The sequence below is a fragment of the Kribbella sp. NPDC104218 genome, assembly GCF_055584105.1.
The window spans coordinates 2913579-2969363 of the sequence record NZ_JBVJMQ010000001.1; the positions used below are offsets into that span (position 1 = coordinate 2913579).

Genomic DNA, 55785 nt, shown 5'->3' on the forward strand with positions numbered 1-55785 from the left:
CTGACCTTCGACCGATCGACGCCGGGCTACAACCACGACGTCGATCTGAACATCCTGGCGTACCCGGACGACGGCGCCAACGGCCGGCACGAGGTCGAGGTGACGCTCACGCCGGGCAAGTACCGGTACTTCTGCGCCATCCCGGGGCACAGCACGATGGTCGGCGAGTTCATCGTCACCGAGGACGGCGGCGACACCACCCCGCCCACCGTCACCGCAGCCGTCACCGGATCGCAGAACTCGGACGGCCACTACCTCGGCCAGGCCACCGTCACGGTGACCGCCTCGGACGCGCAGTCCGGAGTGGCCTCGGTCGAATACGAGCTGGACGACACCGGATTCAAGCCGTACACCACCCCCGTGGTGGTCAGCGCGATCGGCGATCACACGGTCCAGTACCGAGCGACCGACAACGACGGCAACGTGGCGCCGACCAAATCGGTCGGCTTCCGGGTCGTCGAGCCGCCGGAGGACACCACGCCACCGACGGTGACCGCCGCCGTCACCGGCGAACAAGATGCGGACGGCAACTACCTCGGCACCGCCCGGGTAGCGGTGACCGCGACCGACGCCGGCTCCGGTGTCAAGACCACCGAATACCAGCTCGACGGCGGCGCCTGGACGCCGTACACGAAGCCAGTGGACGTCAACACGCCCGGCATGCACATGCTGCACTACCGAGCCACCGACAACGCCGGCAACGTATCTCCCGAGGGCATGGCGCACTTCACCGTGGTCGCCAAAGACACCACCCCGCCCACCGTCACCGCAGCCGTAGCCGGTACTCAAGATGCCGACGGCAACTATGTCGGTAAGGCCACCGTGACGGTAACTGCGACCGACGCCGACTCCGGAGTCGCCTCCGTCGAGTACCAGCTCGACGGAGGCGCCTGGACGGCGTACACAGTGCCTGTCGAGGTGGCCACGAACGGAACCCACACAGTGGGCTACCGGGCAACCGATGCCGCCGGCAACGTCTCCGCTGTCGGCACCGCGACCTTCAAGGTCGTCCCAACCGGCGGCGACAGCACACCCCCAGCCCTGTCAGGCTGGCTGACCGGCAATCAGAACGCCCGCTGGCAGTTCGTCGACCGAGCCACCCTCAACGCCACCGCAACCGATGCCAGCGGCATCAAATCCATCGAATACGCCCTCAACAACGGCGCCTGGACCACCTACACCACCCCCGTCCCCTTCACCACCGCCGGCACCCACACCATCAAAGTCCGCGCCACCGACAACGCCGGCAACGTAGCCCCCGAACTCTCCGGCACCTTCACCATCGTCAAAACCCCCGCCAAACAACTCCACCCCACCCGCCAACCCCTCCACTAACAGCCAAACCCGCCAACACCAGGCCACTCACAACCTCGAGTAGCCTGGTGTTGTCCGTTGGCGCGGCTAGATGTTCAGGAGATTCCCTTGATGCTGTTGTAGTACGGAGACGGCCAAGCGTGGCTCTGGGGGTCGATGTACGGCCCCGGCCGGTCCGATCCGCAGTTGCCGTTGCCGAAGATCTGCTGGGTGCGATCGCTGTTGTTGTGGATATGGTTGAACGAGGGCACGTTGTGCCGGCAGAGCGGAGCGGGAATGGCCGGGAACATGGCCACCAGTGACCCGTTCATGTACAGGCAGACGTTGTTGTTCTGGCAGGTCGGGTCGGCGGACGCCGGGCTCAGCGTTACTCCCACCAGCCCCATGGCGGAGACCGCCACCGCCAGTACCACTCGCACCGTGCGAACCATGAGCACTCCTTGCATTTGGCAACAAAGTCTCACCCACCGTGTCCGATCCGCACCACAAGTGCGAGGCTTTCGACCAGCATCGTAAGGTTGCGACGTCCAGAGAGCTCGGGGTCTCAGCAGCGCCGTCCTACGAGGCGGCGATGACGGCGTTCGGGAGTTCGCCGTTGATTTTGAAGGTCCAGCGGTCGTGCAGCCGGTCGTACGACGGGTATTCGGCGAGCGTCGCCGTCCGGTACACGGATTTCGTGTGATCCGCGTTGTCGTACACCGCCGCGAAGCTGACGTTGGCCTCGCCGTTGTTGATCAGCGAAAGCCCCAACCCGATCCCGTACACGAAGACCTTGGTGATCGTCTGCCGGCCGAACGTCAACACGTTCACCCCGGTGACCCGATTGGCGACGGAGTACTGCGTCATGTAGTACGTCGTCCGCCCAGCCGGAGTCACCTCGGAATCACCCGCCGGAGCAGCAGTCACTGGCGTACTCGGGCGCTCGGGCGCAGCCGACGCATGCAAGGGCGCAACCACCGACACCGACAAAGCCAACGCCGCCAACGCAACGAACTTCTTCACGACAATCTCCCCACAGACGACAAACCCTGACGCCCAAACCCTCCCCGACCCCCAATCCGAACCCCAGCCCATTCACCACCCACTTTCCGCCCGCCGCTGGGCAGGCGGCGCTTGGGGACCGGTCCCGGGGGGTTGGGGGTAGAACTTGGGGACGCTCAAATCCTGGGGGTACGACGGTTATGACCTTCACTACGCTGAGTCGACGGGACGGGTCGCAGCAGGTGGCTGCGCGGGCTGGGATTGCCGGGTTGCTGGCTGCGGCTCGCGAGGAGGTGATCGCGATCAGTACGTTGGCGCCGACGGCGGGGGCGTTTGTGCCGCGCGAGGTCAGTCCGGGCGTTCGGTATCGGGCGCTCTTTCCGGACAGTGCGCGGACTACGCCGGCGTTGTCTCGTCGGCTCAGTGGGCTGGCGATGGCTGGGGTTGGGGTGCGGACGACGCCGGTCGTGTTGATGAACGCGCTGGTCATCGATGGCAGGACTGCTGTGCTTCCGGCGGACAATGCCGACGGTGGGGTGGCGGTGCTGCGGCTGAACAGTGTCATTGCGGCTGCGACCGGGTTCTTCGAGCGGGTGTGGCCTGATGCTTCGCCGTTCGGTGGGACCGACGAGGTCATGACGACCGAACTGTCATGGCGGCAGCAGGAGATTCTGCGGTTGATGGCGCTCGGGTGCACCGACGAACAGGTTGCGAAGCACTTGAGCGTCTCTGTCCGGACTGTGCGTCGGATGGTGGCGCTCTTGATGAACCGGCTCGGTGCGCGCAGCCGGTTCCAGGCTGGTGTGAAGGCGGCCGACCGCGGCTGGTTGCTGGACTGGCAGGCCTAGCCCGGGGGCAGCTCGGCGCCGGGGTTCTCCGCGGCGAGCTCGAGCCACTCCAGGTCCATGGGCACGATGGTGGTGGACTGCACGAGCTCCCAGATCAGGTTGACGGTGAGGGTCAGCCCGACCGGTTCGCCGACCTCTTCGCGACGCAGCCCGGCGACGCCGGCGTCGGAGAGTCGTTGCCGGAGGCGCGAGACGATGTGTTCGACGCGCTTCGCCGTCCAGGACTCCTGTGGACGCAGATCAGCGAGCTCTGCAGCGGCCTGTTGTCTGGTCAGTGGCAAGGGTTGCAGGTCGTAGGCCAGGTAGCGCTGGGCAAGGACCGTGAGCGTGAGGTGTTCTTCAGGGGTCAGTCGCCAGCGCTTCGGCGGCACCGTCAACTGGCTCGGCCGCGGCTGCGCCGTGCGGCCGTCGCCGTCCGAGACGAGAACCTCGAGAAGATGCTCACGTTGACGGTTCCCGCGCAGGAAGAGGGTTGTGTAGCCGACGGCCAGCGGGAGTGGATCGCCGCCGGTGTGCAGCAGGACGGCGTTCGACACCCGGATCGGGAGCCGGCCGTGATTGCGCAGCCACCACCGTCCGTCCTGGTAGGTCATCGTGCCGTGGACCCGGCTGATCCGTACGTCGTTCTCGCCGATGCACAGGTCGACGGCCGGCCGATTGCGCCCGAAGCTGAGCTCCGCGCCGGGCGCGGGCGGGACGACGAGGTTCTCGGTGACGGTGAGGACGCTCAAGGTGCCCGGCTGCGATTCGTCGGGAGTGTGCCGAAGGCTCCGGAACTGGTTGAACTTCGCGCTCTCCATGATCAGCGGTCGCTCGGGAGTCGCCGGACGACGGCCTCGGCGACAGCCTGGGTCTTCGTACAGGCAGTCGTCGGGTCCGTGGCGGTGGGGTCGTCGAGCTCGATCGTAACCACCTCTTGGCGTCGTGGCGGTGTGTTTTCGAGAACGGGCAGCCTCGGTGTGTACAGCCGGTGCACCACCATCGCGGTGCAGGTCGTCTTGTCGTCGGGATCGGGGATCAGGCGCGCGCTCCGGTTGCCGATCTTGATGACCTTGCCGCCCCACTCTGCATCAGGTTCGATCGGCCACAGACGAGTGAACTTCACACTGAGCTCGCTGCGCTCGGCCTCCCAGGAACAGCCCCAGTTACCGAACTCCGCAACCGGCTGCTCGCTGGGCTTGCCGAACGCCCGACCGGCCTCAGCGAGGTCGACCAATCGGCAGGCGTCGACCTTGTCCAGTGAGTTCGCCGGCAGTTTCGGCCGTCGCGCCGGCGGACCTTGCAGCACGACCGTCAGGGCATCCTGGATGAGCGAATTCGCGATCGGACAGAGCCGAGTCTGCTCCGCCTTGTCGAGGCGGGTCGTCACGAGCGTGACCCGGTTGGTGTCCGGGAGAGCGAACGCCCGCTCGCACCGGTCCGCCTTCTCATCGGGCCGTTCGATCTCGTCCAGAACGCCCGGTCGCACCGGACGCGACGGGTACTCCTCCCGGCCGGTCAGCACGAGATGGGTCTGCACCTTGCCGCTGTTGTCCTCCAGAGTGCTCGTGATCACGCAGGTCGCGAAGCCATCGACCTCAGGATCGACGTAGACATCTCCGAACTCGCGGGCGGCGTCCACGGGGATCAGCGCGCAGGGATCGGCCGTTCCCGGATCGGACCCGAGGCCGATCGAATTCGGCGCGGTCGTCGGCGGATCGGCCGTTTGCGGCGCCGAGCCTCGGGGGAGCAACCAGGCCAGGAGGACGGCACCCACCACCACGATCGCGGCGGCCGCCGTCAGGATCGCGTTCCGTCGTACCGGTCGGAGCCGCCGCTTCCAGGACCGACGCGGGAGATCGTCGCCGTTGAGCAGGACGACGGCCTCCGCTGCGGAAGGGCGCTTCGCCGGATCCGGCTCCAGCAAGGTGTCGAGCAGCGGCACGAGCCGGCGGGCGCGCTCGTACGGGATCGGCGTCCCCTTGGCCGCCCGGTTCATCTGGGCGAACGGCCCGTCGCTGCCATCTCCCCAGGGCGACTGGCCCTCGACGGCCGCGTAGAGAGTGGCGCCGAGCGAGAACACGTCGGCGGCCGCGGTCGCCGCCCCACCGTTCGCGACCTCGGGCGCGACATAGCCCAGCGTGCCCGTCAGCTGAGCGCCGCCGGTCTGCGTCACCTCTGTCCAGCGAGCGATCCCGAGATCGGTGAGCTTGACGACGTCGTCATCGGTGACCAGCACGTTGGCCGGCTTGATATCGCGATGCACGATCCCACGCTCGTGAATCGCGACCAGCGCAGCCGCCAACTGAGCGCCGATCGTCAGGACCCGCGCCTCCGGCAGCGGACCGTCGGCCTCGATGATCCGCTCCAGGCTCATCGCCAGCACGTACTCCGTCACGAGCCACTGCGCGTCACCATCGACCACCGTGTCGAACACGGCCACCACATTGGGGTGCAGCACGCCCGCCCCGACCCTGGCCTCACGACGGATCTGCCCGGCGCTCCCCGTGATCGCCCGCTTCAGCGCCACCACGCGCCCCAGCTCCAGGTCCTCCGCCCGCCAGACAGCACCCATCCCGCCTTGGCCGAGTTCTTCGTCCAGGCGGTACCGACCGGCGACCAGAGAGCCAGGCTGCATCGGCCAATCCTAGAAACCCCCGCCAGAACACGCCACTTCTGCCGTATCGCCAACCGGCTGCCGATCGTCCCGAGGTGCTCCCCGCGGTGAGTTAGCCTGCGCGGACATCGACTTGGCTGGAGGATTCGTGGCGTTGCTTCCCGGTTGGGCAATGGTGAGTGCGGAGTCCGGTCGGCTCCTGGAGCGGCCTGACCAACTGGACGCCGACCTCGCCACGGTCCGGCATGAGGGCAACGGCGTGTACGCGATCACCACCCGTGCCAACAACCGCTTCCGGCTGGTCAAACGCGTCGGCGCGCTCGACCCGGGCGTGACTGCCAGCTATACGAGCAACGGGGACACGGTTGAGCTCACCCTCTCCGACCAACTGCCGAGCGACGAGGTCGCGCCCGCACTCGCCAGGGCGCTGGCCGAATCCGCGGCCGGTCTTCACGGCGGACGCCGCTACCGCGAGGATGCCCGGCTGTTCGGCCCCCACTCCGTCCCCGACCTGGACGCCGTACAGATCCCGACCGATGCCGGCCACCGCGCCGAGCTGCGGCAGCGCGGCCGGATGGAGCAGCAGCTCGGCAGTCACTCGCGCCGGGCCGCGATGCGCACCGAGATCCGCAAACTCGCTCTCATCATGGGCGTTGCCGAAGGCCAGCCCAACGCCGAGCTGCTCCGCACCCTCCTGACCGAGGAGGAGCGCGCCATCCTCGACCGGGGTGGGCGGGGCGGCCGGGAGCCACTCGATGAGCGCGTCAGCCCCGCGGGGTACGTCGCGAAGAGTGTCGCCGGCTCCGGCACCGCCGCGATCGCGGTCGGTGTCGCCGCGGCAGCGTTCACCGGCAACCCGCTGGTCGGTCTCGGCATCGCGGCCCCGACGATCGCCAACGCGGTGGCCGGCGCCCTGACCGAGCGGAAGCTGGACCGGCAGCGCGTCGACGCCCGCCGGCCGGCGTACAAGGAGGAGCAGAAACAGCGCGAGTTCGACTACCCGGGCCTGCGGGGGAATCTCGACGGCGCGGAGCCGGTCCGGCCGGACGTCGTCAAGTTGCCCAGGACGACGACCTGGAGCAACTACTTCCGCCGGCATCTCCAGCCCACCCTGGCCGCGGCCGCTGTCGCCGGCGCGATGACGCCGTTCGGCGTCCCGGCCTGGTCCACCGTCATGGTGATCGCCTCCGCGGCGCTGGCCAAGTCGCTCGCCGAGCGACTCGTCGACAGCAAGAAGATGAAGTTCCGGCTCAGCCGGGTCGATGCTACTGAACGGCACCGGTTGGCCGACCCGGAGCTGTACGTCAACCAGCTCGCCGCCGAGTTCACCGACCTGCAGGCCCGGCTCGACCGGGTGGTCGCCGCTGCGGCGAACGCGCACGTCGCGCCCGGCTCCGAGGACGATCGGCAGCCCGGTCGCGAGGCCCCGGCGATGCCGCCGTCACCGAACGACCTGCCCAGCGCCCCGCCGTTCACCGTCACCGTCGCGGCCCAGCTCATCGAGAACGTCTCGGGCTCGGCTCGCCGCATCTTCGTCGGTGGCACACCGACAGCGGTCGACGTGGACCCGACCGCGCTGGCCCGTCATGTCAGCGTCCAGGCGGAGAGCCTGATCAACGCGGCCGGTCCCGGCCTGCTCGGCGCGATCACCGGTGCGATGGGGGACAAACACTTCCTCAGCCGGGACGAGGACGCCCGCTACTCCTCCAGGCAGTGGTATCTCCGGCACAAGCAGGCAACCCAGGCCGAAGCGCTCGCCGAGACGCTGGGGCCACGACTCGAACTGTTCCGGAGCCTCACCGAGAGCCTGGAGGAGCAGGTCGGCCTGCCGGTCGGCGCCGCGAGCAAGGACCTCCCTGTGGTCACCGCGCGACCGATTGGTGAGCGGCCGATGGGTCAGGCGCCGAAGTCGGCCTATGTCGCTCAGGTGGCTGCCGGGACCCTCGGCGGTACGGCCGGCGCCCTCGGCCTCGATCTCGTGCTCGACCTTCCGGACCTCGCCGTCGTCATGACCGTCGCGGGCTCCGCAGGGTCGATGGTCGCCAGCCCGGTCGCGCGCCGCGTCTTCCGTAATCATGAGCTCGAGACACAGCTGGCGCTCGAGGACAACAAGGGCGTTCACGCCGTCGATCAGGCTGAGCTCATCGAGCAGCAGGCTTTCTCGCGGTACCTGGGCACCCGGTTGACGATGCAGGCCGAGGACTTCGTCCGCCGGACCCAGCCGGCCCGGGTGACGTTGTCGCCGCCGGAGAACTCGCCGTTCTACGCCGACCACGTCCGGGCCGCCGTCCGCCGCGCAGAGCTGGACAACGTCCCGCCTGGGCAGCCGGAGTCCCGCTACGACCAGGATGTCCGGGGCCAGCGGAGCCAGGCGCTGCAACGTGTCGAGCACTGGGCAGCCGAGGTCGATCGGACCCGAGGGGAGGGCTTCTGGGCGCTGGAGCAGGCTCAGCGCAACACCCAGCACGCGATCAAGCTGTACGAATCGATTGCCGACGACAACGGCCGGCGGCTGCCGTTCCCGGATCTGCGGACCGTGAATCCGGCCGAAGGCCGACGGGTGGTGGGTGGACCGACCGACCAGGTTCGCGCCGGGGCCGAGCAGGCCGTTCGCCGGCTGGTCGCCGAGCCGGCCGGCAAGCCGCTCCTGCCCGAACGCCTGATCGCCCTGGAGCAGCTGACCCGCGCCGCCGATGCCGTGGATCATCACGCGACCCAGGGCACCGACGACTCCCGAGCGCACGTCCAGAAGCAGTTCGACACTTCACTGGCCGAGGCTCATCGCCTGTGGCGCGAGGCCGGCGTCCCGAACGGACTGTCACTACCGGTACTCAGCGTGGCGGGCGAGCAGGGCGGCGAAGCCGAGCACGCCGATACGGCCGAGCTGGCCCACCTCCGGCGAATGATGGGCCAGCCGCACGGCGGTACCGGTCGCACGGAGCCGAGCTCCGCCCCGCGCCGAACAGCGGCGCCGAGCCAGCCGGAGCGCTCGCGCTGATCGACCTTTCGATCCAGGTCGAAAGGGGGCCGGTTTTTGGCATCTTGTTCATCTTGTTGCCCTCGGCGTCCACCTGGTCATGGCCTTGCCGAGGGATACTTTTTGCGTGCCGGAGGGCATCCCGCCCACCCCACTGGTGAGGACAGGCACGCATGACCACCACCGCCTTCATCAACCCTCTCAGCATCTTCCGGGCCCAGCGAGCCGCTTCGACGGCCGGCCCGGCCGACTTTCTCTCGCTCCCGCCCCAGATCCGGATGATGGTCCGCTCCGACGGCAGCACCACCGCGAACCTGGAAGGCTGGTACGCCGAGCCGATCAGCACCGAGCTGGTGTCCGGTCTCGACGTGGAGCTCGACGATCGCACCGCGCAATGGCTGGACACCCGCTCCGGGGCGCTCGCCCATCATCGGCAGGTCCGGCTGACCGGCCGGGAATCGGCTCGCTGGTTCGCTGACGCGGAGTCCATCCTTCTCCCGGACCGGATCCCGCCGATCCTGGCCGCCCGGGTCGGCAGACCCGGCTTCAGCCTGGGCGCAGCGATCATTGCGGCCGGCCTGGAGAGCCGCCGCGAGCTCCTCTGGTTCGACCGGGATCTCATCGGCGCCGCCCGCCGTACCTACCGGATCATCATGGCGGGCCGCCCAGCCGCCTTGGTCATCGAAGCATTCCGGCTCGACGCCTGAAATGACCTCTAGCTGCCGGGCCCGTCATGGGGTTCGGGGAGTAGCGACGAACTCGTGAGTGCCTGGGCCGACGGGAATCCGCTGTCGGCCCAGGACGACCGTTCCCCGGGTTTGGGGAGGTAGCTCGACCCGGAGCCGGATCTGGCTTCCGTCGCGGTTCCAGGAGCTGGCGACCGTGCCTCGGACGGTACGGATGGCGGCGCTCAGGGACGGTAGGGCGGTCGGGAAGTACGGGTGGAAGGTGACCTGGCTGTATCCAGGCGCGGTGGGGCGGATGCCGGCGAGGGAACTGTAGATCCAGTGGTCGTAGGTACCGAACATGTGGTGGCAGCGAGATCTCGGGTTGCGCCAGGACTCCCAGAGGGTGGTTGCGCCCTGGTCGATCCACCAGCCGAAGCTGGGATAGGAGCGCTGGGTCGCGATCGTGTAGGCGAGGTCGACGTGACCGGCCTCGGTCAGGACGCCGAAGATTTCCTTCGTTCCGAGGATGCCGGTGTCGAGATGGTTGCCTCGGGCATTCAGATCCGCCACCAGCGCGCCCAGCACCCGTTCCCGCTCCTCGTCGGGTACCAGGTTGAAGGCCAGCGGCAGGACGTTCGAGGTCTGGCGGAACTCCGCTCCGTAGAATCCCTTGTCCGGAAGGAAAAAACGTTGCTGGAAGGAGGCTGCGAGCTGGTCCCGCAGGACGGCGTACCCGGTCTCCTCTTTGCCGACCGCAGTGGCGATGCTGCTCATCAGCTCAACGGAACGAATGTAGTACGCCGCTGAGCAGAGCTCCGGGCCTTCCGGCGGGAAGAACTTCGCGACGTCCGGCTCTTGGCCCCATTCGCCGTAGCCAGGTGGCACCCAGTCGCCGTACAGCGCCGGCGGTACGAGCCCGTCGACGGCGGACGCCGTCAGGTAGTCCACGTACCGTCGCAGATTGTCGTAGTGCTCGGCGAGCACACGGACGTCGCCGTACCGCCAATAGGTGTGCCAGGCAACGGCCAGGTAGGCGGAGCCCCAGGCTGGGTCGCGGCAGTCGCCCGGGGACGGCGACGGCGCCAGATCCGTCACGTTGCCGTCGTCGCCCTGGCAGTCCGCGATGTCGCGCAGCCATTTGGCGAACACCGAACCGACGTCCAGGTTGTCCAGCGCCGTCTCCGCGATCAACCCGGTGTCGCCGAGCCAGCCGCGTTTCTCGAAGGTCGGGGTGTCGGTCAGGACGCCGTGCAGGTTGTTCTTCAGCGTCCGTACCGCGAGGTCGTGGAGCTGCTCGAGCAGTGGATCACCGGCTTCGAGCGTGCCGATCGTCTCGACATCGGTGTGCGCGACCTCGGCGGTCAGCTGCGGCTCGCACTCGAGGCCGTCGACCTGGACGTACTGGAAACCCTTGTAGGTAAAGGAAGGACGGAGATCCCGCTCGGTAGCGTCGTGCAGCCGGAAGACGTCGGTCTGGATCGGTCCCACGGTGAGGCCGGGATCTCCAGTGACGTCGACGGTGCCGTCAGGTTGGAGGGATTCGCCGTACCGGACGGTGACCTCGGCCGCTTCGGCCACGCGCAGAGCGACCCAGCCAACCACCAGCCGGGGAAAGCGGAAGACCCAGCTCCCCGGTCTGGGGGAGGCGATGCCGATCGGCAGCAGGCGCTCCACCACCCGGATCGGCGGCAGCGACGCCTCCTCGAGGACGCCGCCGGGCGCGGGCACGATCCGGGCTGGGCGCCAGGACGAGTCGTCGAAGCCGGGGAGGTTCCAGCCAGGCTGTTCGAGGCTGGAGTCGAAGATCTCGCCCGCGAACACGGACTCCTCGATCACCGGCCCCGGGCTCGTCTGCCAGTCCGGGCCGCTGACGATCTCGACCGTTGACCCGTCGTCCAGCTCGATACGGAGCTGGAGCAGGAGGCGTGCCTCGCCGAGCCAGGCGGCGTCCTGCCAGTACAGGGTGCGCTTGGGGTCGAGGCCGAGCCAGCCGCGCGCCAGCGAAACCCCGATCGCGTTGTCCCCTTCGGACAGCAGTTCAGTCACGTCGTGGACGCGGTACAGCAGGCGCCGGTGGTACGCCGTCACCGGCGGATCGAGCAACACGGCGTCCGGGACCGTGCCGTTGACCGTCGGTACGGAGACACCCGGTCCACAGATCGAGAGGTGTGCCTGGACCACGGGCGCCGCGAGGCTGAACTCCCGCCGAAGCAGGACGTTGGCGGCCGGTACGGCTCCCGAGATCCAGACAGAGGCTTTCATCAGGGCTACTTCGCCCACTCCTCCTTGGCCCAGCCGTTGCGTTTGATCTCCGTCTCGACGGTACGGCCCCAGGACGCCTGGAGGTCCTTCAGCTGCGCACTGAGGTCCTTGCGGCCGAGCAGGAACCCGTCGAGTACGTCGCGCTGCGGTGTACCCGCCGGTCCGAGCGGAAGCGAAGCGACCCGGAACTGCTCGGCCCAGGCGCCTTCGTTCAGTCCAGCGGTCTGCGGCGGCGCTTCGAGATCCTTGACGGCGGGGATGCCGCCGGTCGCGTCCAGCCACGGCTTCACCGCTGGGGTACTGACGAACTGCAGGAACTTCACCGCGGCGTCCTTCTTCGGTCCACTGACCGTCGACGGGATCATGTAGCTGGTGCCGCCGATCGACGTCCCGTACCGGGCCGGCGCGTTCGACGAGACCGCCGTGGTGTCCTTGCCGATGGTCGGGAACGGCATCGTCGCGAACGGGAACTTCGCGTCCTTCGCCAGTGCCTCCACGGCGAAGTCGGTCCCCCAGGCCATCGCCGACTTACCGCCGACGAAGTCACGGTAGTTGACGACCGCGCCGCCGTCCGCGGCACTTGACCAGTTCTTCGTACCGCAGTCGTAGAACTCCTTCAGCAGCTTGAGCGACTCCGCGACCTCGGGCGATGACGACGTGAGCGCACCGGACTTGATGGCCTTCAGCACCGACTTGCCGGTGACGGACTCGGCCTTGCCCGGCTTGCCGCCGGCGTCGAAGGAGTTCCAGGCGCCGTAGTACTTGTCGGTCAGCTGGGTGACGATCGACTCCCAGGTCCAGCCGAGGTTCAGGTTGCCCTTGTCGATACCGACCGGGTCGTATCCGGCCGCGCGCAACTTGCCGCAGGCGGCGCGGAACTCCGTCCAGGTCTTCAGCGGCGCCGTGACGCCGGCCTTGTCGAAGGCTTCCTTGTTGTAGAACAGGCCGATCGCGACCAGGTTGAACGGTACGTACTCGAGTTTGCCGCTCTCGGGGTTGAGCGCCTTCGGTACGCCGGGGCCGAAGTACTCGGGGCGGAAGAGGTCGATCCACGCCTTGTTGCCCTCGACGTACGGGTTCGGCTTCTTCAGCTCCTCGTCCAGGGCGTGGACCTCGTGCGCCTTGTGCGGCGGCTGGTTGAAGACCAGCTCCGGGGCAGTACCGGCCGCGAGCTGCGTCGAGATGGTCTGGGCGAAGCTGTCCAGCGGCAGGACCTGGGTCTGGACGTCGATCCCCGGTTCCTTGGCCTCGAAGGCCGCGACCAGTTCCTCCCAGGCAGGGCCGAAGCTGCTGCCGCTCGTGTTCCACTGGTTCGGGCCGGCGAGGGTGATGACCACCTTGTCGCCGGTGCCTTTGCTGCTGGTCCCGAGCAGTCCGCAACCGGACAGCGTGACCGCGGCCACCGCGAGCCCGGCCGTCAGCCGAAGGCGAGATCTAGCCGTCATGAGAAGTCCTTTCGATCTACTTGTCGGCGACCATCCCGCCGTGGACCCCCGTCAGGAACAGCTTGGAAAGCAACGCGAAGATGATCAGCAGCGGCAAGCTCGCGAGCAGGTACCCCGCGAACAACGGTCCCCACTGCTGGATGTTCTGGTCCGCGAAGAACGCAAGGCCCGCCGGGACGGTGCGGTAGGCGTCGGTCGAGACGGTCAGCAACGGCCAGAAGTAGTCGTTCCAGACGCCCAGCATGGTGATCAGCGCGACCGTACCGATCACTGGCCGGCTGAGCGGCAGCATGTGCGAGAAGAAGATCCGGATCCCGCCGGCGCCGTCGACCCGGGCCGCCTCGAACAGCTCTTCGGGGATCTGCTCCATGCTCTGCCGGATCAGGACCGTCCCCAGCACCGTGCCACCCACCACATGCGGGATGACGATCACCAGCCGGGTGTCCAGCAGATTCAGGTCGCGCATCAGGATGAACAGCGGGACCAGGCTGGTGATCGACGGGATCATCAGCAGCGCGGCGAGAAACGCGAACATCACGTTCCGGCCCCGGAAGCGATACCGCGCGAACACGTACCCCGTCACCGACGCCAGCCCGATCGTGCCGACGATGGCGAACGCCGCGACGACGAACGACGTGAACAGGTACGGGCTGACCTGCTGCCAGGCCACGGAATAGTTGTCCCACTGCAACGGCCAGGTCGGTACCCAGTAACTCTCGTAGAACTGCTCGTTGCTCTTGAACGAGGTCAGCAGCAGGAACAGGTACGGGAAGAGCCCGACGAACGCGAGCACCGCGAGAATGCTCGACGCGACCAGGTCGGTCTTCCTGGTCCGGCTCAACCTGTCAAGAACGGCCACGGGCGGGACTCCTGCGGCTCAGCAGCATCGTGGCGACGCTGGCGATCAACGTGATCAGGAACAACGTGGTACCGAGGGCAGCGGCGTATCCCCAGTCGCTCTGCTCGAAGGCCGCCGACAGCATCCGCAGAACCGGCACCTGGGTGGCGTTGTCCGGGCCGCCGCGGGTGATCAGATGCGCCTGCATTCCGTACTGCAGCACCGAGATGATCGCCAGTACGAACAACAGCCGGAACTGACCGGCCAGCAACGGCAGATCGATACTCCAGAACCGGCGGAACTTCCCGCACCCGTCGATCTCCGCCGCCTGCAGGACGTCGGCCGGGATGTTCTGCAACGCCGCCAGAAAGATCAGGAACGGCAAACTGGCGATCCAGGGGAACCCGATCACCATCAGCGCGTAGAGCGCGGTATCCGGATTACCGACCCAGTCCTGCGCCAACGCGCCCAGGCCGACGCTGCGCAGCAGGGTGTTGATCACGCCGTCGCGTGCGTCGTACAGAAACTCCCAGATCAAGACGTTGACCACGACCGGGAAGGCGAGCGGCAGGATCAACAGCGTCCGGAACACCAGCCGCAACCGCTCACTCGACAACGCCAGCACCAACTCCGCGGCCAGCAACGGGAAAACCCACATCAACGTGACGGCCCAGACGAGAATGACCCCGATGTTCCGGAACGACCGCCACCACAACTCGTCCCGCACCATCGCCCGATAGTTCTCCCACCCCGTGAACACCGACGCGAACCCCGGCCGCCACTCGAAGAACGAATGCCAGATCCCGTTCAGCGCCGGGTAGTAGGCGAACACCACGAGCACAATCGCGGCGGGCAGCAGAGCGAGATAGACCCCCAAATTGAGCCGTCGCACGCCAGCCACCTCCCCACGACTTGGAACGTTTCATTGAGTGAGCTGACTATCTTCTCCGCCGCTGAGAGCGTCAAGCATTTCGACGGAGCTCGACGAGTGGCCACAATCGGACTCTTGGTATTCATCACGAACCTAAATCGTTTCAGCGGAGTGAGCGGACCGGTATCGGGCGGCTTTGGCCTGGTTGCCGCAGGTCTTCATGCTGCACCACCGGCGCCGCCGTCCTCGGGAAGAGTCGATGAAGAACCAGCCACAGCGATCACAGGCGTGGATGCCCTGTCGAGGCGGGCGCATGACGACGCTGATGGCACGCAGCGCCAGAACAGCGAGAGCCCCCTCGACGTCAGCCGAGGTCATGGAGCCATCAGGGCTCGCGACGATTTCAGCACTGCCGTCTTGGGCAACGTCGAGCAACGCCGAGAGCGCATCCGCGGAGACCGGGAGACGGTTGCTCTGGGCATCGAAGACGCCCCAGAGCACCGCACGGAGGGCTCGAGCATTGGCCAATACGGCGTCGCTGGCCGAGCAGGCGACAGTGAGAAGGCCTGCGCGGGTGAGCCAGCTGACGAGTGATTCGGCGTCGGTGAAGAGGTCAGGCCCTGGTTCCGGCTGGCGGCGATAGACAGTATTCGCGAAGTCCAGCGCGACATCGCCGGCGATGAAGTGGCCCGCCACCCAGACCGTCGTCCGGCTCATCTCATTCCCCGGCGTGCGCGGTCACCCGGGCGCGACTGAAGACATCCCCGACAAAGGTCACCAGAAGGTCGGTGACCTCGGCCGAGTGCGTCTCCAGCAGGAAGTGCCCGGCATCGTAGATGTGCGCGTCGAAGGTGTTCAGCTCGTCGTGGTAGGCGAAGATCTCGGCCATATCGAAGAAGACGTCGTGCCTACCCCACAACATCAAGCAGGGCGGCTGATGCGCCGCGTGATACTCCGCGATCTCGCCGAAGCGAGCCACATGCTTGCGGTAGTCGTGAAAGAGCCGGTCATGGACGTCGACGTTGCCCGGCCTCGACATCCGCTCCCAGTCAAGGTGCCACGATTCCTGCGGATGCAACTCCTCCAGGTGCTCCGGCAACCCCGCGAGGTACGTGTTGCGCGTGCCCTCGAAATCAAGCCACTCCGGCATCGCCGCCTTGTTCTCCTCGGTCGGCTCCGCCCAGAACCGGCGCGGCGTATCCCACCCCTCATTCAGCCCCGCCTCATGAGCATTGCCGTTCTGCACCACCAGCCCCAACACCCTTTCCGGCTGCCGAGTGGCCATGTAGTACCCAACCGGCGTACTGAAATCAGTCACATACAGCACATACCTCTCCACCCCGAGACTCTCGAGCAGCGCATCGACCACCCGAGAAAGGTTGTCGAACGTGTACTCGTACTCATCCACCCCCGGCGCCTCCGAGAACCCGAACCCCACCAGATCAGGCGCCACCACATACGCACCCTCCCCCAACCCCGGCAGCACGTCCCGGAACGAGTACGACGAACTAGGCGACCCATGCAACAACACCACCGCCACCCCCGACGGCACCCCAGCCTCCCGGTAATAGACCCGCCGCCCCCGCACCACCCGATAACGATGCCTCGGCTTAGCAGCAAACTTCATCGTGAACTCCTCTCCCGGCGGCGCCGCAGTAACCGTCTTGCGACCCTTTACGGGTTACCACAAATCCGCCGCCCAAACCCTTGGACCCCCAGGGATCACCCAAAAGAAAAACCGGACCCCTGATCAGGGGTCCGGTCTGTCCAAGACCTCTTGGGAGATCACAGTGAGCCGACGAGGGGACTCGAACCCCTAACCGCCGCTGTCTCGTGCCAGACTTGTCGGTGTTGGGCCAAAAGCCACATTGCTGTACATCACCTGGCACATATGCGCCTCAAGGCATGTGGGAGTTTGTCGACCATCGCTGCTGTTTGTCGTCGAATGAGGTGCATTATCAGGTGAGCTCGCTAGACGCCAGTGATAGCACCAACTGCACGGATGCGGTCGGCGCCTCGATCAGCTAGCACTGATGGACCCAGCCCGAGCCCACACGCACCTTAACCAGACGCTTGAACTCGCCAATCTGGCCGGCTGTGCTCTCGGAGCTGTAGCGCCCGCCAAGCTGTCAACAGCCGACGTGAGATTCAAGCGATCACTCTTCTGTTCCACGACTCAGGCTGCGGGCGCCTCCGACTGAACGACACGCTGTTTCTTCGCGTTCGATAGCCTGCGGTCGCTGGACTAGCAAGACTGGCGTCGTCGTCTGCTGGAGCCTGAGTACGGGAACCTCGCGCCGTCGGCAAGACACGAACGCGGTCCGCCGCAGGAGCCTTGTCTATTCCCTTGGGAGCAGACCTTCTTCGAAGGCCCAAGCGAAGAGGCTCGAGCCGGACTCGATGGGAAGGTACATGTCGGTGTCGATCAGGTCATCCACGACCCGGGCGGCGCGATCGCGGTCAAAGTTGAAGAGCGTGGCATAAGCCTCCACAACCAGCCACAAGGTGTCGTGACTCGGCACGTCTCGGAGATCTGCTTGGGCGATTGCACGACGCTCGTCCAATAGGGCCGTGAGATCACGGTGCATCGCGCAAGCGATGACAGCGCACTCGCCCAGGTGCTCGGTTGGATCTCCGCCCATCGCCGCCTTGAGGATGAGTTGGGTGCCTACCTCCTCCTCGGTCAGCACCGCCAACTGGATCCAAGGCATTGCCCCCACACTGGCGATTCCGGAGTAATTCTCTTGGCCCGTCTGAATCTCAGCATCTACATCGTCGGGCACAAGGACAATTCCACCGGGTGCCAGGTCTCGAAGGATCTGGAGGTGGCCGGCTCGTGAGAGGTGGGTGTAGACGCTCGTGTCTGTGACCCACGGTTGTGAGTCAAGCATCCGGCAGTGACCTGCTGTGGTCTGCGAAGGATCGTCGAAGATCGTCCAGTCTCGGCGGCTCCACTTCCGGCAGATCGCCAGCATCTAGCTGGCCGCGGAGAAGCTCGAGGACTCGGGACGCGGTGAATGTCGACGAGGTGTAGCCCCTTAGACAGGCAGCGATGAAGCCTGGCGAGAGATACGGGTGTTCGAGCTCTTCATTCCAGGAGAGCCCAAGCCGTAAGTAGTCACCCGACCGCGGTTCGATCTTGCTCAACTGATCGCGTTCTTCATGCGTCAGGAGCTTGAGGTTCCGCAACTGCGAGATTGTGGCCGACCAACTCAGCCGAAAGGCGACTCCCACTGCTAGCGCGCGATCGCGTTGCGACCACGTACTGTTCTCTGACCACACCTTCGTGACCGCAGCACGGGGAGCAAGGAAGTGGATCGCGAAAGAGTTGATCATTGGCTCGTTATCAAGAGATGCCTCTGTGTCGTAGGCATCGCCGAACACCCAGTGTCCGAGCTCATGGGCCAGAGTCATGCGGCGCCGGCCCGAGCCGGCGTCTGCGTTGATTACCGCGACGCCCAGCGCTCCAGTTCTGGCGGTAACCTCAACACAGCCGCCATCCGGACCGGCATCGCCAAGCGGTGCTGCGAGCGTGTACAGCCCTAACCCCTCGCAGGCTCGCCCCAGGTCGTCGATAGGCGCTGCGTCGAGAGCTAGCTCTTTTCGGAACCGTACCGCGGCATTCTCAGCTTCAGCGTGTGTTCGTGGAACGCGCGCATCTTGCACGCGCGTGACCGATGCGAGGAGACCCAACTCCATGAGTCCGCGCACGTCCGCCGCGAACTGGTCGATCTCCGCATCCAATGCCCGCGTAGAGTCGTGAGCCGCTTGTGGGGCTGATCGTCGACTCACCGCCGCTGGCACGGGCTCTTCCACGAAATAGGAGAGTGGCCGGCCCAACGCTTGTGCGATCCTGACAAGTTCGGGCACCTTGAGGTTCCGCTCGCCCTTCTCGAGCAGGACGATTGCGGTCCTGTCAAGGCCCACCTCACGCCCGACACTCTCCTGTGTCATACCGGCGAGTTCGCGGGCTTCTGCAAGCCGCTGGCCGAGCCGCACCTTGTCCATATGTGAGATTTTCGCACATGAGGCAAGTCTGTGTCACAGAGACGCCGACTGAGGCCCGGCAGGCGGCAGAACGAGTGTGTGGAGATGACAGTACGAGCACTGCAAGAGTTGGGATCGATCTTCCTGTTCGGCGGACTTCCACCGAAACCGGTCTATGCCGCGCGGTGGTGGCGCATCATCTGGCCGCCTGGGGTCAGAGTCGGCCAGCTGTCAGGGAGGCGAAACCTAGCTCGCTAAGAGCTGTGGTCAAACGGCTCAGTCCGCTCGCTCCATCGCGGCGGGCGTCACAGCGCTACTACTCAGCGTCAAGAACCTTCTAACACTACCTACGGGCGGTCTCAATACGCAACGCATCACGCTAGGTGACACCACGCTCGTCGGCGGAGAGGACTGGTAACGCGTCACGCCGTGTGGGAGCGGGCCGCGTCTCAGGGCGCCCAGCCGCCGCTGCATGTACGGCCAGTCGAACCAACGCGAGCGACTTCGCTAGTTCACAACTGGTGTGCCGCCAAAGGTGCAGCGCGGATCAGACAACATCATGGAAGATCAGATATGCGTCGTTTCCTGGAGCTAGCACCGTACGTAGTCCCCGTCGTAACGGTCGTTCTTGGGATTCTCCTCGGCCCGAGCATTCGCAGCGTCGCCCGGCACCGCCGTGACCTCGGAGCCGACGCGACGCTGGTCGAAGCGCTTCCCGAGAAGGCTAAAGACGCGCTGCGGGAGGACATGGGCCGGCGAGCGATGGAACTCATCGCCTACAGCCGGTACCCCACCATCACGGTCTCGGATCTGGTCACGCTGTCGGCTTTCGTCGCATCGGCGATCTACTTCGGTTGGATCACGGTCGACTTTGGCCGTCACGGTTGGGCTGTCGATCCGCAGTCGACAGTTCTGGGATGGTGCCTGCTCGGCTCGATCATGCTGAGTTCGTGGGCCTCGTTTCACACGCGCTGGACAGCACGCGCGGCAGCCCGACTCCGTCTGCTTCAAAGCGACGTCGGGCAGCAAGTGGCAGAGGAGAGTGGTCGACTGCTGCGAGTCGGCCACCGGGTATCCCTAGTGGGAGGTGCCGCCCTCGTTGGCGCTGGCATCCCGATCTCACTATTCTTCGCATTCTCTAACCACTACGACTGGGAACCTAAATCCACTGCTCTCGGATTCGGCATCCTTGGTTCATCCCTCCTGGGCGCCGTCGGGGCTTTTGGACTCATTGCGCTGGTCGATGATGACCTTGGCGGTCTCCTCCTCAAGATATTCAATCAAGACGAGATCGACGCGTACGCTGCCGGAGAGGCCAGGCGGCGGGCGAAGCGCGAGCAGCGGAAGGCCGCGAGACGCGGTCACAACCACGCACAGTTGGCGCCCGAGACCCAAGTGCGGGAACCCCGGCTGGTCGACCTGCTGGCCGTTTTGGCGTTGATTCGGTGGCGGCGGAGGTCGCGGCGTAGGACATAGCCGATAGCCCAGGCCAGCACGCTGATACGTGGGGATTCGCAACGAGCATAGCCCATCGGGGCGTGCGGCTACCTGCCGATATTCAGGCTGCGCCCGGTGCCATTGTCCACCCTACGAGCCGGCCCGCCTCTAAAGGGCGCAATTATTCGCAACAGGTTCTGGACGCCGCATGCAACTCGTGTCCTTGGCCGGTAGCAAGAGACATCACGTAGGCACCGGCACCCGGTAACGCACGAGCAGGTGCGGGTCTGTAGAAACATCGAAGCGCGTTGAGGGACTCGCAAGGGATTGGGGCCGCGGCACGATACTGGGCTGCCGACATCTCATTGACGTCGGCATGCAAAATCGGCACAAGCTCCGGAAGACGACCGCGACCATCCTGGACGACGGCGGCCAGTCCGCTCGCAAGATCGCCGACCAGCTCGGCCAGGCCGACACGACCACCACGATGAACGCCTACGTCGGTCGGAAGGTGCTCAATCCGGAGGCCGCCCGCATCCTCAATGAGGCTCTCAGGCCGATCGATGACCAGGATCGACAACCACCGGCGGGCCCCGAGCTGTGATGGCAAACTCGACGTTCGGGGAGGGAAAGCGGTGAGTAAGTGATGAGTTGAGGCTCACAACTTCATCACCGCTCGGGCATAAGCCCAGTTCAAAGAGCCGACGAGGGGACTCGAACCCCTAACCACCGCTTTACAAGAGCGGTGCGCTGCCAGTTGCGCCACGTCGGCGGGTGCGGGGTCAGTTTAGCGGGTGGTGGGGGTTAGGTGGTGGCGGAGGGTGTGGGCGCCGGGGAGGGCTAGGAGGGGGAGGAGGGTTAGGAGGAGGAAGGCGGGGAGGGGGTGGTTGACGAGGAGGCCGGTGGCGGTGGCGGCTAGGAGGCCGCCGGCGTTGCCGGCTAGCCAGATGAGGCTGGTGGCGGTGGCTTGGGTGGTGGGGGAGCGGCGTTCTACTAGTTCTAGGACTACGGGGAGGGCGGGGAGGAGGAGTAGGCCGATGAGGGTGATGGTGATGAGGGCTGTGGGGGTGGAGGGGGCCACGGCGAGGAGGAGGAGGGAGAGGGCGGTTAGGGAGAGGGCTGCTAGGAGGTAGGGGGACTCGGTGTGGTGGCGGGCGGTCCAGATGGGGATGAGGGCGCTGCCGAGGACGCCGGCTATGACGTTGAGGAGGAGGATCAGGCTGGCGGTGGTGTTGGGGATGCCGGCTGGTTCGAGGAGGGGCTGGGCGAAGGTGCTGAGGGCAACGAAGACGCCGAAGGGGAAGGTGGCCAGGAGGGCGAGGCGGCGGATGAGGGGGTCGGACCAGGCGGTGCGGAGGGCGGCGAAGGTGGGTTGGGTGGCCGCTTCGGTTGGGCTGGGGTGGCGGAGGGCTACGGCCAGGACGGCGGTGGCTGTCACGCAGAAGGCGGCGGTCGCGAGGAGCATGGTGTGCAGGTCGGCGGCGGTGGGGAGGACGGCGCTGAGGAGGAAGGCGAGGAGCATGCCGGCGAAGATGCTGGCGGTGCCGATGGCGACGCCCGTGGGGCGGGACTTGACCGGCAGATAGCGGGCGGTGATGCCGGTGACGGCGTTCAGTACCAGGGGCTGGGCGATCGAGGCGAGGAGCTGGCCGGTCAGGAGCCAGGCGAAGCTGTCGCCGCCCAGCCGAACCAAGGCGCCCAGGGTGGTGAGGACGGCGCCCGCGAGTAGGGCCGGGCGGAACCAGCGGTCCAGCAACAGGCCGCAAGGGACCGACAGGACGACGTACAGCAGCGGGAAGACCTGGGCGAGCCAGCCGATCGCGGTTTCGGAGACGCCGTAGTGGTCGGCGGCGACGGTGGTGACGCCGGCGAAGTTGAGCCAGACGAGCTGGGTGGCGGCCCCGACGAGTGAGTAGCCGACGATGGCGGACCAGCGACTCATACGGTTCCTCCCCAGACGGTTGGCGGCACTGTACGCCGGAACGTACAAAGGAGGAATGGAGCCGGATTGGGAGGGACCGCTCGGCGAGGCGTACGCGCGGGCGATGACGTATCTGCAGGGTCTGCCGGAGCGCCCGGTCGGCGCGTCGGTGTCGGCGGACGAGCTGCGCAAGCGCCTGGGCGGCGAGCTCCCCGAGCACCCCGCCGACCCGATCGAAGTAGTCCAGAACTTGGCAGAAGCTGTCGAAGGCGGCCTGGTGGCGACCGGCAGCGGCCGGTTCTTCGGCTTCGTGATCGGCGGCGCCACCCCGGCATCGCTCGCGGCCGACTGGCTGGCAACGGTCTGGGACCAGAACGCAGGCCTGTACGCCGCCGCCCCCGCCGCATCGATGGTCGAGGAGATCGCCGCGGGTTGGCTGGTCGAGCTGTTCGGACTGCCCGAGCAGACGTCGGTCGGCTTCGTGACCGGCGGCCAGATGGCGAACTTCACCGCGCTCGCGGCCGCGCGGAACGCCGTACTCCGAAACGCGGGCTGGGACGTCGAGGTCGACGGCCTGGTGGGCGCTCCGCCGATCCGGGTGCTGGTCGGCGCCGAGCGGCACGACACGATCGACCGGGCGCTGCGGTTCCTCGGGCTGGGGACGCGCTGCATCGTCCCGATCGAGGTGGACGACCAGGGCCGCATGCGCCCGGATGCGCTCGCGAAGGAACTGCGCGACGATCCGACGATCGTCTGCGCGCAGGCGGGGAACGTCAACACCGGCGCGATCGACCCACTCGACGAGATCTGCGCCCTGGCCGGCGAGGCCTGGGTGCACGTGGACGGCGCCTTCGGCCTCTGGAGCACGCTCAGTACGCCGATCCCGGGCCTGGCCCAGGCGGATTCGTGGGCAACCGACGCCCACAAATGGCTGAACGTCCCCTACGACTCCGGCCTGGTCTTCTGCGCGCACCCCGAGGCTCATCAAGCGGCGATGGCCGTGCGGGCGTCGTACCTGATCCATGACGCCGAGAAGCGCGATCCGTTGGACTACAACCCGGAGTTCTCCCGCCGAGCGCGGGGCTTCGCCGTGTACGCCGCCCTCCGCGCCCTCGGCCGGAGCGGGATCGTGGAGCTCGTCGTCCGGTGCCAGGCGATGGCCCAACGGTTCGCGGCGCAGCTCCAGCCCTACGTGCTGAACGAGGTGACGCTCAACCAGGTCCTGGTCAGCTTCGGCGCTGACACGCCGCAGATCGTCAAGAGCATCCAGGACGACGGGACGGCGTGGCTCTCCGGAACCACCTGGCGAGGCCGGCCCGCGATGCGGATCTCGGTCTCGAACTGGACGACGTCCGCGGCGGATGTCGACCGAACCGTCGAAATCATTCGGAGGGGTGTCGAAAACGCGCGCGGCCGCTCGACGCAGGGGTGAAGACACTCCTACCGAAAGCAGGAATCCATGTCGTTCCAGGCGTACTTGGACAAGATCGAGGAGAAGACCGGCCTGACCCCGCGGGCGCTGGTCGAGCAGGCGAAGGCCAAGGGGTACGCCGATGCCAAGGCGACCGTGATCTGCGACTGGCTCAAGACGGAGCACGACCTCGGCCGCGGGCACGCGATGGCGCTCGTCCACGTGATCAAGAACGGCCCGACCATCTCCGACAAACATGTCGGCCGCCCGGGGCCGCACGGCGACAAGTCGAACACCCTGTGGCTGGATGGCAAGGCGACCAACCCGCTCCAGTAGGTTAGGCGGGTGGACGGGAAGAAGTCGCCGCGGGACAAGTGGATCACGATCTTCGGGCGGAAGCCGGTGCTCGAGGCCTTGGACGACCCGAAGTTGTCGGTGGCGAAGGTGGTCGTGGCCGACAACGCGACGGGCGGCTCGCTGCAGGAGATCCTGCGCGCGGCCGACCGGACCGGGACGCCGGTGGAGCGGGCGACCGCGAGTCGGGTGAAGTGGCTGGCCGGGAACGGCAAACACGACCAGGGCGTCGTCGCGGATGTGAACGCGCCGCGGATGACTCCGCTGGAGGAGTTCGTCCGCGCCCGCGGCAAGCGGCCGACGAACGTCTTCCTGCTCGACGGTGTCACCAACCCCGGCAACGTCGGCATGATCCTGCGGACGGCGACCGGCGCCGGCTTCGACGGCGTCATCCTGCCCAGGGCCGGTACGCCGCACGTCGGGCCGCTCGTCATCAAGGCGTCGGCCGGCGTCGCGTTCCAGGCGCCGATCGTGAACACCTCGACGGCGAAGACCGCGATCGACCTGCTCCGCGCGGCGGGCTACCACGTCTACGGCCTGTCCGCCCGCTCGAAGGACTCGCTGTTCCGGACCGAGCTCGCGCCCCGCGCGGTCTACGTTCTCGGCGGCGAGACCAACGGCATCAGCGTGCCCACCGACTCCGATCTGCAGATCCCGCTGCAGGCCGGCGTCGAGTCGCTGAACGTCGCCGTCGCGGCCGCGATCGTCGCCTTCGAAGTCACCAACCGCTGAACAAACGGCTGATTCGAGTAGTTGTGCGTCGTCGGCGCGGGCAGCATAATCTGCTGCATCGCCGTTTCGGCGGTGGGGGAAGTATTCAGTCGAATAGTGGGGGGAATATCGTGCGTGCCACGAATCTGCTTCGTGCTGCGCTGGTGACGATCGTCGCCGGCGCCAGCCTGATCGCTCCGGCGACGGCGATGGCTGAGGACCCGCCGACCAGCACGGTCACGGCCAGCCAGACCCAGCTCCAGCCGGGGACCGTGTTCACGGTCCACCAGACGCTGTTCAACAAGGAGACCTTCACGCTCATCGGCGCGAAGGGAGCCCTGTACTCGAAGGACTCGATCCTGCTCGACCGGGTCACGCTCGTCTCCTGCAGCGGCAACTGCTACGAGTACGACGGCCACGTCCGCTCCTCGTTCGGTGACCTGGAGCCGGGCGGTTCCCGTGAGGTCACCTACACGCTCAAGGTGATCGACAACCCGGTCTTCGGTGACTGGATCCTGCGGACGCAGCTCGTCGGCGACAACTACTCGTTCGACATCACCTCCGGCCCGGACATGGTGATCGGCGGCACCCCGCCGGCCACCGCGGCCGATATCGCGGTGTCGCTGACCGGCTCGGTGCAGGGCGGCTCGAAGTCCAAGATCACCTACACCGCGACGATCAAGAACAACGGCCCGGGGGCGGCGACCGGTATCAACGTCGCCGCGTCGCTGTCGTCCAACCTGACGTACGTCGGGACGAACGGCTGCACCCGCGTCGGCACCACGCGCAACCTGAACTGCGCCGTCGCCTCGCTGGCCAGCGGCGCCAGCGTGACCCGGACGTTCACGGGTGAGGCGCCGATGCTGGCGACGGGCTCCTTCGTCGGTACGGCGCAGCGCACGGCCGGCTCGCCGTCCGACCCGGTCGCGGCCAACAACAAGGCCACCCGCAGCTGCTCCGGCCTGCTCGGGATGGTCCGCTGCTGAGCTGAGCACCGCCGGCCGGCGGTCGCCAGGGGTTCACACCTCCGGCGGCCGCCGGTTCTGTTTTGTCCCTTGCCAGCAGTGGGTGCCGTGATTTACCGTCCGGATTAACGTTTAAGTGAGCGTTAGTGAGCACTCTACTGTGGCTTGGAGCAGCTATGATCAGTCGGCGGCGATTTCTGCAGGTTTCCGGGGCGGCGGTGGTCGCCGGGAGCGCGTTGGCCGGTTGCGGTGACGGGGGTACCGCGAGCGGTGGCGCGAAGGCGTCCGGTGAGCTGAAGCTGCCGACGTACCGGCCGTTCGCCGGGCTGCGGCCCGATCTGGCCGGCGCCGAGACCGGGCTCGAGCCCGGCTTCCTGCAGTTCCCGGCGGACGCCGTCGCCAGCGTCAAGGCGCCGCCGTTGAAGAACGCCGTCACCGCGCTGACCGAGACGTTCGCGACGCCGCCGCCGCCGATGGGCAGCAACCCGATGTGGCAGGCGCTGAACCAGGCGCTCGGCGCCGACCTCAAGCTGACCATCGGCACCGACCCGGGGTACCCGGAGAAGTTCGCGACGCTCCTGGCCAGCGACTCGCTGCCCGACCTGATGTGGCTGCCGCCGAACCAGGGTATCCCGAACATCGGCCCGATGCTGGAGGCGAAGTTCCAGGACCTGACCAAGTACCTGTCCGGGGACGCCGTCCTGGAGTATCCGAACCTGGCCGCGCTGAAGCCGGCGTCCTGGCGGACGGCCGTTGTCAACGGCAAGATCTGGGGCGCGCCGATCCCGTCGACGCCGTTCGGCCAGGTGATGATGGGCAACCCGCGGACCTGGGCGAAGGTCGGCGGTCTGCAGAGCACCAGCGCGGACGAGTTCTTCGCCAAGTGCAAGGAGCTGAGCAACGGTACGAACTACGCGCTCGAGCCCGCGATCATCAACATGTTGCACATGTTCGGCGAGTGGTTCGGCGCCCCGAACGGCTGGCGGGTGAACGCCGACCGCTCGCTCACCCACCTCTACGAGACCGACAACTACCGGGCCGCCGTCGAGTACGCCGCGAAGCTCTGGGCGGCCAAGGTCTTCTACCCGGATCTCAACCTGGCCGACGCGACGCCGAAGACCGTGAACGGCCAGATCGCCGCGCAGGTCACCGTCGGCCCGCGCGCCACCGCGGACTTCCGGGCGCTCGACCCGACGCTGTTCGTGGACACGCTGATCCCGTTCGGTCATGACGGAAAGGCCAAGCCCGTCTACGACATGGGCTACGGGACGGTCGGGTTCACACCGTTCAAGCAGACCGACGAGGGCCGGATCCGCGAGCTGCTCGCGCTGATGGACTACCTGTCGGCGCCGTTCGGGACCAAGGAGTACCTGCAGAAGAACTTCGGCGTCGAGGGGCAGCAGTACCAGCTCGACGCGAAGCGGAACCCGGTGCTGACCAAGGCCGGCACCCAGCAGGCGCCCGGTCTGGTCAGCGCGCTGACGATCATGAACTCGCCGGAGAGCGTGATCTTCAACCCGGCCTTCCCCGACGACACGCGGAAGATCCACGCCACCGAGCAGGAGCTGCTGAAGTTCGCGATGCGGAACCCGACCGCGGGCACCTACTCCGACACCAGCAGCAAGGTTGGCCCGAAGCTGACCGCGGCGTTCCGGGACACGATCGTCGACATCGTCACCGGCCGGCAGCAGATCGGCGCGTACGACGCGGCGCTCAAGCGCTGGAAGTCCGGCGGCGGTGACAAGATGCGGGACGAGTTCGCCGCCGTCCTGCCGGCGAGCGTGCCGGTCTCGTGAGGTTCGCCGAGCGGTGGCGCCGGGACTGGCAGATGGTTCTGCTGATGGTCCCCGGCGTCGTCTTCCTGCTGTTGTTCTTCTACCTGCCGGTGCTCGGGAACGTGGTCGCGTTCCAGGACTTCCAGCCGTACCTCGGCATCATGCACAGCGAGTGGAACGGCCTGCAGAACTTCGTCAACCTGTACGCCAACCCCGACTTCTGGGACGCGTTGCGGAACACGCTGATTCTCGCCGGCGTCCAGTTGCTGCTGTTCTTCCCGGTGCCGATCGCGCTCGCGCTGATCGTGGATTCCCTGGTCAGCAACCGGATCCGGCGCTGGTTCCAGACCATCGCCTACCTGCCGCACTTCCTGTCCTGGGTACTGGTCGTGACGCTGTTCCAGCAGTCGCTGGGCGGGGCCGGGTTCGTCAACAACCTGCTCCGGCAGGCCGGGCTGGACCCGATCCCGTTCATGACGAACCCCGACACCTTCCCGCTGCTCGTCGTCGCGCAGCTGGTCTGGAAGGACGCCGGCTGGGCGATGATCATCTTCCTGGCCGCGCTCACCACGGTCGACGTCTCGCTGTACGAGGCGGCGGCCGCGGACGGCGCCGGCCGGTGGCGCCGCTTGTGGCACATCACGCTGCCCGCCCTGCGGACGGTGATCGTGCTGCTGCTGATCCTCCGGATCGGCGACATCCTCAGCGTCGGCTTCGAACAGTTCATCCTGCAACGCGATTCGGTCGGGCCCGGGGCGGCCGAAGTGCTGGACACGTTCACGTACTACGCGGGCGTCGTCGGCGGCGACTGGAGCAGCGGAGCCGCGGCCGGGCTGGCCAAGGGCGTCGTCGGAGCCCTGCTGCTGTGGGGTGCGAACTCGCTCGCCCATCGGCTCGGTGAGCCGGGGATCTTCCAGCGGAGGGGTGGCTCATGAGGCCGGTGTGGAAGGAGAATCCGGCCCCGGCGTACCAGGCGATCAAGGCGGTCGTCCTCGGCGGCTTCGCGCTCGCGATCGTCGTCCCGATCCTGGTCGTGGTGTCGACGTCGCTGGCCAGCGACCAGGACATCATCGACGCCGGCGGTTACGTGCTGTGGCCGTCGCATCCGACCCTGAAGGCGTACGAGACGCTGTTCAGCGGCGGCCTGATGGGCCGGGCGATCCTGGTCAGCGTCTTCGTCACGCTGGTCGGTACGGCGATCGCGCTCGCCGTGACGATCGCGCTGGCGTACGCGACGTCCCGGCCGGTGCTGTTCGGGCGCCCGGTCCTGCTGATGGTGTTGTTCACCTTGCTGTTCGCGCCGGGGATCATTCCGATGTTCCTGGTGGTCAAGCAGCTCGGCCTGCTGGACAGCCTGTGGTCGCTGATCCTGCCGGGTGCGCTCGGCGCGTTCAACTTCGTTGTCCTGCGCACCTTCTTCATGAACGTGCCGGGCGAGCTGCTGGAGAGCGCCCGGATCGACGGCGCCAGTGACTTCATGATCCTGCGCCGGATCGTGATGCCGCTGTCCAAGGCGGTGATCGCGGTGGTCGGGCTGTTCTACGCGGTCGGCTTCTGGAACGCCTTCTTCAACGCGCTGCTGTACCTGAACGACACCTCGAAGTGGCCGGTTCAGGTCATCCTGCGGACGTACGTCCTGCAGGGCAAGTCGCTGTCGGCAGACCAACTGGGCGTCGAACCGCTGCCGCAACCGCAGTCGCTGCAGATGGCGGTCGTGGTCGTTGCCCTGGTCCCGATCGCACTGGTCTACCCGTTCCTGCAAAGGCATTTCACCAAGGGCGTCATCACGGGCGCGGTCAAGGGCTGACTTCTGCAAGAATCGTCCCTATGTCGACACCGGCCGATCGGCCAACACTGCGGATGGTCGCGAAAGAGGCAGGCGTCTCGGTCGCGACCGTCTCCTACGTGCTGTCCGGGCGCCATCGCAGTCACACGATCAAGGACTCGACGGCCGACCGGGTCCGCGAGGTCGCGACCCGGCTGGGCTACCGGCGCAACGACGCCGCCCGCGCGATCCGGACCGGTAAGTCGGATCTGGTGCTGCTCTCGCTGACCGTGCTGGCCGATCCGTGGTCACAGGCCGTCGCGTCGACCGTGAGTACGGCGGTCGCCCCGCTCGGCAAGACCGCGCTGATCGTTGCCGACGGCGACTGGCGGACCGTCCTGGCCAACCGGACGCCGGATGTCATCTTCATCGACAGCGTCGGCCCGGAGCCGGAGGAGATCGCCGAGCTGGCGACCTTCGCGGCGCAGGGCGTCCAGATCGTCGCCTTCGGCGAGACGCTGGAGCCGCGCGGGTTCGACGTGATCCGCTCCGGGGCCGAGCCGCGCTGCCATCTCGCCGTCGAGCATTTGCTCGCCCAGCACGACCGCGTCGGCGCGCTCACCTCGCGGACCTCCGGTTTCGCCCGGTTCGACGCCTACCTGAACACGCTGAAGGCGGCCGGCAAGCCGATCGTCGACGACGACATCGAGGTCTTCGAGCAGCACCCGGAGGGCGCTTACCGGGCCGCGATGACGCTGCTGAGCAAGCCCGATCGGCCCTCGGCCATCTACTGCACGACGGATTTCGCCGCGATCGCCGTCGTCCGGGCGGCGCATCGGCTGCGCATCGACGTCCCGCGGGATCTGGCCGTGGTCGGCGTCGGCAACACCCCGGAGGGCGAGCACTTGGACCCGTCGCTGTCGACGGTCGGCCCGGTCGGCTTCAACGAGGCGCTGGCCCGGATCATCGTCGGCCGGCTGACCGATCGCGAAGGCGCGGACGGCCAGGTCTTCGACTTCCCCTGGCAGCTGATCGTGCGGGAGTCGTCGCGATGAAGCCGACCGGCGCCGGCTGGGAGCCGATCGACATCGGGGAGTCGGGCGCGGCGGTGTACCGGCGCGGTGACGTGTTCGCCAAGTGCAGCGCGGACGTCGCCGAGCTGGCAGCGGAGCGGGATCGGGTCGCCTGGCTCGCCGGGACGCCGATCCCCGGTGCGACGGTGCTCGATTGGCAGGAGTCGGCGTCCGGTGCGTGCCTGATGACGAGCGCGGTGCCGGGGGTGGCGGGGATCGACCTGCCGGCGTCGTCCTGGCTCGGGGCGATGGAGAGTCTCGGGCGGGCGCTCCGCGAGCTGCACTCGGTCCCGGGCTGCCCGTTCGAGCGACCGCTGGCGTCGGTGCTTGCCGTCGCGACGGACGTCGTCCGCCGGGGCGCGGTGAATCCGGAGTTCCTGACCGACGAGTGGCGGGCGGTGCCGGTGCAGTCGCTCCTCGACCGAGTCGTTGCCGAGAGCCCCTATGTGGAGTCGGTCGCGGAGCGCGTGGTCTGTCACGGGGACGCCTGCCTGCCGAACGTGCTCTTCGACCCGATCACGCTGCGGGTGACCGGTTTCCTCGACCTCGGGCGGCTCGGCGTCGCCGACCGGTACGCCGACCTCGCGCTGACCACCATCCAGCTGTACGACGAGTGGTCGGTCGACCCCGGACCGTTCCTGGCGGCGTACGGGCTGCCGGAGCCGGATCAACGGCGACTCGAGTTCTTCCGGATGCTGGATCCGCTGACCTGGGGCTGAACCGCCGTACCGTGGGGGCGTGCGGACACCGGTCGAGATCGTCGCTCTGGTCGTCTCACCCGTGCACGCCTTCGAAGGCCGCCCGGCCGACGGCCCGCGGCCCGACCCCGAGCCGATCAGCCGAACCAGCATCGACGTCCGGGCCGGCCTCGGCATCGTCGGCGACCGGTACTACGCCCAGCGCATCCACCACAACGCCGCCATCACCTTCCTGGACGTCGCCGCGGTCGAGGCGCTCGGCCTCCTGACGCCTGCGGACCCGACCCTCCTGCGCCGGAACATCGTCCTCCGCGGCTTCCCTATCGACACTCTTGCCGCACCTCCCGGCGCAACCGCCTATCGGCGCTTCACGCTGGACTCGGGCGACGGGCCGGTGACCTTCGAGGCCCACCGACCCGCCAACCCCTGCGCCTGGATGAACGTCGTCCTCGCCCCCGGCGCGATGAAGGGCCTGCGCGGCCGCGGCGGCGTCCGCACAACCCCACTCACCTCGGGCGTCCTCCGCCTCGGCCCGGCCGAGCTCGACGTCCTCGATTAGCCGCCCGGCGGCGGCAGCGGCGGCATACCCGGCACCGACTTCTCCGCCGGCAGCTTGCCCGTCAGCAGGAAGGTGTCGACCAGCTCGTCCACCCGGATGTTCTTGTACGGCGGGTTGCTCGCGTAGATCCCGTGCTGGCCCTCGTCGGTCACGGTGAGCAGCCGCGAGTTCGCGAACCCCGCATGCGCTTCGAGCGCACCCTCGATCGGCGTCGCCGGATCACGCTCGGACTGGACGAGCAGCACCGGCGGGACGCCCTTGCCGTCGATCACCGGGAACTGCGTGGGCGGCCGATTCCAGTACATGCACGGCTGCATGATCCACTGCCCGCCGGCGAGCGTGAGTCCCTCGTCGAGGAACTGCTGGGACTGCTTGATGGCGCCGTCCTCCGTCGTCGGCCACGGCCCGTCGTTGCAGAGGACCGACCAGAACGTCGACGGGTGCGCGTCCGCGGCCATCGGCGCGGCCTGCAGGTCGGTGTCGACAGCCTGCTGGTGCTGCTGGATCCGCTGTGCGGCCGCCGACTTCGCCGCCGCGGGCGCCGCGGTGGTCAGCGTGCGGATGTCGACCAGCGTCGACGCCGTCGCCGGGTACTGCGCCGTGTGGTAGATGCCGTCGCGGGCGATCTGGTCGAAGGTGTCCGGGGACAAGCGGACGCCGTTGTACACGATCGGCTCGGCCGCGATGACCTTGCGCATCTCCTCGAACTGCTGCCGCACGCCCTCGGCGGTGGTGCCGAAGCCGTACACCTTGTCGTACTTCGCCATCCAGGGCAGGAAGTCGACCCGCCACTTGCGTTCGTAGCCCATCGGCTGGCGGCGGAAGTTCTCCTCCCACGAGCCGGTGAAGCGGACCACGGAGTCCAGCGCGAAGTTGCCGACGCGCTTGGGGTAAGCCTGCGCGTAGTAGGCGCCGAGCCATGTCCCGCCGGACCAGCCGACGTAGTTGATCTTCGGCCGCCGCAGCAGCACGCGGAGCAGGTCCATGTCCTTGATCGTCTGCTGGGTGTTGATCACCGGGCCGAGGTCACCGGCATTGCGCTGACACTCCTGGACGATCTCCTTGGTGTTGTTCAGCAGCAGCCGCAGGTTGGCGTCGGTGCGGTCGCGCGAGTCGCCGCTCGCCATCCGGCCGAAAGCGCCGCCGCAGCTGACATTCGTGCTGTGACCGGTGCCGCGGACGTCGAAGCCGATCACCTCCTGCTCGGCCAGCAGCTCCTTCTGCCTGCGGAGCTTCGCGGCGAAGATCCGGCCGGGCTGACCGGGGCCACCCGGGTTGATCACCACCGAGGTCTTGGCCACGCCGGTCGATGGCAGCCGGCTGACGGCGATCGTGAGCTCCCGCCGGTCGGCCGGGTTGTTCCAGTCCCGCGGCGTCCGGTAGGTCGCGCACTCCAGGTGCTCCGAGCCCGCCGGCGGCGCGAACGGCAGTTCGTCGGCGCGGCACAGGTGCCAGTCGAGCAGTTGCGCCGCGAAGCGGTCGGGGATGGCGGTCGAGTTCAGCGGCAGGGTGTCGGCACTCGGGGTCGCGGTCGCGGCCGGCGCCACTGGCAGCACGAGGCCGACGGCGATCGCCGTCACCAGCACTGCACGAATTCTCGGCATACGTCGTCCTTGGGAGGTAGGAAACGGAGCCCTACGACTATCGGGGGCGGGAGGCGGTCAACAATCGTTACGGTCTGGATCGAATCGTCGCCCTTGGGCTTTCGGAAGGTTTTCGGTGTGGCCGAATACCGTCGCGGGGTGAGGCTGGTCGGAGGCGTCGTTCTGCTGTTGGCGCTGGCGGGTTGTACGGACGCGCCGGTCGCTTCGCCACGTTCGGAGGCCCCGCCGCCGGCGACTTCGGTTCCGAGTACGCCGCCGCCCACTACACCGCCGCCCGCTACACCGTCGCCCAGCAAGCCGCGGACGCCGACGCCGCGGGCGAGTGGGCCGGTGACGATGAGTATTCCGGCGATCGGCGTCCAGGGGCTGCGGGTCGTGTCCTACACCGGGACGGCGGACGATCGGCCGGGGACGGTGATTCAGAACCGTGGGGTGGCCGCGAGTCCGCGCGGGCGGGCCGGGGGCGTGGGCGCGGGGGAGATCGGCAACTTCATCATCACGGGGCATCGGGTGTCGCACGGGCGGCCGCTGGAACGCGTGCCGGAGCTGAAGAACGGCGCGCATGTGCTGATCACGGTGGGCGGGACGGTCTACGACTACGTGGTGAACGACACGATGACGATCTCGTTCCGCAAACCGGCCGAGAAGGCGCAACAGAACGCGGCCGTTCCCGGGCGGCCCGGCGTCCGGCCGACGCAGGCGATGCTGACCATCTCGACCTGCGCCACCCCGGAAGACAATGCCGCAGGCAACTATTGGCGGGACGCGCTCGGCAACCCCGAGCACCGGATCAACAAGATCGCCACGCTGACCGCGACCCGGCCGGCCTGATCAGCTCAGCTCGCGGATCAGGGTGGTGGATTTACCGGCCAGAGCGGCGGGGATCCGGCGGCGCAGGACGGGGAGTTTCAGCGTCCGCAGCATGAGTCGACGGACGAGCAGTTGGGTGCGGGAGTCGGGCAGGAACCAACGGGCCGCGGATCGGCCGACCTGTTGTTTCTCTTCGACGACGGGCCGCCAGATCCGTTCGTACGCAGCGAATGCGGCCTCGGGCGACTCCGCGCGGGCGAGCTCGCCGCCGAGAACGTAGGCGCCCGCGATCGCCAGCGACGCGCCTTGACCGGCGAGCAGTGAGACCGCCTGGCAAGCATCGCCGACCAGGCCGACCGATCCGTTGTGCCAAGTGGGCATGACGATCTGGGCCACGTGGTCGTAGTACAGGTCGGGCGGGCAAGCGGCCAGCGCCTCGGGGACGACCCAGCCCAGTTCGTCGTACGCCGCTTGGACTGCTGCCCGCGCGTCCGCCGGTAGGGCCGGGTCCGTCGACCTGTGGACGCCGAAGGCCGCGACTCGGCCGTCGCGCAGCGGGTAGCAGCCGAACTGGGCGCCGATCGTGTCGGTCAGGCAGAACCGACCGCCGACTTGGTCGTAGATGTGCGGATCGTCGAACATGAAGGCCGAGGTGTGGAAGCCGAGGTGCCGTAGGTGCTGCGTCTCCGGCCCGAAGACGAGCCGACGCACGGTGGAATGGATGCCGTCGGCACCCACCACGACGTCGCCGGCGAGGACCTCGCCGTCCGCGAGTGTTACCCGCGGGCCGGACAGGGCGATCTCGACGACCGGAGCGCCGTACCGGATCTTGATTGCTGCGGGCAACTGATCGCGCAGGACGGCTTCCAGGTCGGGACGCATCAGGCTGAGGACTTCGCCGTTGGCGACCTGTGCGGTGTCGATCGCGGCTCGGCGGCGGCCGCGCTCGTCCACCAGGACTGCCTCGGTGATCGGATAGGCGATCTCGCGGAGCGCGGGCAACAGGCCCAGCTCGCGCGTCGCGTCCAGCCCGGGGCCGAAGAAGTCGATCATGTAGCCCTGGTCGCGTGGACCGGGAGCTCGCTCGAGCAGGACCACCTCCTGGCCGAGCGCATGTAGTCGGTGCGCAAGGGCCAAGCCGGCCATTCCGGCGCCGCGGATGATCACTCGCACGGGATCACCACCCGGCGGAGCACAGCGCCGACCTGGTTGTCGAGTGGGCCGAGACTGCGGTGGAGCAGTAGGCCGTCGACCGCAGCGGCCAGGACGGCGGCCGATGCGGCCGGATCAGGGACCTGATGGGCCGCGAGCCAGTCGCTGACCTGGTTGCGGAAGGCCGCCACGATCCCGGCGATCCGGTCGCGGAGTTCGGCGTCCCGCCCGGCGGCCAGGTACGCCTCGACGAACAATCGGGACATCGGGTCGGCCCCCGAGTACTGGTCGACGGAGGCGAGGAGTGCGTCGACGCCTTCGGTCGGGCTCGTCGCCACGGAGAAGACCTGCTGAGAGGCGTCAAGCACCTGGCGCATGGCGGCGACCGCGGCCTCGGACAGCACCGCCTGGATCGATGGGAAGTGGTAGTGCACGACGCTCGCGCTGACGCCGGCGTGCTCCGCCAGGATGCGCGTGCTGACGGCCGACCAGCCGCGGTCCGCGATCAGCTCCGCCGCAGCGGTCAGCAAGCGCTGCCTGACCTGCTCGCCTTTGGTGGCTGCCATCCACTCCTCCAGGGCAATCGACCTGTACGATCGCCCTGATTCTAGCTCATGCCGAAGAGGAGCCGGGAAGGGCCGGACCTACTTGCGGCCGAACTTCCACCACTTGGGCTTGTTCGCGCGGATCTCGTCCGGCGTCAGCGGCGGCGGAACCGGCGGGCGGGACTCCTCGGTGAGGAAGTCGCCGGACTCCGTGTCGTACGGCGTCACCCCGAGCCGCCGGCTGATCTCCATCACGATCGGGATCGATCGCGGGCCGTCGTTCAGGTAGAACGTGATGTCGCGGACCTCGATCCCCTTGCCGATCGTCATCTCGACATCGAACTCGTCGCCGCGCAGCACCAGCCAGGACGGCTTACTGACGTCCACCCCCGGTACCACTTCCCGCACCACCTCGACCACATCCGTCGAGCGCCCGACCGACGGCGGCTCGTACCCGTCCGGCATGTCCTCGAGGCGCCGTACGCCCCCTGGCCCTCGCACCGCATACACAGCCCAGCTCATACCCCCACTCTACTGAGCGCCTCCTTTACGGGCCGCGAGGACGGCGAACGTCAGATACTCGCCCTGGTCGGCCTCGAGCATGTCGAGCGCGCCGTCCCGCTCACCGCGGTACTCCGAGAGCGCCCGTGACCAGGCCACCCAATCGGCCCACCCCGACTCCTGAAAGCGCGCTGTCGTCACCTCGACCAGCTCGGTGATCTCCCACTGGAACCGCCACCATTCCGCGGTGTGCCAGGCCAGCGCCTCCCAGCCGACGAGCTTCTTGACATGCGCCGGAATGTGTCCGAGCTCCCGGATCTCCTGGCGGAGCGCTGGGGTGACGACTCCGAGCTGCCCGCCCGGTGCCAGGAATGCGGTCAGGTATGCGAGGTAGTTGTCCGCCGTCCCGAAGTACTCGTAGGCGTCGACGCAGATGATCGCGTCGAAGAACGCCTGGGCGAACGGCAACGTGTGCGCCTCGGCTTTCAGCGTGACCACGCCGTCCACACCTTGCTGGGCGATGTACGCCGCGGCGTCCGTCGGATCCACCCAGAGATCGGCCGCCCAGACCTGGACGCCGTACTCCTTGGCCAGGAACGCGGACGTCGCGCCCTTGCCCGAGCCCAGATCGAGGACCCGCATCCCCGGCCGGAGGTCGAGCTCGCCGGCGAGCTCCTCCAGGAGCCACAGCGGATGTGGGCCCATGTCGCCGGCCAGTAGCCACTCGGCGTCGTAGGCGTTGGATCTCGGGTATCGCTCGTTCTGCAGCACGGGACCAGCCAATCGCGCTTCGGGGCGGGCGGCAACGGAGATTCAGGGATGTCAAAAGGTGCAATTTGGTGGGCGGGGCGGTCTGGGCCGGTTTAGGATCAGCCGCCGGTTGGGGGACCGGGTGTGGATCTTGAGAGGTTTGGGGAGCGATGGCTGAGCAGGGCGGGCCGCGGCCCGGGCATTTTCTGCCGGGTGGGGCTGGGAGTGGCGGCGACGAGCAGGAGGGTGCGCTGCGGGGCTCCGCGCCGCTGGCCGCGCCTACTCCGCGCGTCGGGAAGCGTGCGGACAGCGACGGCCAGGCCGCGCCGCAGCTGCGTGGATCGCGGCTGGACGGGGCGGGGCTGTCCGGCTCGCGGCTCGGTCCGCCGCCGGCGGACGACGCGGCGGCTGCGGCGTACCGGGCGGTGTTCCAGCCGGAGCCGCTCGCCTTCGACCCGAACAAGAAGCGTTCGAAGGCGCTGATCGCGGCGATCGTGATCGCGGTGCTGCTGGTGGTCGCCGGGTGCGTGTACGCGGGGACGAAGCTGCTCTCGGGGAGCGACGGGCTGTTCGCGAACCCGCTGACCTCGCCGTCGGTGAAGTCCGGTGACGAGCCGGTCAAGCAGAAGCGCAAGCCGACGCCGGACGCCGACGTCCTGCGCGGTAACCCGCTGTACGCGGTCGGGAAGCTGCCGACAGTGAAGTGCCCCGAGCCGGCGTTCCGGCCGACGTCCAAGGAGGATGTTCAGGCCTACTACGAGGCGATGATCGCCTGTCTGGACGACGCGTGGCGGCCGCTGGTCGAGAAGGCCGGGTTCGAGTTCCGCTCGCCGCGGCTGATCATCTTCGACGACGACCAGGAGACGGCCTGCGGCGTCCAGAAGAACGTCGCGCTGTACTGCGCGGACGAGCAGGGCGGCAGCGCCACCATGCCCTGGCAGGACGAGGTCGACCTCTACCCGCGGAACCGGGCCGGTATCCGGGTCGCGATGGCGCAGTCGATCGGCTACGTGTACGGCGTCCACCTGCAGAACCTGACCGGCATCTTCGAGTCGTCGGCCAATGTCGGCGACGGCGCCGCGAACAAGGCCGCCGAGCTCGAACAGGACCGGCGGCAGGCGTTACAGGCCTACTGTTTCTCGGCGACCTTCTTCGGCGCGGCGAAGGCGAGTTTCCCGCTGCGCAACGAGCTGCTGCGGCAGTGGAACCAGCAGATCAAGAACGGCGGCGACGAGCAGCGGAAGGGCAAGGTCCGCGACCACGGCTCGGCCAAGAGCCTCGCGCTGTGGATGAACCTGGGCTTCGCGAAGACCGAGCCCGGAGCCTGCAACACCTTCACGGCGGCGGCCGGCCAGGTCGGTTGAGTTATGTTACGGGCACTGCTACGAGCGATAGGGACGAGCAATGCCTGAGGAAACGCCCGCCGGCGGTGTGCCGACGCCGCCCGCCGGAGGTACGCCGACTCCCGCTGGGGAGCCCCCCGCCGTCGCGGAGGGCGGGGCCGCGCGCCCCGACGCCAGCCGGCGTCCGCAACCGCTCGAGCTCGGCAAAGCGCGCGCCCTCTCCGACCCGGCGGAGTCCGCGCTGCGTCGCAAGGCCCGCCCGCTCCCGGCCGACCCCGAGGCGACCTCCGACTACAGCGGCCCCCCAGCGGCGCCCCTGACCGGCGGCCCGCTACCCCCGCTGACCGGCGGACGCCGTCCCGGTGGCTCGCGTCCAGTCGGCTGGCACTCCCCGTCGTCCCGTACCGGCGCCCAGTTCGCCTCCGACGGCCCGCCCGCCCCACCCCCGCGCCGATCCTCCAAAGCCGTCGTAGCCGGCCTCTCCGCCCTCACCCTCGTAGTAACCGCCGCCGTCGGCACCGCCGTCTACAAAGCCATCAGCACCTACGACAGCGACGTCGACAGCCCCCTCTCCCGCCCCTCCGTCCACAAATCCCCAGCCCCCATCCCCACCATCGCCGACCCCACAGTCACCGTCACCGTCCCCGGCGTCCCAGACCTCGTCCGCCTCCAGAAGAACGAGCTCTACAAAGCCGGCAAACTAGCAGCCGCCAACTGCACCGAACCAACAGTCAAACCCAACTCCCAGTCCAACGTCCTCAAGTACTACAAAGGCCTGTTGCCCTGCCTCGACGCTGCCTGGCAGCCACTGATCGAAAAGGCCGGGTACAAGTTCACTTCGCCCAAGCTGCAGTTGCAGAGCAAGAAGCCGACGGGCACCGGTGCGGCCGAGTGTGCCGGCGAGGAGAACGTCGCCTTCTACTGCAGCGTCGACGACAGCATCAACATCAGCTGGAAGCAGGATCTCGAGCGCTACCAGGATGCTCCGCTCGAGGCACGGACCTGGATGATGGCCACGATGGCGCACGAGTACGGTCACCACGTCCAGGAGATGACCGAGATGCTGACCGCGGTTTGGTCACGCGAGGGCTGGGCCAAGACCCGGGCGGAGGAGCTCGAGTGGTCCCGCCGACGGGAGTTGCAGGCGAGCTGCTTCGGCGCCGTGTTCCTCGGCTCGAACAAGTCCACCCTCGGCCTGACCGGCAACCGGCTGCGCCTCTGGGAGTACCAGACCAAGAACAGCGGTGACGAGTTCAACCCGAAGAAGGTCCGCGACCACGGCTCCAAGAAGAACCAGTGGTACTGGGAAGGGCCCGCGTTCAAATCCGCCAACCCTGCCTCCTGCAACACCTTCGTGGCACCGGCTGCTCGGGTGAGTTGAGGGTCAGTCGAGGGGGAGTTTGAAGCCTTCGTGGGATTGGGCGAAGCCTAGGTTGAGGTAGAAGCGGTGGGCTTCGGTGCGGGTTTTGTCGGAGGTCAGTTGGAGGAGGGCGGCGCCGCGGGTGCGGGCTTCGGCGATGGCCCAGTGGATGAGGGTGGTGCCGAGGCCTTCGCCGCGGGCGGGGGCGGCGATCCGGACGGCTTCGATGACGGCGCGGGTGGCGCCGCGGCGGGACAGGCCGGGGATGAAGGTGAGCTGGAGGGTGCCGACCAGGGTGTCGTTGCGTTCGGCAACGGCGAGGAGCTGGTTCGGGTCGGCGTCGATCGCGGCGAAGGCGCGGGTGTACGGCGTCAGGTCGTCGAGGGACTCGCGGGCGGCGCCGAGCGGGTCGTCGGCGAGCATCGCGAGGATGCCGGGGACGTCGGTGGCGGTGGCGCGGCGGATCACGAGCTCGGCGGTCATGGGGGCAGTTTATGCAGAGACTCTTTCGTTGTGATCCAACGATTACACGGGTGTGATCACCGTTTGCCCTGAGCAACGAGGGGAACGGGGATAGTAGACACCACTGCATCCGCCCGTGGCCGGAGTCGTGTGCGGTGCTGCGCGACGGCGGGTGCGGGCCAGTCGGAAGGAAAGTCCGATGAGTCTGCCGTTAGCGATCGACTTCACCCAGCCGTTCGAGGACGCGTTCGGCAAGTTGCTCGGGTTCATCCCGAACCTGCTCGGCGGCCTGGTCATCCTGGTGATCGGGTACTTCGTCGCCAAGGTGCTCGGGAAGCTGGTGGGGAAGCTGCTCGGGCGGGTCGGCTTCGACCAGTGGATGGAACGCGCCGGAGTGTCCGGGGTGCTGCAGCGGTCCGGCACGGGGCTGACCGCTTCGGCGATGCTCGGCAAGGTCGTGTTCTGGTTCGTGTTCCTGATCAGCTTCACGATGTTCGCCTCGGCGCTCGGGGTGCCGGAGATCTCGGCGTTCATGAGCGACATGCTCGGCTACATCCCGCGGATCTTCGCGGCGATCGTGATCATCTGCCTGGCCGCGCTGTTCGCGAACTTCCTGGCCGCGATCATCCGGGGCGCGACCGGGAACGAGACGCTCGCCAAGGTCGGTAAGTACGCGATCCTGGTGTACGCTGCGTTCGCCGCGCTGACCCAGCTGGGCATCGCCGTCCAGCTGACCGGGAACACCCTGCTGATCGTGCTCGCCGGCGCCGCGCTCGCGCTCGGCCTGGCGTTCGGTCTGGGCGGCCGCGAGATGGCCGGCCGCGCGCTGAACAACCTGTTCAGCAAGGACAACCTGAAGCCGGAGGCGTCCAACGGCGCCGCCGCCAACGGGACGGGTTCGAACGGTACGGCGTACCAGGACCCGCAGTACCCGACGACGGCCGACCCGCAGTACCCGGCCGCGCACGGCGCCCAGCAGGGCGGCTGGTCGAACGGCACTCCGCAGAACGGGAACTGGCAGGGCGGACAGCACTGACAGGTTCTCCTCAAGGGCGGGCGGCAACCCACAGGTTGCCGCCCGCTGCCGTGCCTACTCCGCGTCCGGACCCGACCGGCGCACGTCCTCGACCTTGGTCAGCGCCTCGCGCAGGTCGGCCAGCCAGGTGTCCGAGTGCTGCGCGACGAGCTTGACGCACCAGGCCAGCGCGTCGCTGCGCGACCGGGCGACGCCGGCGTCGACGAGCGTGTCGAGCACCTGACGCTCCGGCTGCCGCAGCCGCGTCATCACCGGCGCCGACAGCGAGGTGAAGACCTTCCGCGTCTCGCCGACCTCGAGCCCCCAGGCGACCTTCCGCCGGGTGGCGTGCTCCAGCTCGCGGGCGATCTCGATCCGGCGCTCCCGGGTGTCCTCCCGGAACTGCTTGATCCGCCCCTCTTCGGCGGCGGACTTCTCCGCGGCGCTCACGTCGCCGCTCTGCTCAGGCGCGGCCACCCGACCCACGATCAGGATCTCGTCCCGGTCGATGGTCAGCTCCGGCTCGCCCTCGAACCACTCACCCGGCAGGCGGCCGGTCAACCAGCCACGCACCTTCGCCACATCTGATTCCGTACTCATGTAATCATGATTACACGCTTACGCAAGCCGGAAAAGAACAGGCGGTCCGGTCCGGTAACGGGGATCGGACCGAACCGCCTGGATGTCGCCTACGCGGCAGGGGATGACGCGTAGGCGGACCTGAGGGTGAGGTGGGCAGCGGCCTCGGCGTGGGTGTGGTCCAGGCCGAGCAGCGCCGCCCCTACTACCGGCGGGACGTCGATCACCCGCGCGACCGCCTTCGGGGCAGCGGCCTGGAGCAGGCGGATGATCGTCTCCATCAGCAGCGGGTGACCAGCGGTCAGAACACCGCCGCCGAGGATGACGTCCGTCGGCTCGTCCAGGATGTCCAGCCGACGCATGGCCACGACAGCCATGGTGACGACCTCTTCGGCCTGCCGGTGGACGACGCTGCGCGCGATGGCGTCGCCCGCAGCCGCTACCTGGAACAGGACCGGGCCGGCCTCGAGACGCCGGTTGTACGGGATGTCGCCGAGGTGCAGCGCCTCGATCAGTGCGGTCACCGAGTCGACGCCGTAGTGCGCCGGCAGCGCGGTAGCGAGCGCAGTGGCCGGACCGCGGCCGTCGTCCGCTCGTGCTGCTGCCGAGAACGCCTCGTCAGCGATCTGCTGGCCGCCGCCCCAGTCGCCGGAGATCTTTCCGACGGCCGGGAAGCGCGCAGTGCGCCCGTCCGGCAGCAGACCGGCGCAGTTGATCCCCGCGCCGCACACCACTGCGACGCCGCGCGGCTCGTCCACGCCAGAGCGCAGTAGCGCGAAGGTGTCGTTGGTGACGTACACCGACTCCGCCCAGCCGAACGACTCGAAAGCGATGCTCAGCCGCTCCTCCTCGATCGGGAGGTCGGCGTTCGCCAGACAGGCCGAGATCTGCTGCACCAACGGCCGCCCGCCCAGCGTCAGGCCCGCAGCAGCTGCTGCAGCCCGCACCAGCGGCTCCAGCCCGGCCACTGCGGCGTCCGCACCGATCACGTGCGGCTCGAAGCCGCCACCGCGGGCAGTGCCCAGCACTCGACCGTCAGCCGACACCAGCGCGACGTCCGTCTTGCTGTTGCCGGCATCGAAGGCCAGGACGCCGCCGGGCACCTGTGCGGTGCTCATTGCGCCCACGGCAGATGCGCCTTGTTGTGGGCGATCAGCTTGTCGGTGAGCTGGTCGGCGATCGAGATCTGCCCAACGAGCGGGTGTGCGAGAAGCGCCTCGAAGACCCGCTCCCGGCCGCCCTTGATGGCCGCCTGGAGGGCCAGGTCCTCGTACGCCGTCACGTGCGCGACCAGACCGGCGTACAGCGGCTCCAGCGGGGAGACCGCGACCGGCATCGCGCCGTCCGCGCCGACGGTCGCCGGGACCTCGATGACGGCGTCGTCGGCCAGGAACGGGAACGTGCCGTCGTTCAGCGTGTTCACGACCTGTACGTCGCCGACGTCGTTCAGCAGTGACGACGCCAGGTCCACAGCGGCCTCGGAGTAGTACGCACCGCCACGCTTCTCGAGCAGGGCAGGCTTCTCGTCGAGCTGTGGGTCGGCGTACATCTCCAGCAGCTGGGTTTCCAACGCGGCCACCTCCGCAGCGCGCGACGGCTTGGTCAGGAGCTCCTGCACCACCTCGTCGTGCTGGTAGAAGTAGCGCAGGTAGTACGACGGTACGACACCCAGCTGCAGCAGCAGCTCCGCCGGAAGCTTCAGATCCGCCGCCAGCTCGGCCACGTGCCCTTCGAACAGCTTCGGCAGCATGTCCTCGCCATTGACGCGGACGGCGCGCTCCCAGGTGAGGTGGTTCAGGCCGACGTGGTCCAGCTGCACCTCACTCGGCTGGACGCCCAGCAGCTTCGCGAACCGCCGCTGGAAGCCGATGGCCACGTTGCACAGCCCGACTGCCTTGTGACCGTGTGACAGCAGCGCCCGGGTCACGATGCCGACCGGGTTGGTGAAGTCGATGATCCAGGCGTTCGGGTTGGTCTTGCGGACCCGCTCGGCGATGTCCAGCACCACCGGCACCGTGCGCAGCGCCTTGGCCAGACCGCCCGCCCCGGTCGTCTCCTGACCGACACAGCCGCACTCCAGCGGCCAGGTCTCGTCTTCGTTGCGTGCCGCCTGCCCGCCGACCCGCAGCTGCAGCAGGACGGCGTCCGCGCCGTCGATTCCGGCGTCGACGTCGGTGGTGGTGACGACGCGACCGGGGTGACCTTGTTTCGCGAAGATCCGCTCCGCGAGCCCACCGACGAGTTTCAGGCGGTCCTCGGCCGGGTCGACCAGGACCAGCTCGGTCACCGGCAGCGTGTCACGCAGCCGGGCGAAACCGTCGACGAGTTCGGGAGTGTAGGTGGATCCGCCGCCTACGACTGTGAGTTTCAACCTTTGACCCCTGTGAGTGTGACGCCTTCGATGAAGGCCTTCTGAGCGAAGAAGAACAAGATGATCACCGGGGCCATCACCAGCAAGGTGGCGGCCATGGTGAGGTTCCAGTTGGTGTGGTGCGCGCCCTTGAAGGATTCCAGGCCGTAGCTGAGGGTCCAGGCGGCCGGGTTCTCGCTGGCGTAGATCTGCGGTCCGAAGTAGTCGTTCCAGCAGTAGAAGAACTGGAACAGCGCGACCGCCGCGATGGCCGGGCGGGCCATCGGCAGCACGATCCGGACCAGGGCCTTGAACTCACCGCAGCCGTCGACCTTCGCGGCGTCCACGTAGTCCTTCGGAATCGTCAGCAGGAACTGGCGGAGCAGGAAGATCGAGAACGCGTCGGTGAAGGCCATCGGGATGATCAGCGGCCACAGCGTCCCGGACAGCTGCAGCTCCTTGGCCCAGAACAGGTACATCGGGACGATGACGACCTGGGGCGGGAGCATCATCGTCGCGATCACCAGCATCAGCGCCGCGTTGCGGCCGCGGAACTTGAAGCGGGCCAGCGCGTACGCGACCGGGATACTCGACACCAGCGTGAAGGTGGTGCCGAGGACGGCGTACATCAAGGTGTTCTTCCACCAGGTCAGGAAGCCCGGTGTGTTCCAGACCGTCGTCAGGTTCTCCCAGTGCCAGCTGTTCGGCCACAGGTCCCGGGTGAGGGCCTGCTGGTCGGACATCAGCGCGGTGAGGGCCACGAAGACGAACGGGAGGACGAAGAACAGCGCGGCCGCGATCGCGAGCGAGTGCACGGCCACCCAGTGCAGGAAGCGCGTCCGGCGGGCCTCCCGGCCGGCCGTGGAGAGCGTGACCGGAGAGGTCAAGGTGGTGCTTGTCATGGCGAGACCCCTTTCAGTCGTTACCGAGGAAGCCGCTGCGGCGGCGCATCAGGATGGCGGTGAAGATCATGGCCAGCGCGAACAGCACGAGCGCGACCACCGAGGCGCCACCGGTGTCGAACCGCTGGAAGCCGAGGTTGTAGACGAGCTGCGGCAGGGTCAGCGTGGACTTCTCCGGATAGCCGGGCTCGAACTGCTGACCCGAGCCGCCGATCACGCCGCTCGCGACTTTCCCGGCCACCAGTGGCTGGGTGTAGTACTGCATGGTCGCGATGACGCCGGTGACGACCGCGAACAGCACGATCGGCGAGATGTTCGGGAGCGTGACGAACCAGAACCGGTGCCACGCGCCGGCGCCGTCCAGGGACGCCGCCTCGTACTGTTCCAGCGGGACGTCGAGCAGCGACGCCATGAAGATCACCATCAGGTCGCCGATCCCCCACAGCGCCAGCAGCGTGAGCGCCGGCTTCGACCAGGCCGGGTCGTTGAACCAGCCGGGCTGCGGGAGCCCGATCGCGCCGAGGATGTTGTTCACCGGCCCGGTCCCCGGGTTCAGCAGGAACACGAACGACATCGTCGCGGCCACCGGCGGGGCCAGGTAGGGCAGGTAGAAGGCGGTGCGGAAGAAACCCGCACCGGTCTTCACCTTCGTGATCAGCATCCCGATCCCGAGCCCGAACACGACCCGCAGCGAGACCATCACGATCACCAGCCAGAGCGTGTTGCGCAGGGCCGGCCAGAAGAACGGGTAGTCGTTGAAGACGTAGCTCCAGTTCTTCAGGCCGGTCCACACCGGAGGCGTGAACCCGTCGTACTTCATGAAGCTGAAGTAGACGGTCGAGATCAGCGGGTAGAGAAAGAAGACGCTGACCCCGATCAGCCAGGGCGACAGGAAGGCCAGCGTGCGCAGCCGGTCCTGACGATGTTTACGCCGTAGTCCTGGAGACGTCATTTGCTCTGGGCCAGATCCTTGTCGATCTGCTCGTCGGTCTGCTTCAGACCGGCGGCCAGGTCCGGCACCTTGCCGGCCTCGTGCTGGTAGGCGAAGCCCTGGAAGGTGAGCTGGTACGCGCCGCCGTTCGGGCTGGCCGGGGTGGTGTTGCTCTTCGGGTGCTGCGCGATGTCCAGGAAGACCTTGAAGTTCTCGTCGACCTTCAGGTTCGGCGACTTCAGCGCGTCCAGCGTCGACGGGATGTTCCGGATGCCGTTGGAGAAGTTCACCACGGCCTCGGTGTCGGTGGTCATGTACTTGACCAGCTCCCAGGCGGCGTTCTGCTTGGTGCTCGGGCTGGCGATACCGATGATCGTGCCGGCCAGGTAGCCCTTGCCGTAGGTGTCGGCCTGGTCGTCCGGGACCGGGAACGGCGCGACGCCGATGTCGAACTTCACGCCCGCGTCCTTGGCCATCCCGAGCCGCCACTCACCGTCGATCGACATCACGGTCTGGCCGGTGTGGAACGGGTTCTTGGAGCCCCACTCGTCACCGAAGGTGTTGCGGTACTTCTCCAGCTTGGCGTAGCCGCCGAGCGACTCGACCAGGTTCTTCTGCCACTTCAGCATGCTGGCGAACGCCGGGTCGCCGGCCAGGTTCGACTTGCCCTCCGGCGTCAGGTACGTCGGGTTCCACATCGCGGCGAAGTGACCGGTGGTCGACTCGTAGCCGTGGAAGTTCGGCATGAAGCCGAGCTGGGAGTAGCTGTCGCCCTTCTCCTTGGTCAGCTGCTTGGCGATCTTGTCGAACTCCGACAGCGTCTTCGGCGGCGCGGTGATCCCGGCGGCCTTGAACGCGTCCTTGTTGTAGTACAGGCCGTAGGCGTCGTTCAGCAGCGGCAGCGCGCAGCGCTTGCCCTCGTACTGGGTGTAGTCCTGCAGCGCCTTCGGGAAGGTCTTGTCCACGTCGATCCCGGACTTGTCCAGGAACGGCTTCAGGTCGGCGAACACGTTCGAGGTGCAGAACGAGCCGACGTTGTCGGTGGTGAACGACGAGACGACGTCGGGGGAGTTCGGGCCGCCGGCGCGCAGCGCCTGCTTGATCTTGTCGTCGTTGATGTTGCCGACGACCTTCACCTTGATATTCGGATGCTTCGCCTCGAACGCCTTCACGTTGGCGTCGATCGCGGCGGCTTCGCTGGGTGCGCTCCAGCCGTGCCAGAAGGTGATGGTCACGGGCTTGGTGGCGTCGTCGTTGGCCTGCGGGGCCGGTGACGAACCGGTGCAGGCGGTGACCAGGAGGGCCACCGCGGCGGTGCCGATGGCGGCGAGAGACAGGCGTTGCATCCGTTGACTCCTAGGGGATGGGTGGACTTGCGGTGTCGAAGACTTCGTCGCGAGTGGTGCTCAGGGCGGACTGCAGCGCACCCGACAGAACTGGGTCGGTGTGGATCGCGGTCATCAGCAACCGCGGCCGTGGGACGGCGAGATCGGCCAGCTCGTCCTGGACCAGGCCGCGCAGCCGCTCGCCACCGGCGGTGATGACACCGCCGGCGAGCACGATCAGCTCCGGGTCGACGACCGCGACGATCGCGGCCAGACCCACAGCGAGTCGATGAGCGAACTCGTTCAGGACGGCGTCACCGGCGTCCTGACCGTGTAGTGCGGCGGCGATCGCCGCCTCCGGCGTCCGGGCCTTGAGGCCGTGGGACCGGGCCAGGGCCAGGACCGGTTCGCCACCGGCCAGCTCCTGGAAACCTCCCGCGTTGTTGCGGCCGACGTTGCGTACCAGCGGCGTGCCGGGCAGCGGCATGAACGCGACCTCGCCGGCGCCGCCGGTGGCGCCGCGGTGCAGCCGGCCGTTCACGACGATCGCCGCGCCGATACCCTCCTCGCCCCACAGCAGCACGAAGTTCTCGCTGTCCTGGGCGTGGCCGATCTGGCGCTCGGCGACTGCGGCCATGTTCACGTCGTTGTCGACCTCGAGCGGCGCCTCGATCGCGGAGGCCAGCTCGTCGAGCAGGTGCGGCGCGTGCCAGCCGGGCAGGTGGGTCGCGTACCGCAGCCGGCCGGTCGTCGGGTCGAAACCACCCGGGGTACCGATCGCGACCCGATGCAGCCGCGCGCGGTTCAGGCCCGCTTCGCCGGCGGCGCCGTCCAGAGCCTTGATGACCCGCTCGACGGTGCCCTTGGCGCTGCGGCCCGGGGTCGGCAGCTCGTAGCGGCCGACCACCTTGCCGGTGATATCGGCGATCGCGGAGCGGATCCGGGCCGGGGTGACGTCGAGACCGGCGACGTACGCGATACCGCCGTTGATCTCGTAGAGCTGTGCGTTCGGGCCGGGCCGACCGGCCGTGGTGCCGCTGGCCCGGACCAGGTTGGCGGCCTCCAGGCGCGCCAGGAGCTGGGAGGCCGTCGGCTTCGAGAGGCCGGTCAGGTGTCCCAGCGTGGTGCGGGACAGTGGGCCCTGCGAGAGCAGCAGGTCCAGGGCGGCCCGGTCGTTCATCGCGCGGAGCAGCCGGGGTGTTCCAGGTGTTGTCGCCATGGGATAACCCTGCCTCCCCTCGCGGTTCTCGTGGCGTCGGCTCGCTGCGTAAGACGCAATCGAGTCAACTGTTAGGAAACTTTCCTATTACCGCGAGACCGTACGGTGCCCGACCCGAGCTGTCAATCATTGGCAATCAGTTAGGGTTGCCTAATATGTCGACAGGGGAGTTGCTGAGGCGGGCGGTACGGCGGCATCGGGGGCGCGTCGGGGTCGGCGTCCTGTTGCTGGCGCTGCACCAGGCGAGTGAGGCCGCGGTGCCGGTGGCGATCGGCATCTTTGTGGACCGGGCGGTCGCCAGTGGCGACTATCAGCCGTTGCTGTGGTGCGTTCTGATGATGGTCGTGCTGTTCGCCGTGCTGTCCAACGCGTGGCGGCTCGGTGCCCGGCAGATCGTGCGGGCCGTCGAGTACGAGACCCACGAGCTGCGGCTCGAGATCGCTCGCCGGGTGCTGGATCCGCGTGGCCACCGCACCGGTCTGCGGTCCGGGGAGCTCTTGTCGATCGCGACCTCGGATGCGGAGAAGGTCTCGCACCTCATCTGGGCGGTGGCGCTGTCGACGGCCGCGAGTACGGCGTTGATCGTGTCGTCGGTGTCGCTGCTGCTGATCGACGTCCCCCTCGGGCTGGGCGTCCTGATCGGCGTACCGCTCGTGCTGTCGGGGATTCAGGCGCTGGCGCCGCTGTTGACTCGGCGTACGTCGGCCCAGCAGGAGGCGGTCGCTCAGACGACCGCACTGGCTACCGACCTGGTCGGTGGGCTGCGGACGCTGCGCGGAATCGGTGCCCAGCACAATGCGGCTGCCCGGTACCGCCAGTCGAGCCGGCAGACGTTGCAGGCAACGCTGCGCGCCGTGTCGACCGGTGGACTGCAGGACGGCGTTGCTACTGCGCTAAGCGGTTTCCTGTTGGCTGCGGTCGCCGGTGTGGCTGGCTGGTTCGCCCTGACTGGGCGGATCACGATCGGTGAGCTGATCACCGTCGTTGGCTTGGCGCAGTTCGTGGCTGAGCCGGTGGGCACGCTGGGCTATGCGAGTCAGGCGCTGGCCACTGCGCGTGCGTCGGCCGGTCGGTTGGTCTCGGTGCTCGCCGCGCCTCCGTGGGTGGTGAGTGGGTCGTCGCGGGCGATCGATGCGGACAAACCCCTGCTGGAGTTGGGCGGCGTCTCCTACAAGACGCTGTCGGGGGTCGACCTCGCCATACGACCGGGTGAGTCCGTCGGGGTGCTCTGTTACGACCCACGGGACGCCGACGCCCTGCTGGACCTGGTCATCGGACGGGCGCCCGACCACGTTGGCACGGTTCGTGTCGGTGGTACGGCGATCGACGAGCTGGACATCGACGTACTGCGCAACACAGTGCTGCTGGAGCAGCACGACACCGATCTGTTCGAGGGAACGCCGCGCAGCAACCTGCTGGTGGACTCTGCGGACTTGGAGCGGGTGATGACTGCGGCGGGTGCGGCCGACCTGATCGACGAGCTGGACCGTCCGCTGGCTGACCGTGGTCAGTCCTTGTCCGGTGGCCAGCGGCAGCGCCTCGGCTTGGCGCGAGCTTTGCTGGCCGATCCGCCGCTTCTGGTGTTGCACGACCCCAGTACGGCGGTGGACGCCGTGACCGAGGAGCTGTTGGCGGAGGGGCTGGTCGACGTCCGGTCCGCGCAGACGACGCTGGTGCTGACCAGTAGTCCGGCTCTGCTCGGCAAGATGGACCGGGTGGTCGTGCTGGCCGACGGCGTCATCGTTGCCGAGGGGCTGCACGCCGAGCTGGCCGAGTCCGACGCGGCGTACCAGGGGGCGGTGCTCCGATGAACCTGCTGCCGATTGCCGGCCGACGGGCGACCTGGGCCTTGCTGTGGAGCGAGGTCCGCAAGCTGCGGGTTCGCGCGATCCTTGCGGCGTTGGTGATCACCGCTGCGAGCGCGGCCGGTCTGGTTGCGCCCTGGGCGCTGGGCGTGCTCGTGGACGACGTCTCCACCGGCGGCGACCGGTCGGCGATCATCAAGGTCGTAGTGCTGATCGCAGGCGGCGCACTGCTGTCCGGGCTCCTCACCGCCCTCGGGGTCATGTTGGTCGCCCGGGTGGGCGAGACAGTGCTCGCGCGGATCCGCGAGCGGGTGCTCGACCGAGCCCTGCAGCTGCCGTCGCCGGTGCTCGACAAGGTCCGGACAGGCGACCTGTTGTCCCGGGTCGGTGATGACGTGTCGACCGTGGCCACCGCGCTGACCGAAGTCGGTCCGGCCGTGCTGGCTGCGTCGCTGACGATCGTGCTGACGGCCGGCGGCCTCTTCGCCCTCGACTGGCGGCTCGGTCTGGTCGGTCTGCTCGCCGTACCGATGTATCTGCTCGCGTTGCGCTGGTACCTGCCGCGGTCCGCGCCGTTCTATGCCAAGGAACGCGTCGCGATGGGCGACCGGTCCGAGGCGATCATCGCGTCGCTGCGTGGCGCCGGGACGGTCCGTGCGTACCGGCTGGAGGAGACGCAGCTGGGGAAGATCCGGGACACCTCGGCGACTGCGCGCGACCTGTCGATCGAGGTGTTCAGGCTGTTCAGCTTCTTCTCGACGCGGATCAACCACTCCGAGTTCGTCGGGCTGACCTCGATCCTGGTGGCCGGCTTCTTCCTGGTCCGCGCCGACGCGATCACGATCGGCGCCGTGACGGCCGCCGCGTTGTACTTCCACCGGCTGTTCAATCCGGTCAACATCGTGCTGATGCAGTTCGACCAGATCCAGACCGCGGGCGCGGGAATGGCCCGGCTGGCCGGCGTCCTGGAGATGGAGCAGATCCCGGAGCCGCCGGATGGTCCTGGGCCGGCGGACGCGTCGATCGAGTTGTCGAACATCGGGCACGCGTACGACGGGCCGCTCGTGGTGGACGGGGTGTCACTGCGGCTGGAGCCAGGGGAGCGGGTCGCGCTCGTTGGGGCTAGCGGCGCTGGAAAGACCACACTGGCGGCGCTGGCGGCCGGCGTCCTGACTCCAACCGCTGGTGTGGTGAAGCTGGGCGGTGTGGATGTGCAGGCGCTTGGCGAGGATCGGACGCGTGCACAGGTTGCTCTGCTCAGCCAGGAAGTGCATGTGTTCTCGGGAACGCTGGCCGAGGACGTACGCCTGGCTCGGCCCGAGGCGACTGATGGTGAGATCGAAGCGGCGTTGGAACGCGTTGGAGCGCTGGCCTGGGTGCGGGCGCTTCCCGACGGTGTGGAGACCGTTGTCGGTGAGGAAGGGCATCAGCTGACCGGCGCGCAGTCGCAGCAGCTCGCTTTCGCCCGTCTGGTCCTGGCTGACCCACCAGTCGCCGTACTGGATGAAGCGACCGCAGAGGCCGGCAGTGCGGGCGCGCGTGAGCTCGAACGGGCCAGCGTGGCCGCAACGGCCGGGCGGACGACGCTGATCGTCGCGCACCGACTCACCCAAGCAGAGCAGGCGGATCGGATCGTCGTCCTCGATCACGGTCGAGTCGTCGAGACCGGCACCCATACCGCGCTCTTGGCCAGCGGCGGTCGCTACGCCCAGCTCTGGCGAAGCTGGACGGGCTTCAAGCCTGGTGGGCCAGGAGGGCGAACGACACCAGCCAATGCGTCGACATGAAGTCGCCTTCGGTGACTGTCGGCAGGACTGGCTCGATCTGACGGTCCGCACCGGCGCGCAGGACGTCGGCGACGTCCGGCAGGCTCGGTGCGATTGTGCGGAGCTGCCAGGCGCGTGACAACGCCAGACCGGACAGGTGTGCGAGCTGTCCGTCACCGGAGTCATCGGTGACGGGTAGTTCCAGTAGATGCTGGTGATTCGTGGTGCCCAGCCCGGGAAGGAAGGCCGGCAACCAGTCGGCGAACTCCTGCGGGGTAAGGACCCGTCGCATCAGCTCGGCCTCCGACAGTGCCGGTGAGAGGAAGTCGGTGCCGGACGGTTCGAAGCGAGTGTCGTACGCCGTGTCCTGGCCAAACCAGTCGAGTGCACGGGCTCGGACTGCGTCGACCACATCGCTGCGGCCGAGTTCGGCGTACGCCTCGATCAGTAGGGACAGAGCGAACGCGGTGTTGAGGTGAGCGCCGTGCCGGACGGGGTAGGCCTGGCGGGGCAGCCAGTCCAGCACCAGATCGGCGATCACGTCGCCTAGCGGCTTCAGCGGCCACCGATCGTGCCCGGCCGCGACCAGCATTGCCGCCCAGGCCCAGCCGTACGGACGCTCGTACGACGGGCGCTCCCGCAAGTACGCCGCCTCGGTCGCGATCGCCTCCGGCGTCAGCCGCTGGTTGAGCAACTCGACTGGCCGGGGACCGACCTGGTCCGGTGCCAAGGTCAGCAACCGGACCAGCGACCACTGCATGTGTGCGCTGGAGTGCCAGTCGTAGGACCCGTGGAACGCCGGGTGTAGGCGCTCCGGGGTCACATCGACGTCCTCTGGTCCTCTCGAGGCATGCGCGGCGCCGTACGGGTACGGCGTCTCGAGGACCTCACAGGCGATCGCGGACCAGCTGGCGGCGTACTCCATCAGGGCTCCTTAGAAGGCGAAGACGTACATCAGGGCGATGTTGGCGCCCAGCAAGGGGATCGCGGTCGGGATCTGGGCCTTGATCGGGCCGTACTGGTCTTTCATCTCCAGTAGGGCTGCCGGCACCAGATTGAAGTTGGCGGCCATCGGCGTACAGAGAGTGCCGCAGAAGCCGGCCAGCATGCCGATGGCGAACACGACGGCCGGAGTGCCGTTGAACTGCTCTACCAGCAGCGGCCAGCCGACCGCTGCGGTCATCACTGGGAACGCAGCGAACGCGTTGCCCATGATGATCGTGAAGACCGCCATGCCGATGCAGTACAGCGCTACCGCGGCGATCAGCGATCCCTTGGGCACCAGATGATCCGTGACGCGGCCGACTGCCTTGCCGACACCGGATGCGTTGAACAGCAGGCCCAGCGTGGCCAGCATCTGCGGCAGAATCGCCGCCCAGCCGATGTGCTCGAGCAGTCGCCGTCCTTCGTGCAGAGGGACCGCTGGGGTGCGTGGGCGGAGCAGAGCCATGCCGACGGCCAGTGCGAGCAGGGAGGCGACGCCGAGGCCGATGATCGTGGCCGAACCGGTCTGGAGCAGCGGCTTGCCGTCACCGAGCTTCACCTTGGCCAGCCAGGCGCCGAAGAGGGCCGCGACCACCGGAATCACCAGTGCGGGCAGGAAAAGCTTGTTGCCGAACCGGTCGGCGAACTGGATCCGCTGCGCGGGCGTCGTCGTCCGCTCCTGCCCTTTACCCGGAAAGCCCGAGCCGGCCAGCACTGCGAGGCCGATGACCGCGATACCGAGCAGCCAGGCCGGAGCCTGCTTGTTGACCACGAAAGTGCCGTAGCCGAACGAGACGCCGAGGACGCCCCAGAAGACCGCGGAGCCGATCCGCTTCGGGTTGCTGCGGTCGTTGAGTACCTGCAGCGCGATCAGCACGAAGAAGATCCCGCAGAGCCAGTAGAACCACTCGACCTTGATCACTTCGCCGCCTCCGCTTTCGCCTCGGCCTTACCGGCTGCCACGAGGTTGTCGAGCTGTCGATCGAGATAGAGCAGGCGGGCGCCGTGGATGAGCAGCGCGCAGATACCGGTCGGGATCGCCCAGAGCGCGATGTCGATCGCCTCCAGCTGCAGCCCGTACGTCGCGTCGACGAAACCGGTGATCAGCAGGATCGAGCCGATCGCGACGAAGATGTCCTCGCCGAAGAACAGCCCGACCGTGTCGGCGCTGGCCGCGAAGCCCTTGATCTTCTCCTGGACCTTCTCCGGGAGTTTGCCGTAGCGGCGTTCGGCGGCGCCGGACGCCATCGGGTACACCAGCGGCCGGACCGCCTGCGCGGGCCCGCCGATACTGGTCAGACCGAGCGCGGCCGTGCCCTGCCGGATCAGCAGGTAGACGGCCAGCAGCCGGCCGGTCGTGACGACCGCGAGTTTGCCGATCAGCTTGCGGGCCTGCTGCTGCAGCCCGTAGCGCTCGATCAGCCCGATCACGGGCAGCGTGACGATGAAGACGGTGACGGAACGGCTGCCGGCGAACCCGTCGCCGAAGGCGTTCAGGATCTTGACCGGCGACAGACCGCCGATCAGGCCGGCGACGATCCCGGCCGCGGTGACGACCAGCATCGAATTCAGCCGGAGCGCGAATCCGACGACGACCACCGCGATGGCGAGCAGAACCCACATGGTTCCTCCCAGGGACGGACGGTGCGATTTACGTCACCATAGGAGATTGTTGAACGATCCTGCAATAGATCATTCGAACAAGTTGTCCGGTCGGTAACCGGCTGGTGGGCATACGTCAGCACCGGAACGCGCCGCGGCGGCTCCGGTGCGGGACTGCTGGGCGTTAGGGCAGGCGCCAGTCGATCGGGTCGGCGCCCTGCTCGACCAGGAGCGCGTTGACGCGGCTGAAGGGGCGGGAACCGAAGAAGCCGCGGTCGGCCGACATCGGGCTCGGGTGCGCGCTCTCGACGTACGGGATGCTGCCGAGCATCGGCTTCAGCGTCTGTGCGTCGCGGCCCCAGAGGATGGCGACCAGCGGGCCGCCGCGGTTCACCAGGGCGTGGATGGCCTGCTCGGTGACGGTCTCCCAGCCCTTGCCGCGGTGCGCGCCGGACTTGCCCGGCTGCACGGTCAGCACTCTGTTGAGCATCAGCACGCCCTGCTCGGCCCACGGCGTCAGGTCGCCGTTGGACGGAGCCGGGACGCCGACGTCCGCCATCAGCTCCTTGTAGATGTTCTGCAGGCTGCGCGGGATCGGGCGGACATCCGGCGCCACGGAGAAGCTCAGGCCGACCGGATGCCCGGGCGTCGGGTACGGGTCCTGCCCGACCACGAGCACCCGCACGCGCTCCAGCGGGCTCTTGAACGCACGCAGCACGTTCTCCCCGGCCGGCAGATACGGCCGTCCGGCCGCGATCTCACCGCGCAGGAATTCACCCATCCGGCTGACGGTGTCCTCCACCGGCGCCAGCGCCTCCGCCCAGTCGGGCGCCACCAAATCCGTCAACGACTTCGGGCTCACCCGCCACAGCATGGCAGTCCGCCGACCGTCCCCGCCAATCACCGTGGTCGCTGTGATGTCGCTCTCTGTTCGCGTGTCGGTCAAGCGGCGGTCCGGTCGGGCTCGGTACAAAGGATGCGGCCTCGCAGGGTATGAGCTTGCGAGGCCTTTGCCTTGCCCGGCGGCCCTGGTTGGCGGCCGTACTCGGCGGCGGTGGGTTCGGGGCGAGCGTAGGCTTCGTGGACGAGCTCACACCCCCGCTTGAGATGAGGACTGGTCGACGATGACCGAACCGACCGCTGCCGGCGCCACCGCGCCGAAGACCGCGTCGCACGACTCCGAGCCGAGCGCGAAACTCCGCGCCTTCATGAACTCGGGGTGGGCCGACTCAGAGCGCGACGACGTCACGCTGAGCGATGTCGGGGTCTGGGCGGCGAAGCGCCGGGACGCGTTGTCGCAGGCCTTCCCCGGCGAGCGCCTGGT

Annotated in this window: 53 protein-coding genes and 1 tRNA gene (2 of these 54 running past the window's edge); 23 read left to right on the forward strand and 31 right to left on the reverse strand. The window is 67.8% G+C overall.

From position 1 onward, the window contains the following. On the forward strand, positions 1 to 1335 hold the 3' portion of the coding sequence (locus tag ACZ6ZD_RS13755) for an OmpL47-type beta-barrel domain-containing protein (RefSeq protein WP_465671690.1). It extends 228 nt beyond the left edge of the window; the window shows 1335 of its 1563 coding nt (coding positions 229–1563); the start codon falls outside the window, past its left edge; its stop codon occupies positions 1333 to 1335. Between the two features lie 74 nt (positions 1336 to 1409). On the opposite strand, the gene ACZ6ZD_RS13760 is transcribed toward ACZ6ZD_RS13755, so the two are convergent. Together ACZ6ZD_RS13760 and ACZ6ZD_RS13765 are read right to left on the reverse strand one after the other, a co-directional pair. Continuing rightward, a complete protein-coding gene (locus ACZ6ZD_RS13760) occupies positions 1410 to 1745 on the reverse strand; it encodes a hypothetical protein (RefSeq protein ID WP_465671692.1) in 336 nt (111 codons plus the stop codon). Positions 1746 to 1872: 127 nt separating this feature from the next. After that, the gene (locus tag ACZ6ZD_RS13765; protein WP_465671694.1) at positions 1873 to 2316 is read right to left on the reverse strand and encodes a hypothetical protein; all 444 of its coding nucleotides are present in this window, start codon (positions 2314 to 2316) and stop codon (positions 1873 to 1875) included. 179 nt (positions 2317 to 2495) lie between these two features. On the opposite strand from ACZ6ZD_RS13765, the gene ACZ6ZD_RS13770 reads away from it, so the two are divergent. After that, on the forward strand, positions 2496 to 3143 hold the full coding sequence (locus tag ACZ6ZD_RS13770; protein WP_465671696.1) for a helix-turn-helix transcriptional regulator: 648 nt from the start codon (positions 2496 to 2498) through the stop codon (positions 3141 to 3143). Here ACZ6ZD_RS13770 and ACZ6ZD_RS13775 read toward each other — a convergent pair. Together ACZ6ZD_RS13775 and ACZ6ZD_RS13780 are read right to left on the reverse strand one after the other, a co-directional pair. Then, positions 3140 to 3943, reverse strand: coding sequence for an FHA domain-containing protein (locus ACZ6ZD_RS13775; protein WP_465671698.1), 804 nt, complete (start codon positions 3941 to 3943; stop codon positions 3140 to 3142). The genes ACZ6ZD_RS13770 and ACZ6ZD_RS13775 overlap by 4 nt on opposite strands. A gap of 2 nt (positions 3944 to 3945) precedes the next feature. Next, entirely contained in the window at positions 3946 to 5760 is a 1815-nt protein-coding gene (locus ACZ6ZD_RS13780; RefSeq protein ID WP_465671700.1) for a serine/threonine-protein kinase, read from the reverse strand. A gap of 127 nt (positions 5761 to 5887) precedes the next feature. On the opposite strand from ACZ6ZD_RS13780, the gene ACZ6ZD_RS13785 reads away from it, so the two are divergent. After that, on the forward strand, positions 5888 to 8737 hold the full coding sequence (locus ACZ6ZD_RS13785) for a hypothetical protein (protein WP_465671702.1): 2850 nt from the start codon (positions 5888 to 5890) through the stop codon (positions 8735 to 8737). A 152-nt stretch (positions 8738 to 8889) separates the two neighbouring features. Then, positions 8890 to 9423 carry a hypothetical protein gene (locus ACZ6ZD_RS13790; protein WP_465671704.1) on the forward strand — a complete coding sequence of 178 codons (534 nt, stop codon included), beginning with the start codon at positions 8890 to 8892 and terminating at the stop codon, positions 9421 to 9423. Between the two features lie 24 nt (positions 9424 to 9447). On the opposite strand, the gene ACZ6ZD_RS13795 is transcribed toward ACZ6ZD_RS13790, so the two are convergent. The 8 genes from ACZ6ZD_RS13795 to ACZ6ZD_RS13830 form a co-directional block, all read right to left on the reverse strand. Continuing rightward, positions 9448 to 11646 carry a family 78 glycoside hydrolase catalytic domain gene (locus tag ACZ6ZD_RS13795; protein ID WP_465671706.1) on the reverse strand — a complete coding sequence of 733 codons (2199 nt, stop codon included), beginning with the start codon at positions 11644 to 11646 and terminating at the stop codon, positions 9448 to 9450. Positions 11647 to 11651: 5 nt separating this feature from the next. Further along, positions 11652 to 13091: an ABC transporter substrate-binding protein gene (locus ACZ6ZD_RS13800; RefSeq protein ID WP_465671708.1), complete on the reverse strand. Its 1440-nt coding sequence runs from the start codon at positions 13089 to 13091 to the stop codon at positions 11652 to 11654. 16 nt (positions 13092 to 13107) lie between these two features. Beyond that, entirely contained in the window at positions 13108 to 13950 is an 843-nt protein-coding gene (locus ACZ6ZD_RS13805; protein WP_465671710.1) for a carbohydrate ABC transporter permease, read from the reverse strand. Continuing rightward, entirely contained in the window at positions 13937 to 14821 is an 885-nt protein-coding gene (locus ACZ6ZD_RS13810) for a carbohydrate ABC transporter permease (protein WP_465671712.1), read from the reverse strand. The genes ACZ6ZD_RS13805 and ACZ6ZD_RS13810 overlap by 14 nt, the downstream gene beginning before the upstream one ends. Positions 14822 to 14953: 132 nt before the next feature. Next, the gene (locus tag ACZ6ZD_RS13815; RefSeq protein WP_465671714.1) at positions 14954 to 15517 is read right to left on the reverse strand and encodes a CGNR zinc finger domain-containing protein; all 564 of its coding nucleotides are present in this window, start codon (positions 15515 to 15517) and stop codon (positions 14954 to 14956) included. Position 15518: 1 nt separating this feature from the next. Beyond that, a complete protein-coding gene (locus ACZ6ZD_RS13820) occupies positions 15519 to 16391 on the reverse strand; it encodes an alpha/beta fold hydrolase (RefSeq protein ID WP_465671716.1) in 873 nt (290 codons plus the stop codon). A 748-nt stretch (positions 16392 to 17139) separates the two neighbouring features. Continuing rightward, a complete protein-coding gene (locus tag ACZ6ZD_RS13825; RefSeq protein WP_465671718.1) occupies positions 17140 to 17691 on the reverse strand; it encodes a PIN domain-containing protein in 552 nt (183 codons plus the stop codon). Beyond that, positions 17684 to 18808 carry a helix-turn-helix domain-containing protein gene (locus ACZ6ZD_RS13830; RefSeq protein ID WP_465671720.1) on the reverse strand — a complete coding sequence of 375 codons (1125 nt, stop codon included), beginning with the start codon at positions 18806 to 18808 and terminating at the stop codon, positions 17684 to 17686. Before ACZ6ZD_RS13830 ends, ACZ6ZD_RS13825 begins: the two co-directional genes overlap by 8 nt. 552 nt (positions 18809 to 19360) lie before the next feature. Between ACZ6ZD_RS13830 and ACZ6ZD_RS13835 the strand changes: the two genes are divergently transcribed. Continuing rightward, complete coding sequence (locus ACZ6ZD_RS13835; protein WP_465671722.1) at positions 19361 to 20263, forward strand: hypothetical protein; 903 nt, start codon at positions 19361 to 19363, stop codon at positions 20261 to 20263. 337 nt (positions 20264 to 20600) lie between these two features. Then, positions 20601 to 20828: a hypothetical protein gene (locus tag ACZ6ZD_RS13840; protein ID WP_465671724.1), complete on the forward strand. Its 228-nt coding sequence runs from the start codon at positions 20601 to 20603 to the stop codon at positions 20826 to 20828. A gap of 95 nt (positions 20829 to 20923) precedes the next feature. Here ACZ6ZD_RS13840 and ACZ6ZD_RS13845 read toward each other — a convergent pair. Next, positions 20924 to 20996 (reverse strand) — tRNA-Thr (locus ACZ6ZD_RS13845). A 15-nt stretch (positions 20997 to 21011) separates the two neighbouring features. Then, positions 21012 to 22166 carry an MFS transporter gene (locus tag ACZ6ZD_RS13850; RefSeq protein ID WP_465671726.1) on the reverse strand — a complete coding sequence of 385 codons (1155 nt, stop codon included), beginning with the start codon at positions 22164 to 22166 and terminating at the stop codon, positions 21012 to 21014. A 55-nt stretch (positions 22167 to 22221) separates the two neighbouring features. Here ACZ6ZD_RS13850 and ACZ6ZD_RS13855 point away from each other — a divergent pair, with 55 nt between their 5' ends. From ACZ6ZD_RS13855 to ACZ6ZD_RS13900, 10 genes are all read left to right on the forward strand, one after another. Then, positions 22222 to 23577 (forward strand): pyridoxal phosphate-dependent decarboxylase family protein, encoded by a 1356-nt coding sequence (locus ACZ6ZD_RS13855; protein WP_465671728.1) that lies wholly within the window; start codon positions 22222 to 22224, stop codon positions 23575 to 23577. Between the two features lie 27 nt (positions 23578 to 23604). Beyond that, positions 23605 to 23892, forward strand: a complete 288-nt coding sequence (locus ACZ6ZD_RS13860; protein ID WP_465671730.1) for a DUF4287 domain-containing protein — start codon at positions 23605 to 23607, stop codon at positions 23890 to 23892. A 9-nt stretch (positions 23893 to 23901) separates the two neighbouring features. After that, positions 23902 to 24642, forward strand: coding sequence for a TrmH family RNA methyltransferase (locus tag ACZ6ZD_RS13865; protein ID WP_465671732.1), 741 nt, complete (start codon positions 23902 to 23904; stop codon positions 24640 to 24642). 110 nt (positions 24643 to 24752) lie between these two features. Continuing rightward, positions 24753 to 25607: a CARDB domain-containing protein gene (locus ACZ6ZD_RS13870; RefSeq protein WP_465671734.1), complete on the forward strand. Its 855-nt coding sequence runs from the start codon at positions 24753 to 24755 to the stop codon at positions 25605 to 25607. Between the two features lie 155 nt (positions 25608 to 25762). Continuing rightward, entirely contained in the window at positions 25763 to 27382 is a 1620-nt protein-coding gene (locus tag ACZ6ZD_RS13875) for a type 2 periplasmic-binding domain-containing protein (protein ID WP_465671736.1), read from the forward strand. A gap of 32 nt (positions 27383 to 27414) precedes the next feature. Beyond that, a complete protein-coding gene (locus tag ACZ6ZD_RS13880; RefSeq protein ID WP_465671738.1) occupies positions 27415 to 28296 on the forward strand; it encodes an ABC transporter permease in 882 nt (293 codons plus the stop codon). Beyond that, complete coding sequence (locus ACZ6ZD_RS13885) at positions 28293 to 29168, forward strand: carbohydrate ABC transporter permease (RefSeq protein ID WP_465671740.1); 876 nt, start codon at positions 28293 to 28295, stop codon at positions 29166 to 29168. The genes ACZ6ZD_RS13880 and ACZ6ZD_RS13885 overlap by 4 nt, the downstream gene beginning before the upstream one ends. Positions 29169 to 29188: 20 nt before the next feature. Further along, entirely contained in the window at positions 29189 to 30181 is a 993-nt protein-coding gene (locus ACZ6ZD_RS13890; RefSeq protein ID WP_465671742.1) for a LacI family DNA-binding transcriptional regulator, read from the forward strand. Next, positions 30178 to 30918, forward strand: a complete 741-nt coding sequence (locus ACZ6ZD_RS13895; protein ID WP_465671744.1) for a phosphotransferase — start codon at positions 30178 to 30180, stop codon at positions 30916 to 30918. Before ACZ6ZD_RS13890 ends, ACZ6ZD_RS13895 begins: the two co-directional genes overlap by 4 nt. Before the next feature lie 19 nt (positions 30919 to 30937). After that, positions 30938 to 31456: a molybdenum cofactor biosysynthesis protein gene (locus ACZ6ZD_RS13900; RefSeq protein WP_465671746.1), complete on the forward strand. Its 519-nt coding sequence runs from the start codon at positions 30938 to 30940 to the stop codon at positions 31454 to 31456. On the opposite strand, the gene ACZ6ZD_RS13905 is transcribed toward ACZ6ZD_RS13900, so the two are convergent. Continuing rightward, on the reverse strand, positions 31453 to 33060 hold the full coding sequence (locus ACZ6ZD_RS13905; protein WP_465671748.1) for an alpha/beta hydrolase: 1608 nt from the start codon (positions 33058 to 33060) through the stop codon (positions 31453 to 31455). The two genes, ACZ6ZD_RS13900 and ACZ6ZD_RS13905, sit on opposite strands and share 4 nt — an antisense overlap. A gap of 138 nt (positions 33061 to 33198) precedes the next feature. On the opposite strand from ACZ6ZD_RS13905, the gene ACZ6ZD_RS13910 reads away from it, so the two are divergent. Beyond that, on the forward strand, positions 33199 to 33891 hold the full coding sequence (locus tag ACZ6ZD_RS13910) for a class E sortase (protein ID WP_465671750.1): 693 nt from the start codon (positions 33199 to 33201) through the stop codon (positions 33889 to 33891). On the opposite strand, the gene ACZ6ZD_RS13915 is transcribed toward ACZ6ZD_RS13910, so the two are convergent. The 4 genes from ACZ6ZD_RS13915 to ACZ6ZD_RS13930 all read right to left on the reverse strand — a co-directional run bounded on the left by ACZ6ZD_RS13915 (position 33892) and on the right by ACZ6ZD_RS13930 (position 36839). Continuing rightward, positions 33892 to 35043: an FAD-dependent monooxygenase gene (locus ACZ6ZD_RS13915; RefSeq protein WP_465671752.1), complete on the reverse strand. Its 1152-nt coding sequence runs from the start codon at positions 35041 to 35043 to the stop codon at positions 33892 to 33894. Further along, entirely contained in the window at positions 35034 to 35588 is a 555-nt protein-coding gene (locus tag ACZ6ZD_RS13920; protein ID WP_465671754.1) for a TetR/AcrR family transcriptional regulator, read from the reverse strand. Before ACZ6ZD_RS13920 ends, ACZ6ZD_RS13915 begins: the two co-directional genes overlap by 10 nt. A 78-nt stretch (positions 35589 to 35666) precedes the next feature. After that, positions 35667 to 36089 carry a hypothetical protein gene (locus ACZ6ZD_RS13925; protein WP_465671756.1) on the reverse strand — a complete coding sequence of 141 codons (423 nt, stop codon included), beginning with the start codon at positions 36087 to 36089 and terminating at the stop codon, positions 35667 to 35669. Between the two features lie 9 nt (positions 36090 to 36098). Continuing rightward, entirely contained in the window at positions 36099 to 36839 is a 741-nt protein-coding gene (locus tag ACZ6ZD_RS13930; protein ID WP_465671758.1) for an SAM-dependent methyltransferase, read from the reverse strand. A gap of 149 nt (positions 36840 to 36988) precedes the next feature. Between ACZ6ZD_RS13930 and ACZ6ZD_RS13935 the strand changes: the two genes are divergently transcribed. Continuing rightward, positions 36989 to 38182 (forward strand): neutral zinc metallopeptidase, encoded by a 1194-nt coding sequence (locus tag ACZ6ZD_RS13935; protein WP_465671760.1) that lies wholly within the window; start codon positions 36989 to 36991, stop codon positions 38180 to 38182. 40 nt (positions 38183 to 38222) lie between these two features. Continuing rightward, complete coding sequence (locus ACZ6ZD_RS13940) at positions 38223 to 39542, forward strand: neutral zinc metallopeptidase (RefSeq protein ID WP_465671762.1); 1320 nt, start codon at positions 38223 to 38225, stop codon at positions 39540 to 39542. A 3-nt stretch (positions 39543 to 39545) separates the two neighbouring features. Here ACZ6ZD_RS13940 and ACZ6ZD_RS13945 read toward each other — a convergent pair whose 3' ends face one another. Continuing rightward, positions 39546 to 40004 (reverse strand): GNAT family N-acetyltransferase, encoded by a 459-nt coding sequence (locus ACZ6ZD_RS13945; protein WP_465671764.1) that lies wholly within the window; start codon positions 40002 to 40004, stop codon positions 39546 to 39548. Positions 40005 to 40182: 178 nt separating this feature from the next. Here ACZ6ZD_RS13945 and ACZ6ZD_RS13950 point away from each other — a divergent pair, with 178 nt between their 5' ends. Beyond that, positions 40183 to 41019 (forward strand): membrane protein, encoded by an 837-nt coding sequence (locus ACZ6ZD_RS13950; protein WP_465671766.1) that lies wholly within the window; start codon positions 40183 to 40185, stop codon positions 41017 to 41019. A 54-nt stretch (positions 41020 to 41073) separates the two neighbouring features. On the opposite strand, the gene ACZ6ZD_RS13955 is transcribed toward ACZ6ZD_RS13950, so the two are convergent. From ACZ6ZD_RS13955 to ACZ6ZD_RS13985, 7 genes are all read right to left on the reverse strand, one after another. Beyond that, positions 41074 to 41598 (reverse strand): hypothetical protein, encoded by a 525-nt coding sequence (locus ACZ6ZD_RS13955; protein WP_465671768.1) that lies wholly within the window; start codon positions 41596 to 41598, stop codon positions 41074 to 41076. Positions 41599 to 41687: 89 nt separating this feature from the next. After that, positions 41688 to 42695: an N-acetylglucosamine kinase gene (locus tag ACZ6ZD_RS13960; protein ID WP_465671770.1), complete on the reverse strand. Its 1008-nt coding sequence runs from the start codon at positions 42693 to 42695 to the stop codon at positions 41688 to 41690. Next, complete coding sequence (locus ACZ6ZD_RS13965; RefSeq protein ID WP_465671772.1) at positions 42692 to 43948, reverse strand: 6-phospho-beta-glucosidase; 1257 nt, start codon at positions 43946 to 43948, stop codon at positions 42692 to 42694. Before ACZ6ZD_RS13965 ends, ACZ6ZD_RS13960 begins: the two co-directional genes overlap by 4 nt. Continuing rightward, positions 43945 to 44829 carry a carbohydrate ABC transporter permease gene (locus tag ACZ6ZD_RS13970; RefSeq protein ID WP_465671774.1) on the reverse strand — a complete coding sequence of 295 codons (885 nt, stop codon included), beginning with the start codon at positions 44827 to 44829 and terminating at the stop codon, positions 43945 to 43947. The genes ACZ6ZD_RS13965 and ACZ6ZD_RS13970 overlap by 4 nt, the downstream gene beginning before the upstream one ends. 13 nt (positions 44830 to 44842) lie before the next feature. Then, positions 44843 to 45781, reverse strand: coding sequence for a carbohydrate ABC transporter permease (locus ACZ6ZD_RS13975; protein WP_465671776.1), 939 nt, complete (start codon positions 45779 to 45781; stop codon positions 44843 to 44845). After that, entirely contained in the window at positions 45778 to 47106 is a 1329-nt protein-coding gene (locus ACZ6ZD_RS13980) for an ABC transporter substrate-binding protein (protein WP_465671778.1), read from the reverse strand. The genes ACZ6ZD_RS13975 and ACZ6ZD_RS13980 overlap by 4 nt, the downstream gene beginning before the upstream one ends. Before the next feature lie 10 nt (positions 47107 to 47116). Next, positions 47117 to 48304 (reverse strand): ROK family transcriptional regulator, encoded by a 1188-nt coding sequence (locus ACZ6ZD_RS13985; RefSeq protein WP_465671780.1) that lies wholly within the window; start codon positions 48302 to 48304, stop codon positions 47117 to 47119. Between the two features lie 155 nt (positions 48305 to 48459). Here ACZ6ZD_RS13985 and ACZ6ZD_RS13990 point away from each other — a divergent pair, with 155 nt between their 5' ends. Beyond that, the gene (locus ACZ6ZD_RS13990; RefSeq protein WP_465671782.1) at positions 48460 to 50115 is read left to right on the forward strand and encodes an ABC transporter ATP-binding protein; all 1656 of its coding nucleotides are present in this window, start codon (positions 48460 to 48462) and stop codon (positions 50113 to 50115) included. Then, positions 50112 to 51896, forward strand: coding sequence for an ABC transporter ATP-binding protein (locus ACZ6ZD_RS13995; RefSeq protein ID WP_465671784.1), 1785 nt, complete (start codon positions 50112 to 50114; stop codon positions 51894 to 51896). Before ACZ6ZD_RS13990 ends, ACZ6ZD_RS13995 begins: the two co-directional genes overlap by 4 nt. On the opposite strand, the gene ACZ6ZD_RS14000 is transcribed toward ACZ6ZD_RS13995, so the two are convergent. From ACZ6ZD_RS14000 to ACZ6ZD_RS14015, 4 genes are all read right to left on the reverse strand, one after another. After that, the gene (locus tag ACZ6ZD_RS14000; protein ID WP_465671786.1) at positions 51844 to 52800 is read right to left on the reverse strand and encodes a DUF2891 family protein; all 957 of its coding nucleotides are present in this window, start codon (positions 52798 to 52800) and stop codon (positions 51844 to 51846) included. The genes ACZ6ZD_RS13995 and ACZ6ZD_RS14000 overlap by 53 nt on opposite strands. Before the next feature lie 9 nt (positions 52801 to 52809). Beyond that, a complete protein-coding gene (locus tag ACZ6ZD_RS14005) occupies positions 52810 to 53781 on the reverse strand; it encodes a DUF979 domain-containing protein (protein ID WP_465671788.1) in 972 nt (323 codons plus the stop codon). Further along, on the reverse strand, positions 53778 to 54482 hold the full coding sequence (locus ACZ6ZD_RS14010) for a DUF969 domain-containing protein (RefSeq protein WP_465671790.1): 705 nt from the start codon (positions 54480 to 54482) through the stop codon (positions 53778 to 53780). The genes ACZ6ZD_RS14005 and ACZ6ZD_RS14010 overlap by 4 nt, the downstream gene beginning before the upstream one ends. Positions 54483 to 54645: 163 nt before the next feature. Continuing rightward, complete coding sequence (locus ACZ6ZD_RS14015) at positions 54646 to 55335, reverse strand: uracil-DNA glycosylase (RefSeq protein ID WP_465671792.1); 690 nt, start codon at positions 55333 to 55335, stop codon at positions 54646 to 54648. 250 nt (positions 55336 to 55585) lie between these two features. Between ACZ6ZD_RS14015 and ACZ6ZD_RS14020 the strand changes: the two genes are divergently transcribed. After that, positions 55586 to 55785: the start of an aminopeptidase P family protein gene (locus ACZ6ZD_RS14020; protein ID WP_465671794.1), read on the forward strand. The gene runs 1246 nt beyond the window's last position; only the first 200 of its 1446 coding nucleotides appear in the window; its start codon is at positions 55586 to 55588; the stop codon falls past the right edge of the window.

Bases quoted from the DNA above. Each gene is read 5' to 3' on its own strand.
- ACZ6ZD_RS13760 (WP_465671692.1), bottom strand. From the start codon at position 1,745: ATGGTTCGCACGGTGCGAGTGGTACTGGCGGTGGCGGTCTCCGCCATG.
- ACZ6ZD_RS13770 (WP_465671696.1), top strand. From the start codon at position 2,496: ATGACCTTCACTACGCTGAGTCGACGGGACGGGTCGCAGCAGGTGGCT.
- ACZ6ZD_RS13775 (WP_465671698.1), bottom strand. From the start codon at position 3,943: ATGGAGAGCGCGAAGTTCAACCAGTTCCGGAGCCTTCGGCACACTCCC.
- ACZ6ZD_RS13780 (WP_465671700.1), bottom strand. From the start codon at position 5,760: ATGCAGCCTGGCTCTCTGGTCGCCGGTCGGTACCGCCTGGACGAAGAA.
- ACZ6ZD_RS13790 (WP_465671704.1), top strand. From the start codon at position 8,890: ATGACCACCACCGCCTTCATCAACCCTCTCAGCATCTTCCGGGCCCAG.
- ACZ6ZD_RS13795 (WP_465671706.1), bottom strand. From the start codon at position 11,646: ATGAAAGCCTCTGTCTGGATCTCGGGAGCCGTACCGGCCGCCAACGTC.
- ACZ6ZD_RS13800 (WP_465671708.1), bottom strand. From the start codon at position 13,091: ATGACGGCTAGATCTCGCCTTCGGCTGACGGCCGGGCTCGCGGTGGCC.
- ACZ6ZD_RS13815 (WP_465671714.1), bottom strand. From the start codon at position 15,517: ATGAGCCGGACGACGGTCTGGGTGGCGGGCCACTTCATCGCCGGCGAT.
- ACZ6ZD_RS13825 (WP_465671718.1), bottom strand. From the start codon at position 17,691: ATGCTTGACTCACAACCGTGGGTCACAGACACGAGCGTCTACACCCAC.
- ACZ6ZD_RS13830 (WP_465671720.1), bottom strand. From the start codon at position 18,808: ATGGACAAGGTGCGGCTCGGCCAGCGGCTTGCAGAAGCCCGCGAACTC.
- ACZ6ZD_RS13835 (WP_465671722.1), top strand. From the start codon at position 19,361: ATGCGTCGTTTCCTGGAGCTAGCACCGTACGTAGTCCCCGTCGTAACG.
- ACZ6ZD_RS13840 (WP_465671724.1), top strand. From the start codon at position 20,601: ATGCAAAATCGGCACAAGCTCCGGAAGACGACCGCGACCATCCTGGAC.
- ACZ6ZD_RS13850 (WP_465671726.1), bottom strand. From the start codon at position 22,166: ATGAGTCGCTGGTCCGCCATCGTCGGCTACTCACTCGTCGGGGCCGCC.
- ACZ6ZD_RS13855 (WP_465671728.1), top strand. From the start codon at position 22,222: ATGGAGCCGGATTGGGAGGGACCGCTCGGCGAGGCGTACGCGCGGGCG.
- ACZ6ZD_RS13860 (WP_465671730.1), top strand. From the start codon at position 23,605: ATGTCGTTCCAGGCGTACTTGGACAAGATCGAGGAGAAGACCGGCCTG.
- ACZ6ZD_RS13875 (WP_465671736.1), top strand. From the start codon at position 25,763: ATGATCAGTCGGCGGCGATTTCTGCAGGTTTCCGGGGCGGCGGTGGTC.
- ACZ6ZD_RS13880 (WP_465671738.1), top strand. From the start codon at position 27,415: ATGGTTCTGCTGATGGTCCCCGGCGTCGTCTTCCTGCTGTTGTTCTTC.
- ACZ6ZD_RS13885 (WP_465671740.1), top strand. From the start codon at position 28,293: ATGAGGCCGGTGTGGAAGGAGAATCCGGCCCCGGCGTACCAGGCGATC.
- ACZ6ZD_RS13890 (WP_465671742.1), top strand. From the start codon at position 29,189: ATGTCGACACCGGCCGATCGGCCAACACTGCGGATGGTCGCGAAAGAG.
- ACZ6ZD_RS13895 (WP_465671744.1), top strand. From the start codon at position 30,178: ATGAAGCCGACCGGCGCCGGCTGGGAGCCGATCGACATCGGGGAGTCG.
- ACZ6ZD_RS13905 (WP_465671748.1), bottom strand. From the start codon at position 33,060: ATGCCGAGAATTCGTGCAGTGCTGGTGACGGCGATCGCCGTCGGCCTC.
- ACZ6ZD_RS13920 (WP_465671754.1), bottom strand. From the start codon at position 35,588: ATGGCAGCCACCAAAGGCGAGCAGGTCAGGCAGCGCTTGCTGACCGCT.
- ACZ6ZD_RS13925 (WP_465671756.1), bottom strand. From the start codon at position 36,089: ATGAGCTGGGCTGTGTATGCGGTGCGAGGGCCAGGGGGCGTACGGCGC.
- ACZ6ZD_RS13935 (WP_465671760.1), top strand. From the start codon at position 36,989: ATGGCTGAGCAGGGCGGGCCGCGGCCCGGGCATTTTCTGCCGGGTGGG.
- ACZ6ZD_RS13940 (WP_465671762.1), top strand. From the start codon at position 38,223: ATGCCTGAGGAAACGCCCGCCGGCGGTGTGCCGACGCCGCCCGCCGGA.
- ACZ6ZD_RS13945 (WP_465671764.1), bottom strand. From the start codon at position 40,004: ATGACCGCCGAGCTCGTGATCCGCCGCGCCACCGCCACCGACGTCCCC.
- ACZ6ZD_RS13950 (WP_465671766.1), top strand. From the start codon at position 40,183: ATGAGTCTGCCGTTAGCGATCGACTTCACCCAGCCGTTCGAGGACGCG.
- ACZ6ZD_RS13955 (WP_465671768.1), bottom strand. From the start codon at position 41,598: ATGAGTACGGAATCAGATGTGGCGAAGGTGCGTGGCTGGTTGACCGGC.
- ACZ6ZD_RS13960 (WP_465671770.1), bottom strand. From the start codon at position 42,695: ATGAGCACCGCACAGGTGCCCGGCGGCGTCCTGGCCTTCGATGCCGGC.
- ACZ6ZD_RS13970 (WP_465671774.1), bottom strand. From the start codon at position 44,829: ATGACAAGCACCACCTTGACCTCTCCGGTCACGCTCTCCACGGCCGGC.
- ACZ6ZD_RS13975 (WP_465671776.1), bottom strand. From the start codon at position 45,781: ATGACGTCTCCAGGACTACGGCGTAAACATCGTCAGGACCGGCTGCGC.
- ACZ6ZD_RS13980 (WP_465671778.1), bottom strand. From the start codon at position 47,106: ATGCAACGCCTGTCTCTCGCCGCCATCGGCACCGCCGCGGTGGCCCTC.
- ACZ6ZD_RS13985 (WP_465671780.1), bottom strand. From the start codon at position 48,304: ATGGCGACAACACCTGGAACACCCCGGCTGCTCCGCGCGATGAACGAC.
- ACZ6ZD_RS13990 (WP_465671782.1), top strand. From the start codon at position 48,460: ATGTCGACAGGGGAGTTGCTGAGGCGGGCGGTACGGCGGCATCGGGGG.
- ACZ6ZD_RS13995 (WP_465671784.1), top strand. From the start codon at position 50,112: ATGAACCTGCTGCCGATTGCCGGCCGACGGGCGACCTGGGCCTTGCTG.
- ACZ6ZD_RS14000 (WP_465671786.1), bottom strand. From the start codon at position 52,800: ATGGAGTACGCCGCCAGCTGGTCCGCGATCGCCTGTGAGGTCCTCGAG.
- ACZ6ZD_RS14010 (WP_465671790.1), bottom strand. From the start codon at position 54,482: ATGTGGGTTCTGCTCGCCATCGCGGTGGTCGTCGTCGGATTCGCGCTC.
- ACZ6ZD_RS14015 (WP_465671792.1), bottom strand. From the start codon at position 55,335: ATGCTGTGGCGGGTGAGCCCGAAGTCGTTGACGGATTTGGTGGCGCCC.